Annotated in this window: 55 protein-coding genes (2 of these 55 running past the window's edge); 31 read left to right on the top strand and 24 right to left on the bottom strand. The window is 47.8% G+C overall.

What is annotated here, in order from left to right; all coding sequences use genetic code 11:
* The 4 genes in view from yidC to rpmH are tightly spaced (at most 2 nt apart) and all read right to left on the bottom strand, a layout consistent with a single transcriptional unit that may run on beyond the window.
* Window positions 1-395: the 5' portion of a membrane protein insertase YidC gene (yidC, locus tag BM292_RS09680; RefSeq protein ID WP_092858018.1), read on the bottom strand. 1,276 nt of this gene lie to the left of the window's left edge; 395 of the gene's 1,671 nt are visible here — the first part of the coding sequence; it begins with the start codon at window positions 393-395; its stop codon lies beyond the left edge, outside the window.
* A complete protein-coding gene (yidD, locus tag BM292_RS09675; protein WP_092858016.1) occupies window positions 392-682 on the bottom strand; it encodes a membrane protein insertion efficiency factor YidD in 291 nt (96 codons plus the stop codon). The genes yidC and yidD overlap by 4 nt, the downstream gene beginning before the upstream one ends.
* Complete coding sequence (gene rnpA, locus BM292_RS09670; protein WP_092858014.1) at window positions 619-1,011, bottom strand: ribonuclease P protein component; 393 nt, start codon at window positions 1,009-1,011, stop codon at window positions 619-621. Before rnpA ends, yidD begins: the two co-directional genes overlap by 64 nt.
* 2 nt (window positions 1,012-1,013) lie before the next feature.
* A complete protein-coding gene (rpmH, locus tag BM292_RS09665; RefSeq protein ID WP_055439485.1) occupies window positions 1,014-1,148 on the bottom strand; it encodes a 50S ribosomal protein L34 in 135 nt (44 codons plus the stop codon).
* A 289-nt stretch (window positions 1,149-1,437) separates the two neighbouring features.
* On the opposite strand from rpmH, the gene dnaA reads away from it, so the two are divergent.
* The 4 genes from dnaA to gyrB all read left to right on the top strand — a co-directional run bounded on the left by dnaA (window position 1,438) and on the right by gyrB (window position 7,566).
* Window positions 1,438-2,850, top strand: coding sequence for a chromosomal replication initiator protein DnaA (gene dnaA, locus BM292_RS09660; protein WP_092858012.1), 1,413 nt, complete (start codon window positions 1,438-1,440; stop codon window positions 2,848-2,850).
* A gap of 80 nt (window positions 2,851-2,930) precedes the next feature.
* Window positions 2,931-4,031, top strand: a complete 1,101-nt coding sequence (gene dnaN / locus BM292_RS09655) for a DNA polymerase III subunit beta (protein ID WP_092858010.1) — start codon at window positions 2,931-2,933, stop codon at window positions 4,029-4,031.
* 20 nt (window positions 4,032-4,051) lie between these two features.
* Window positions 4,052-5,134 carry a DNA replication/repair protein RecF gene (gene recF, locus BM292_RS09650; protein WP_092858008.1) on the top strand — a complete coding sequence of 361 codons (1,083 nt, stop codon included), beginning with the start codon at window positions 4,052-4,054 and terminating at the stop codon, window positions 5,132-5,134.
* An 11-nt stretch (window positions 5,135-5,145) separates the two neighbouring features.
* Window positions 5,146-7,566 carry a DNA topoisomerase (ATP-hydrolyzing) subunit B gene (gene gyrB, locus BM292_RS09645; protein ID WP_092858006.1) on the top strand — a complete coding sequence of 807 codons (2,421 nt, stop codon included), beginning with the start codon at window positions 5,146-5,148 and terminating at the stop codon, window positions 7,564-7,566.
* A gap of 107 nt (window positions 7,567-7,673) precedes the next feature.
* Here gyrB and glyS read toward each other — a convergent pair whose 3' ends face one another.
* The gene (gene glyS, locus BM292_RS09640; protein ID WP_092858004.1) at window positions 7,674-9,740 is read right to left on the bottom strand and encodes a glycine--tRNA ligase subunit beta; all 2,067 of its coding nucleotides are present in this window, start codon (window positions 9,738-9,740) and stop codon (window positions 7,674-7,676) included.
* 2 nt (window positions 9,741-9,742) lie between these two features.
* Window positions 9,743-10,666: a glycine--tRNA ligase subunit alpha gene (gene glyQ, locus BM292_RS09635; protein WP_092858002.1), complete on the bottom strand. Its 924-nt coding sequence runs from the start codon at window positions 10,664-10,666 to the stop codon at window positions 9,743-9,745.
* A gap of 82 nt (window positions 10,667-10,748) precedes the next feature.
* Between glyQ and BM292_RS09630 the strand changes: the two genes are divergently transcribed.
* The 3 genes from BM292_RS09630 to tusA are packed head-to-tail and all read left to right on the top strand — an operon-like array spanning window position 10,749 to window position 12,123.
* Window positions 10,749-11,342 carry a DNA-3-methyladenine glycosylase I gene (locus BM292_RS09630; RefSeq protein WP_092858000.1) on the top strand — a complete coding sequence of 198 codons (594 nt, stop codon included), beginning with the start codon at window positions 10,749-10,751 and terminating at the stop codon, window positions 11,340-11,342.
* A 13-nt stretch (window positions 11,343-11,355) separates the two neighbouring features.
* Window positions 11,356-11,835, top strand: a complete 480-nt coding sequence (locus BM292_RS09625; RefSeq protein ID WP_092857998.1) for a GNAT family N-acetyltransferase — start codon at window positions 11,356-11,358, stop codon at window positions 11,833-11,835.
* A 51-nt stretch (window positions 11,836-11,886) separates the two neighbouring features.
* Window positions 11,887-12,123, top strand: coding sequence for a sulfurtransferase TusA (tusA, locus tag BM292_RS09620; protein WP_092857996.1), 237 nt, complete (start codon window positions 11,887-11,889; stop codon window positions 12,121-12,123).
* A gap of 142 nt (window positions 12,124-12,265) precedes the next feature.
* On the opposite strand, the gene fadA is transcribed toward tusA, so the two are convergent.
* Both fadA and fadB read right to left on the bottom strand, forming a co-directional pair.
* Entirely contained in the window at window positions 12,266-13,429 is a 1,164-nt protein-coding gene (gene fadA, locus BM292_RS09615; RefSeq protein WP_092857994.1) for an acetyl-CoA C-acyltransferase FadA, read from the bottom strand.
* A gap of 29 nt (window positions 13,430-13,458) precedes the next feature.
* Window positions 13,459-15,600 carry a fatty acid oxidation complex subunit alpha FadB gene (fadB, locus tag BM292_RS09610; protein WP_092857992.1) on the bottom strand — a complete coding sequence of 714 codons (2,142 nt, stop codon included), beginning with the start codon at window positions 15,598-15,600 and terminating at the stop codon, window positions 13,459-13,461.
* A gap of 126 nt (window positions 15,601-15,726) precedes the next feature.
* Between fadB and BM292_RS09605 the strand changes: the two genes are divergently transcribed.
* The 3 genes from BM292_RS09605 to BM292_RS09595 are packed head-to-tail and all read left to right on the top strand — an operon-like array spanning window position 15,727 to window position 19,786.
* Entirely contained in the window at window positions 15,727-17,706 is a 1,980-nt protein-coding gene (locus tag BM292_RS09605) for a transglycosylase SLT domain-containing protein (protein ID WP_092857990.1), read from the top strand.
* 7 nt (window positions 17,707-17,713) lie between these two features.
* Window positions 17,714-18,325 (top strand): YigZ family protein, encoded by a 612-nt coding sequence (locus tag BM292_RS09600; protein WP_092857988.1) that lies wholly within the window; start codon window positions 17,714-17,716, stop codon window positions 18,323-18,325.
* A gap of 9 nt (window positions 18,326-18,334) precedes the next feature.
* A complete protein-coding gene (locus BM292_RS09595; protein WP_092857986.1) occupies window positions 18,335-19,786 on the top strand; it encodes a TrkH family potassium uptake protein in 1,452 nt (483 codons plus the stop codon).
* Here BM292_RS09595 and trkA read toward each other — a convergent pair.
* The 4 genes from trkA to def are packed head-to-tail and all read right to left on the bottom strand — an operon-like array spanning window position 19,783 to window position 23,918.
* Window positions 19,783-21,159 carry a Trk system potassium transporter TrkA gene (gene trkA, locus BM292_RS09590; RefSeq protein ID WP_092857984.1) on the bottom strand — a complete coding sequence of 459 codons (1,377 nt, stop codon included), beginning with the start codon at window positions 21,157-21,159 and terminating at the stop codon, window positions 19,783-19,785. The two genes, BM292_RS09595 and trkA, sit on opposite strands and share 4 nt — an antisense overlap.
* Window positions 21,156-22,463 (bottom strand): 16S rRNA (cytosine(967)-C(5))-methyltransferase RsmB, encoded by a 1,308-nt coding sequence (gene rsmB / locus BM292_RS09585; RefSeq protein ID WP_092857982.1) that lies wholly within the window; start codon window positions 22,461-22,463, stop codon window positions 21,156-21,158. The genes trkA and rsmB overlap by 4 nt, the downstream gene beginning before the upstream one ends.
* Entirely contained in the window at window positions 22,460-23,422 is a 963-nt protein-coding gene (gene fmt / locus BM292_RS09580) for a methionyl-tRNA formyltransferase (RefSeq protein ID WP_092857980.1), read from the bottom strand. Before fmt ends, rsmB begins: the two co-directional genes overlap by 4 nt.
* Window positions 23,412-23,918 carry a peptide deformylase gene (def, locus tag BM292_RS09575; protein WP_092857978.1) on the bottom strand — a complete coding sequence of 169 codons (507 nt, stop codon included), beginning with the start codon at window positions 23,916-23,918 and terminating at the stop codon, window positions 23,412-23,414. Before def ends, fmt begins: the two co-directional genes overlap by 11 nt.
* A gap of 81 nt (window positions 23,919-23,999) precedes the next feature.
* Here def and BM292_RS09570 point away from each other — a divergent pair, with 81 nt between their 5' ends.
* From BM292_RS09570 to hemF, 6 genes are read left to right on the top strand one after another with little or no spacing between them, the layout of a single operon-like run.
* Complete coding sequence (locus BM292_RS09570; protein ID WP_092857976.1) at window positions 24,000-25,088, top strand: LysM peptidoglycan-binding domain-containing protein; 1,089 nt, start codon at window positions 24,000-24,002, stop codon at window positions 25,086-25,088.
* Between the two features lie 39 nt (window positions 25,089-25,127).
* On the top strand, window positions 25,128-26,174 hold the full coding sequence (gene dprA, locus BM292_RS09565; RefSeq protein WP_092857974.1) for a DNA-processing protein DprA: 1,047 nt from the start codon (window positions 25,128-25,130) through the stop codon (window positions 26,172-26,174).
* A 2-nt stretch (window positions 26,175-26,176) separates the two neighbouring features.
* The gene (locus BM292_RS09560; RefSeq protein WP_092857972.1) at window positions 26,177-26,650 is read left to right on the top strand and encodes a DUF494 family protein; all 474 of its coding nucleotides are present in this window, start codon (window positions 26,177-26,179) and stop codon (window positions 26,648-26,650) included.
* Window positions 26,651-27,046 (top strand): DNA topoisomerase family protein, encoded by a 396-nt coding sequence (locus BM292_RS09555; RefSeq protein WP_092857970.1) that lies wholly within the window; start codon window positions 26,651-26,653, stop codon window positions 27,044-27,046.
* A 53-nt stretch (window positions 27,047-27,099) separates the two neighbouring features.
* Window positions 27,100-27,666, top strand: a complete 567-nt coding sequence (tsaC, locus tag BM292_RS09550) for an L-threonylcarbamoyladenylate synthase type 1 TsaC (protein WP_092857969.1) — start codon at window positions 27,100-27,102, stop codon at window positions 27,664-27,666.
* Between the two features lie 2 nt (window positions 27,667-27,668).
* Complete coding sequence (hemF, locus tag BM292_RS09545) at window positions 27,669-28,586, top strand: oxygen-dependent coproporphyrinogen oxidase (protein WP_092857967.1); 918 nt, start codon at window positions 27,669-27,671, stop codon at window positions 28,584-28,586.
* Here the strand turns inward: hemF and BM292_RS09540 are convergent.
* Window positions 28,583-28,990 carry a group II truncated hemoglobin gene (locus BM292_RS09540; RefSeq protein WP_092857965.1) on the bottom strand — a complete coding sequence of 136 codons (408 nt, stop codon included), beginning with the start codon at window positions 28,988-28,990 and terminating at the stop codon, window positions 28,583-28,585. The genes hemF and BM292_RS09540 overlap by 4 nt on opposite strands.
* Between BM292_RS09540 and aroE the strand changes: the two genes are divergently transcribed.
* Entirely contained in the window at window positions 28,989-29,813 is an 825-nt protein-coding gene (gene aroE, locus BM292_RS09535) for a shikimate dehydrogenase (RefSeq protein ID WP_092857963.1), read from the top strand. The two genes, BM292_RS09540 and aroE, sit on opposite strands and share 2 nt — an antisense overlap.
* A 3-nt stretch (window positions 29,814-29,816) precedes the next feature.
* On the opposite strand, the gene BM292_RS09530 is transcribed toward aroE, so the two are convergent.
* Window positions 29,817-30,137 carry a hypothetical protein gene (locus tag BM292_RS09530; protein ID WP_092857961.1) on the bottom strand — a complete coding sequence of 107 codons (321 nt, stop codon included), beginning with the start codon at window positions 30,135-30,137 and terminating at the stop codon, window positions 29,817-29,819.
* Window positions 30,138-30,637: 500 nt separating this feature from the next.
* Between BM292_RS09530 and polA the strand changes: the two genes are divergently transcribed.
* The gene (polA, locus tag BM292_RS09525) at window positions 30,638-33,415 is read left to right on the top strand and encodes a DNA polymerase I (RefSeq protein ID WP_092858251.1); all 2,778 of its coding nucleotides are present in this window, start codon (window positions 30,638-30,640) and stop codon (window positions 33,413-33,415) included.
* Window positions 33,416-33,599: 184 nt separating this feature from the next.
* On the opposite strand, the gene BM292_RS09520 is transcribed toward polA, so the two are convergent.
* The gene (locus tag BM292_RS09520) at window positions 33,600-34,511 is read right to left on the bottom strand and encodes a DMT family transporter (RefSeq protein ID WP_092857959.1); all 912 of its coding nucleotides are present in this window, start codon (window positions 34,509-34,511) and stop codon (window positions 33,600-33,602) included.
* Window positions 34,498-35,136: a ribosome biogenesis GTP-binding protein YihA/YsxC gene (yihA, locus tag BM292_RS09515; RefSeq protein WP_092857957.1), complete on the bottom strand. Its 639-nt coding sequence runs from the start codon at window positions 35,134-35,136 to the stop codon at window positions 34,498-34,500. The genes BM292_RS09520 and yihA overlap by 14 nt, the downstream gene beginning before the upstream one ends.
* Before the next feature lie 116 nt (window positions 35,137-35,252).
* On the opposite strand from yihA, the gene BM292_RS09510 reads away from it, so the two are divergent.
* The 3 genes from BM292_RS09510 (at window position 35,253) to BM292_RS09500 (ending at window position 37,392) form a co-directional block, all read left to right on the top strand.
* Window positions 35,253-35,879 (top strand): c-type cytochrome, encoded by a 627-nt coding sequence (locus BM292_RS09510; RefSeq protein ID WP_092857955.1) that lies wholly within the window; start codon window positions 35,253-35,255, stop codon window positions 35,877-35,879.
* A 534-nt stretch (window positions 35,880-36,413) separates the two neighbouring features.
* Window positions 36,414-36,941, top strand: a complete 528-nt coding sequence (gene yihI / locus BM292_RS09505) for a Der GTPase-activating protein YihI (RefSeq protein WP_092857953.1) — start codon at window positions 36,414-36,416, stop codon at window positions 36,939-36,941.
* Window positions 36,928-37,392 carry a DUF2489 domain-containing protein gene (locus BM292_RS09500; protein ID WP_092857951.1) on the top strand — a complete coding sequence of 155 codons (465 nt, stop codon included), beginning with the start codon at window positions 36,928-36,930 and terminating at the stop codon, window positions 37,390-37,392. Before yihI ends, BM292_RS09500 begins: the two co-directional genes overlap by 14 nt.
* Before the next feature lies 1 nt (window position 37,393).
* On the opposite strand, the gene BM292_RS09495 is transcribed toward BM292_RS09500, so the two are convergent.
* On the bottom strand, window positions 37,394-38,668 hold the full coding sequence (locus BM292_RS09495; protein ID WP_092857949.1) for a metal-dependent hydrolase family protein: 1,275 nt from the start codon (window positions 38,666-38,668) through the stop codon (window positions 37,394-37,396).
* Window positions 38,669-38,837: 169 nt separating this feature from the next.
* On the opposite strand from BM292_RS09495, the gene cysE reads away from it, so the two are divergent.
* Together cysE and BM292_RS09485 are read left to right on the top strand one after the other, a co-directional pair.
* A complete protein-coding gene (gene cysE / locus BM292_RS09490) occupies window positions 38,838-39,653 on the top strand; it encodes a serine O-acetyltransferase (protein WP_092857947.1) in 816 nt (271 codons plus the stop codon).
* A 76-nt stretch (window positions 39,654-39,729) separates the two neighbouring features.
* Entirely contained in the window at window positions 39,730-40,926 is a 1,197-nt protein-coding gene (locus BM292_RS09485; RefSeq protein ID WP_092857945.1) for a tetratricopeptide repeat protein, read from the top strand.
* A gap of 36 nt (window positions 40,927-40,962) precedes the next feature.
* Here BM292_RS09485 and BM292_RS09480 read toward each other — a convergent pair whose 3' ends face one another.
* Window positions 40,963-41,169, bottom strand: coding sequence for a cold-shock protein (locus BM292_RS09480; protein WP_055439451.1), 207 nt, complete (start codon window positions 41,167-41,169; stop codon window positions 40,963-40,965).
* Between the two features lie 202 nt (window positions 41,170-41,371).
* Window positions 41,372-41,920, bottom strand: a complete 549-nt coding sequence (locus BM292_RS09475; protein ID WP_092857943.1) for a hydrolase — start codon at window positions 41,918-41,920, stop codon at window positions 41,372-41,374.
* A gap of 122 nt (window positions 41,921-42,042) precedes the next feature.
* On the opposite strand from BM292_RS09475, the gene BM292_RS09470 reads away from it, so the two are divergent.
* The 4 genes from BM292_RS09470 to BM292_RS09455 are packed head-to-tail and all read left to right on the top strand — an operon-like array spanning window position 42,043 to window position 45,721.
* Complete coding sequence (locus BM292_RS09470; RefSeq protein ID WP_092857941.1) at window positions 42,043-43,056, top strand: GGDEF domain-containing protein; 1,014 nt, start codon at window positions 42,043-42,045, stop codon at window positions 43,054-43,056.
* Between the two features lie 16 nt (window positions 43,057-43,072).
* Window positions 43,073-44,083, top strand: a complete 1,011-nt coding sequence (locus BM292_RS09465) for a GGDEF domain-containing protein (RefSeq protein WP_092857939.1) — start codon at window positions 43,073-43,075, stop codon at window positions 44,081-44,083.
* 58 nt (window positions 44,084-44,141) lie between these two features.
* Window positions 44,142-44,636: a 5-(carboxyamino)imidazole ribonucleotide mutase gene (purE, locus tag BM292_RS09460; RefSeq protein WP_092857937.1), complete on the top strand. Its 495-nt coding sequence runs from the start codon at window positions 44,142-44,144 to the stop codon at window positions 44,634-44,636.
* Window positions 44,633-45,721 carry a 5-(carboxyamino)imidazole ribonucleotide synthase gene (locus BM292_RS09455; RefSeq protein WP_092857935.1) on the top strand — a complete coding sequence of 363 codons (1,089 nt, stop codon included), beginning with the start codon at window positions 44,633-44,635 and terminating at the stop codon, window positions 45,719-45,721. The genes purE and BM292_RS09455 overlap by 4 nt, the downstream gene beginning before the upstream one ends.
* Here the strand turns inward: BM292_RS09455 and BM292_RS09450 are convergent.
* Both BM292_RS09450 and BM292_RS09445 read right to left on the bottom strand, forming a co-directional pair.
* Complete coding sequence (locus BM292_RS09450; protein ID WP_092857933.1) at window positions 45,718-46,371, bottom strand: alpha/beta hydrolase; 654 nt, start codon at window positions 46,369-46,371, stop codon at window positions 45,718-45,720. The two genes, BM292_RS09455 and BM292_RS09450, sit on opposite strands and share 4 nt — an antisense overlap.
* 10 nt (window positions 46,372-46,381) lie before the next feature.
* A complete protein-coding gene (locus BM292_RS09445) occupies window positions 46,382-46,993 on the bottom strand; it encodes a DUF502 domain-containing protein (RefSeq protein ID WP_092857931.1) in 612 nt (203 codons plus the stop codon).
* 54 nt (window positions 46,994-47,047) lie between these two features.
* Between BM292_RS09445 and BM292_RS09440 the strand changes: the two genes are divergently transcribed.
* Both BM292_RS09440 and BM292_RS09435 read left to right on the top strand, forming a co-directional pair.
* A complete protein-coding gene (locus tag BM292_RS09440; protein ID WP_092857929.1) occupies window positions 47,048-47,608 on the top strand; it encodes a glutathione S-transferase family protein in 561 nt (186 codons plus the stop codon).
* A gap of 29 nt (window positions 47,609-47,637) precedes the next feature.
* A complete protein-coding gene (locus BM292_RS09435) occupies window positions 47,638-49,776 on the top strand; it encodes a prolyl oligopeptidase family serine peptidase (RefSeq protein ID WP_092857927.1) in 2,139 nt (712 codons plus the stop codon).
* Between the two features lie 50 nt (window positions 49,777-49,826).
* On the opposite strand, the gene BM292_RS09430 is transcribed toward BM292_RS09435, so the two are convergent.
* On the bottom strand, window positions 49,827-51,863 hold the full coding sequence (locus BM292_RS09430) for a tetratricopeptide repeat-containing diguanylate cyclase (RefSeq protein WP_092857925.1): 2,037 nt from the start codon (window positions 51,861-51,863) through the stop codon (window positions 49,827-49,829).
* Between the two features lie 246 nt (window positions 51,864-52,109).
* Between BM292_RS09430 and BM292_RS09425 the strand changes: the two genes are divergently transcribed.
* Window positions 52,110-54,260, top strand: coding sequence for a S9 family peptidase (locus BM292_RS09425; RefSeq protein ID WP_092857923.1), 2,151 nt, complete (start codon window positions 52,110-52,112; stop codon window positions 54,258-54,260).
* 140 nt (window positions 54,261-54,400) lie between these two features.
* Here the strand turns inward: BM292_RS09425 and BM292_RS09420 are convergent, their stop codons facing one another.
* Both BM292_RS09420 and BM292_RS09415 read right to left on the bottom strand, forming a co-directional pair.
* Window positions 54,401-55,120 carry a YebC/PmpR family DNA-binding transcriptional regulator gene (locus BM292_RS09420; RefSeq protein ID WP_092857921.1) on the bottom strand — a complete coding sequence of 240 codons (720 nt, stop codon included), beginning with the start codon at window positions 55,118-55,120 and terminating at the stop codon, window positions 54,401-54,403.
* A 54-nt stretch (window positions 55,121-55,174) separates the two neighbouring features.
* Entirely contained in the window at window positions 55,175-57,175 is a 2,001-nt protein-coding gene (locus BM292_RS09415; RefSeq protein ID WP_092857918.1) for a TonB-dependent copper receptor, read from the bottom strand.
* 137 nt (window positions 57,176-57,312) lie between these two features.
* Here BM292_RS09415 and BM292_RS09410 point away from each other — a divergent pair, with 137 nt between their 5' ends.
* On the top strand, window positions 57,313-57,671 hold the 5' end (the start) of the coding sequence (locus BM292_RS09410) for a sensor histidine kinase (protein WP_092857916.1). It continues 661 nt past the right edge of the window; 359 of the gene's 1,020 nt are visible here — the first part of the coding sequence; the start codon lies at window positions 57,313-57,315; its stop codon lies beyond the right edge, outside the window.

Genomic DNA, 57,671 nt, shown 5'->3' with positions numbered 1-57,671 from the left:
GACTGAGCAATATAAAGCTGGTTTGGATTTGCATGAAGCAATTCAAAGCGCTCTTCTGAGTTTTGTGTGCGTGCAAACTCAAGAAGTTGTGCGTTAACAACGTCACCGCCGTGAGTGTCGATAACCACATCAAGCACATCAGTTTTCACTGTCACACGTGGGTTATTCGATGCGGTACTGGTTGCAGGCAAACCACTGTCACTTGACTCTGGTACAGCGCTTTCAGCTGCTGATGGTTCCATACGCGCTTCAGGCACACCTGAATCGGTTGTTTGAGTTTGTTGGGTTTGCGCCGATTTTTGTGTACCCGGTGCAGTATCAATAAGCCAATTTTGGTAGAGGAAAAAGCTTACTACCAAGAGAGCAATAAACAAGATAGAACGTGGCGAATTCATAAGTCCTTCGTCTCTGTTTTACTTTGATTCGTTGTTTCCGCTTCACAAGGTTCAGTACCTGGAACCGGGTCGAAGCCACCTGGATGTCCTGGGTGACATTTGAGAATACGCTTACTGGCAAGCCAGAAGCCTCGAATGATACCATGCTTTTGGATTGCTTCGATGGCGTATTGTGAACAGGTTGGCGTAAATCGACAACGCGGCCCTATCAGCGGACTAATAATTAGCTGGTAGAGTCGGATGAAACCGATAGGTATTGCGCGCAACGCTTGCTTAAGGTTCGCCATAAGTAATCCAAACGCTGCTGTAACTCTTCCTGAGAAAGATCAACAACACCGTTTTTTCCAATCACGATAATATCGAATGCCGGTATTTTATGCTGTTTTAGACGAAAACTCTCGCGAATCTTGCGTTTTATTCGATTTCGATCAACAGCGCGTTTGGCTCGCTTTTTTGAGAGCGTGACACCAATTCGAGGAAAACCGAGATTATTAGGGGTAGCAAGCATGGTGAGTTCAGCCGTGACAGCTTTCACCGGGGGGTTATCGAAGACTTTTTGAAAGTGCGCGGGAGTTAACAGTCTTAACTCCCGCCCGTAAGCGTAATTCTGCTTCAATATTATGCAGACAGAACTTTACGGCCTTTGGCACGACGGCGAGCCAACACTTGACGACCGTTTTTCGTTGCCATACGAGCACGGAAACCGTGAGTGCGCTTGCGCTTCAATACGCTTGGTTGAAATGTTCTTTTCATGACGTTACTTCCGTATTCGAGTTACCTAAAAATTTAGAGCGCGAATTCTAACGGTTAAAAGGATCAAAGTCAACGCAAAAAGCTATCCACAAATGCGAGATGAGAATGATTTCAATTGTGGATAAGCAGGAGTTGAGAACACAGTAAATTTGCCGCAAAGGCTAGCGATCTAAAGGTGCTTTTAGTACAATCAAATCAATCCAGCTGATGCTAAAAATAAAGGATCGCTACTGATCTTAACGAAGCAATCAAGCGCAATAATTATAACTGACAAAAACAGGAGACAGGTGTGAATAAATCGCTTTGGCAATTATGCGCAGATAGACTGCAAAGCGAATTAACCGCGCAGAATTTCAATACCTGGATCCGTCCTCTGCAATCTGAGCTCGAAGACAACGTTCTGACGTTGTATGCGCCAAATTCTTATGTTGTCGATTGGATCAAAGACAAATACCTGAATCAAATAAATGATTATTTGACCGAGTTAACGACTGAGCGCGGTGAGAGGAGTCCACGTGTATCGTTTCGCGTTGGCGGCGTTGAAAAGAAAGCGCAGGGTAATGGTGTGGCGACGAGTTCAGCCGATAACCGCCCAGCCGCAGCCGTGCCAGCGGCAGCTCCAGCGCAACGCCAACCACGTGCTACCCCTTGGAATGCAACAGATGCTCCGGCACCCGCATTTGAGTGCAATATAGATGAAGAGTATACCTTCGATAATTTCGTAGAGGGTAAATCGAATCAACTTGCGCTCGCCGCAGCACATCAAGTCGCGGAAAACCCGGGGAGCGCTTATAACCCGCTCTTTGTATATGGTGGTACTGGGCTTGGTAAAACGCATTTGTTGCATGCTGTCGGTAATGCCATTCGCGCTCACAAAAAAGATGCAAAGGTTTTCTATATTCGTGCTGAACGTTTTGTTCAGGATATGGTGAATGCGTTGAAAAACAGCACCATCGATGAAATGAAGCGGTATTATCGCTCAGTTGATGCGTTGCTGATTGATGACATCCACTTTTTCTCAAATAAGAAGGGCACGCAAGAAGAATTCTTCCATACTTTCAATGCTTTACTTGAAGGCAACCAGCAAATCATTCTAACCAGCGACCTGTATCCGAAAGAAATCGAAGGCTTAGAAGATCGCCTACGGTCGCGATTTGGTTGGGGTTTAACCATTGCGATTGAGCCGCCAGAGTTAGAGACCCGTGTTGCGATTTTGATTCGTAAGGCGCAAGAACGCGGCATTACGTTACCGCACGAGGTCGCGTTTTTTATCGCTAAGCGTTTACGCTCAAATGTGCGTGAGCTTGAAGGCGCGCTAAACCGTTTAGTGGCGAACGTTAACCTGACCGGCCGCCAGATTACTATCGATTTTGTTCGTGAAGCGTTGCGTGATTTAATTGCTGCACAGGAAAAACTCGTTACGGTTGATAATATTCAAAAGACCGTAGCTGAGTATTACAACATTAAAATGTCAGATATGCTGTCTAAGCGTCGTTCACGTTCAGTCGCACGGCCGCGCCAGATGGCGATGGCTTTAGCGAAGGAACTGACGAACCATAGTTTGCCGGAAATTGGCGATGCTTTTGGTGGACGTGACCATACAACGGTGCTGCATGCCTGCCGTACGATTGCTAAGTTAAAAGACGAACAGAACGATTTAAAAGAAGATTATCGTAATTTAATTCGCACGCTTTCAGCGTAACTGTCGACGTACAGACGTTACAAAAGGTACAGTAGGGACGTATAAAAGCGGCAAGGAACAAACAACAGGGGAATGTGGGTATGAAATTTTCCATCAGTCGTGATGCTTTTTTAAAGCCACTTCAGGTTGTCAGCGGTGCAGTCGAGCGCCGACATACCATTCCGATTCTTTCCAATGTGTTGATACAGGCTTCCACTGAACAAGTGAAGCTAACCGGCACCGATTTGGAAGTTGAATTGGTATCATCATGTGCGATCGAGAATGGCGAAGCCGGTGAAGTTACGGTTCCTGCGAAAAAGCTTGTCGATATCATTCGTAGTTTACCGGATGGTGCGACGGTTGAGTTTAGCGCATCGGCCGATAAGGCAATGATTCGTTCGGGGCGCAGTAAGTTCACGCTAGCGACCTTACCTGCGCAAGACTTCCCGAATATCGATGATTGGGACAGTGATATTCAGTTGGTGACAAGCCAAGCGGTGCTTAAGGACTTGATGGAACGCACTCATTTCTCAATGGCGAACCAGGATGTTCGTTATTATTTGAATGGTATGTTGTTCGAGACCGACGCGAATATATTGCGTACCGTAGCAACGGATGGCCATCGGTTAGCTATGAGCAGTTGCGAAATTGGGCAGCCGAATCTTGCAGCTCGCCAAGTTATCGTTCCGCGTAAGGGTGTGATGGAGCTGTTACGACTGCTCGATGATGTTGAGAACGAAGTGAAAGTGCTCATTGGTAATAACCACATTCGCATTGAAACCAACGGTATTGGTTTCACGAGTAAGCTTGTCGATGGACGGTTCCCTGATTATCGCCGCGTTTTGCCGAGTGGGGGCGATAAAATCGTCGTTGCTGAACGTGATGTGTTGAAGCAGGCGTGTTCACGCGCTTCGATTTTATCGAATGAGAAATACCGTGGTGTTCGCATCAATTTGAGCCAAGGCGAAATGTGCCTTACCGCCAATAACCCGGAACAAGAAACGGCTGAAGAAGTGATTGAAGTTGAATACCAAGGCGAACCACTAGAAATTGGTTTCAACGTGAGTTACTTGATTGACGTTTTGAATACCATTCAAGGCGGCAAAGTAAAATTGACTCTATCAGGTTCAGATGCGAGTGGTTTAGTTGAAGATAACGATGATGATTCATCGCTTTATGTGGTTATGCCAATGCGCCTGTAGTAGGCGCGTTGTGGTCGTTTATGTACCTGGAATCACTGTCGCTTACTAATTTTAGGAACTTTGCTGCGGCGACAGTGGCGCCAAGTAAGACGGTTAATATTATTTCTGGCGCAAACGGCAGCGGTAAAACAAGTTTAATTGAGTCGATTTATTGTCTTGGATTTGGGCGCTCTTTTCGGCCTGGAACGTATCGTCAACTGATCCGACACGAACAAGAACAGTTTGTCGTATTCGCCAAGTTAACGGAGCAGAACGGCGAGAAGCACCAGGTTGGTTATCAACGAAATCATGCTGGTGATGTTCAACTTCGAATCGACCAAGCCAAAGAGAAACGCTTTTCCTCATTGGCGCGAATGGTTCCAGTTCAGTTGATGACGCCAGAGAGTATAGAGCTTGTTTTAGGCGGCCCTAAAGTTAGGCGGCAATATATCGATTGGGGAGTGTTCCACGTGGAACATTCCTTTTATAACGACTGGGTTGGTTTTGCTAAGTTATTAAAACAGCGAAACAGTCTATTGAAAATGAAACGGTTTGAGCAAGAGCACCGCTATTGGGATGAACAGTTTGCGAGTTTCGGGGAGCGCATTCAGGCGCATCGAGAGACTTACGTTAACGCATTTGTGCCAGTACTAAAAAAGCGGCTAGCAGAGTTCTTACCGAATTATGAGTTTGAGTTTCATCTTCGCTCCGGTTGGGAAAAGGGCAGTCGTCTAGGCGACGCGCTCGTTAAACACCGCGAGCAAGATATCCGATATGGACATTCAACAGTCGGACCGCACAAGGCGGAACTAAGAATTTTAGCCAACGGTGAAGACGTAAAAAATTTACTTTCACGAGGGCAATTGAAGCTGCTTGTCGCCGCGCTTAAATTGGTGCAAGGTGAGTATCTTCAACAGAAAACTGGCGTACAATGTATCTACTTGGTAGACGACATTACGGCCGAATTGGATTCGGTTAGTCAGGAGAAGTTTTGTGGTGCGCTTGTCGCATCCAAGTCACAGGTTTTTGTATCGGCGATTGATGGTAGCGATGTAAGTGCGCTCCTCAAAACCGAAGATACGAGAATGTTCCACGTGGAACATGGAACCGTCAAGGAACAATAGAGAAGCTAATTATGGCAGAAAACAATTACGATTCGTCCAGTATTAAAGTCCTGAAGGGGCTTGATGCAGTTCGCAAACGCCCAGGCATGTACATCGGTGATACCGATGACGGCACTGGTTTACATCACATGGTTTTCGAGGTTGTCGATAACTCGATCGATGAAGCGTTGGCAGGACACTGCAAAGATATTCTCGTGACGATTCATTCCGACGGCTCAGTATCAGTTCGAGATGACGGTCGTGGTATTCCTGTTGATATCCATCCGGAAGAAGGTGTTTCGGCTGCTCAGGTCATCATGACCGTTCTGCATGCCGGTGGTAAATTCGACGACAACTCATATAAAGTATCGGGCGGTTTGCACGGGGTAGGTGTGTCCGTTGTTAACGCGTTGTCAGATAAGTTATTGCTGACTATTCAACGTCAAGGCCACTTATACCAGCAAACTTACAAGCTTGGTGATCCAGTTGCACCGCTTGAGCAAATCGGTGATACCGATAAGACCGGAACAGAGATTCGTTTCTGGCCAAGTCCAACAATTTTTAGCGACATCGAATTCCATTACGATATTCTCGCCAAGCGTTTGCGCGAATTGTCGTTCTTGAATTCAGGTGTATCAATCATTCTCAAAGACGAACGCAATGAGCGTCAAGACCACTTTAAATATGAAGGTGGTATCTCAGCCTTTGTTTCTTATTTGAATAAAAACAAAACACCAATTCATCAGAACGTTTTTCACTTTACCAGTGAACGAGAAGACGGTATTTCTGTTGAAGTTTCGATGCAGTGGAATGACTCATTCCAAGAAGGCATCTACTGTTTTACCAATAATATTCCACAGCGAGATGGTGGTACTCACTTAGCCGGTTTCCGTGCGGCGCTAACGCGTACACTGAATACCTATATGGAAAAAGAAGGCCTCAATAAGAAATACAAAACCAACGCGACCGGTGATGATGCGCGCGAAGGTTTGACTGCTGTTGTTTCTGTCAAAGTGCCTGATCCAAAGTTTTCATCGCAAACAAAAGATAAATTAGTTTCATCTGAGGTGAAATCTGCTGTTGAACAAGCGATGAATGAGAAGCTATCTGACTTCTTGTTGGAGCAACCTAGCGACGCCAAAATTATTGTCGGTAAAATTATTGACGCAGCACGAGCTCGCGAAGCGGCTCGGAAAGCACGTGAAATGACACGTCGCAAAGGTGCATTAGATTTAGCTGGCTTACCAGGTAAGCTTGCTGACTGCCAGGAAAAAGACCCCGCACTTTCCGAACTATACATTGTGGAGGGTGACTCTGCGGGTGGTTCTGCGAAGCAGGGCCGTAACCGCAAAAACCAAGCGATTCTGCCTTTGAAAGGTAAAATCCTAAACGTCGAGAAAGCACGCTTCGACAAGATGTTGTCTTCACAAGAAGTAGCAACGCTTATTACGGCTTTAGGTTGTGGCATTGGGCGTGACGAGTATGACCCAGATAAAACACGTTATCACCGTATTATCATCATGACCGATGCTGACGTCGACGGCTCGCACATTCGTACGTTGCTGTTGACGTTCTTCTACCGTCAAATGCCAGAACTGATTGAACGCGGTTATATGTATATTGCGCAGCCACCACTTTATAAAGTGAAAAAGGGCAAGCAAGAAACCTATATTAAAGATGACCCAGGTCTTATCCAGTACCTGACGAGTCTTGCACTTGATGGTGCGTCATTGCACGTAACGAGCGATGCTCCGGGTATCAGCGGTGCGCATCTCGAAACGTTGGTGAACGACTACCAGTTGGCACAAAACTCTATTAAACAGCGGCTGTCACGTCGTATGCCAGAAACTTTCTTGCAACGTCTACTTTACGCTCCGCGTCTAACAGAAGAAATGCTTAAAAATCAACAGGCTATGACTGATTGGGCTGGGGCGTTACAAAACGACCTCACAACCCGAGAAGTTAACTCTGCAACGTATACGTTGTCAGTAAGCCATGATGAAGAACGTAATCTCTATTTACCAGTGGTTATCGTACGTCGTCATGGTATTGATACGTCATACCCATTGAGCTATGAGTTCTTAATGTCTCGCGACTACGATCAACTTGTCTCAATTGGTGAGAAGATTAACGGCTTAGTTGAAGCTGGTGGCTTCGTTCGTCGTGGCGAGAAAGAAAAGCCGGTTAGCGACTTTGTTGAAGCCGTTGAATGGCTAATCAGCGAATCCAAGCGTGGCATCTATATTCAACGTTACAAAGGTTTGGGTGAGATGAATCCAGAGCAATTGTGGGAAACTACAATGGATCCTGAAACTCGTCGTATGCTTCGCGTAACGATCGAAGATGCAATTGCGGCAGACCAACTATTCACTACTTTAATGGGTGATGATGTTGAACCACGCCGAGCGTTTATTGAAACGAATGCGCTGAAGGTTGCGAACCTTGACGTGTAGTTGAATAACAGTGACAAAAAAGGGGAGCCAATTGGCTCCCCTTTCTTATTTTGGAAACAAAGAAACAAGGCCAGTTATCAAGTAACCTGAATCTTATGTTGCTTAGTTTAATTTAAAACCGAAATGTCCGCAATTTGTAAGAACAACTCACGCAGATTTTGTAATAACGCAAGTCGGTTCTGACGCACCGCGTGGTCATCAGCATTAACCATAACGTTATCAAAAAACGCGTCTACCGGCTCTTGTAACGATGCCAATGAAGATAGTGCTTCAGTATAGTTACCGGCCTGCAAAGCCGAATCTGAGGCCTTTTGAGCGCTACTAATCGCACTGGCAAGGGCGCATTCTGCATCCTCAGTCAACAACGATGCGTTAACGACGTTTGGAAGCTCGCCTTCAGCTTTCGCTAAGATGTTACTTACGCGCTTATTGGCGGCGGCAAGCGCATCTGCAGCGGCTAGATTACGGAACTCAGTGACAGCCTTAACACGCAAATCGAAATCAACCGGTTTGGTTGGACGGCGCGCAAGTACCGCTTGAATCACATCAACTGCGATACCTTGTTCTTGATACCAAGTACGGAAGCGACCAAGCAGAAAATCCACCACATCTTCTTGAACATTGTCAGCGGTCAACAAACTGCCGAAGCTTTGACGGGACTTCGCTACCAACGCTTCCAAATCCAAAGGATAATTGCCTTCAACAATAATACGCAACAAACCAATGGCTGCGCGGCGCAGAGCAAATGGGTCACGGTCGCCTTTGGGTGTTTGTCCGATACCAAAAATACCCACTAACGTATCAAGTTTGTCAGCAATAGCGACCGCTGCACCTTCAGGTGACTGTGGCAAATCGTCACCGGCGAAGCGTGGCAAATAATGCTCATAAATTGCTTGTGGAACGCCTTCCGCTTCGCCGTCATGACGAGCGTAATGCATCCCCATAACCCCCTGTGTTTCCGGGAATTCCAAGACCATCTGCGCCGCAAGATCCGCTTTACATAAGTAACCAGCGCGTTCTGCAACGGTACCGTTTGCACCTAAATCGTTTGCAATGGCGCCAGCGACAGCAGCAATACGGTCTGACTTATCTTTAATTGAGCCTAGTTGCTTCTGGAATAAAATATTAGCTAAACCATCAACACGGTCAGCTAATTTAACTTTCTTGTCCGCTTCAAAGAAGAACTGAGCATCGGCCAGGCGAGGGCGTACAACTTTTTCGTTACCCGAAATGATTTGCGCCGGATCTTTTGACTCAATGTTGGTAATGAAAATAAACGCAGGTAACAGTTGGCCTTGTTCGTCTTCCAGCGGGAAATAACGTTGGTCGTCTTTCATGGTAACGATCAGCGGTTCTTTTGGCACTGACAAGAAGGCTTTATCAAACGATGCTGATAATGCGACTGGCCACTCAACCAAAGCGGTTACTTCATCAATCAGGTCGGTATCTTCAACAACATGACCACCAAGCTCGTTGGCTAATTTGTTGATGCCGGTCACAATAATCTCGCGGCGCTTGGCAAAGTCACCAATCACCCAAACCGATTCCAGAGCGGCTTCATAATCGTCTGCGCGCTTTAGTGTTGTGCCTTGCGGCGCATGGAAGCGATGCCCCTGAATATGGGTGTTTGAGCTAACATCCAAAATAGTTCCTGGCACTAACTCGGCGCCATATAGCATGGTGATGGTCTTCACTGGGCGAATAAACTGTGCACTACCGCTACCCCAACGCATTGGTTTTGGAATGGGAAGCTTCTTCAGCGCGGTTGCCACCAACTCAGGCAGTACCTCTGCCAATGGCTGTCCTTGTACCTCGGCTTTGTAGAGCAGCCATTCACCTTTATCCGTCACCAAACGCTCTGCTTCCGCAACTGTAATACCGTTGCCGCGTGCCCAGCCTTCGGCTGCTTTTGTCGGGTTGCCGGCATCATCAAATGCTACGTTAACCGCTGGACCACGCTTTTCCACGACTTTATCGGCCTGTTGCGATGCCAATTCAAACACTTGAACGGCTAAGCGACGAGGTGAGGCGTAGGATTTCACTTTCGCAAATGTAAAATCATTTTCTTTTAATAGATTGCTGAGGTTTTCCGTAAATGAGTCGCTCAAGCCTTTCAATGCTTTTGGAGGAAGCTCTTCGGTGCCAATTTCAACTAACAACGTCTCGTAGCGCACAATTAAGCTCCTTCTTTTACAACTGATTTATCTTGAACAAGGGGAAAACCTAGCGCTTCGCGAGCGGCATAGTACGCTTCAGCGCAGCCTTTTGCCATGGTGCGAACACGTAAGATATAGCGTTGGCGCTCGGTTACAGAAATCGCATGCCGCGCATCCAATAGGTTAAATGCATGTGAGGCACGCATCACTTGTTCATAGGCAGGCAACGGAAGATTTACCGATAGTAAGTGCTCACATTCCTTCTCGCATGAGTCGAATCGTGCAAACAGCACATCTACATCGGCATGCTCGAAGTTATAGGTCGACTGCTCCACTTCATTTTGATGGAACACATCACCATAGAGAATTTTTCCGCGAGGGCCGTCGGTCCAAACGAGGTCATAAATGCTGTCTACGCCTTGAATATACATTGCTAAACGCTCAAGGCCATAGGTGATCTCGCCAGCTACTGGCTTGCATTCTAAACCACCAACTTGCTGGAAGTACGTGAATTGGGTTACTTCCATACCGTTTAACCAAACTTCCCAGCCAAGCCCCCAAGCACCCAGCGTTGGTGACTCCCAGTTGTCTTCGACAAAACGAATGTCGTGAACCAGTGGGTCGAACCCAAGCATTTCAAGAGAACCCAAGTAAAGTTCTTGAATATTAGAAGGCGATGGCTTCAATAACACTTGAAACTGATAATAATGTTGTAAACGGTTTGGGTTTTCGCCATAGCGGCCGTCAGTTGGACGGCGACATGGTTGCACATAGGCGAAGCTAGCCGGTTCTGGACCCACTGAGCGTAAGAACGTCATCGGATGGAACGTGCCGGCGCCAACTTCCATATCCAGCGGTTGTACCACAGCGCAACCTTGCTGGGCCCAGTAATCTTGAAGGGCTAAAATGAGCCCCTGAAATGTTTTTACATCGTAGCTAGCCATGCGATATCTCGTGCTGATTTTTAAACCAAATTGGCGTAAATTATACCCTGTGTTGACGCGAGGTTACAGGATACCGTGCGAAATGACGAAAACTATTCATCGCTGCAGCTGGTGTGGCACCCACCCTGACTATGTTCATTATCATGACACGGTATGGGGACAACCAGTCAAAGATAGCCAAGAGCTCTTTGCGAAGCTGTGTCTGGACGGGCAACAAGCTGGCCTGAGTTGGATTACTATTCTACGCAAGCAAGCCAACTACGAAAAAGCATTTTGCGACTTTAATCCGCACGACATTGTGCAGTTATCGTCTGAATACCAAGCCAGTCTGATGCATAACGCCGGCATTATACGTAATCGATTAAAAATAGAATCGATTTTTAAAAACGCCAGAGCATATCTCGCGCTTCAAGAAAAAGGCGTTCAATTTAATGAATTTCTATGGCAGTTCAGCGATGGACAGCCGAGAATTTTCGCTCGGCAGGGCGGTGACATTCCCACATCAGACGAAGTTTCTGATACTATGGCGAAAGCCCTTAAAAAAGCCGGCTTTAGCTTTGTTGGTACCACCATTTGTTATGCGTTTATGCAAGCAGTAGGCATGGTGAATGACCATGTTGTGTCATGCCATTGCTATGAACCAACCTGCGACGCTATGCGCCGTTTCACACTATAGATAAGAGTTGATCATGTTAGAGATTGTCCTTGCTGACTACAGTAATCCGAAGCACCGTCAAGCGGTTATCGATATGTTAGATGACTATGCGCGCGACCCAATGGGTGGCGGCGAAGCACTACCAGAAGCAACCCGCGAAAATTTGATTGATGAAATGGCTAAGCGCGATCACGTCTTCTCAATTCTTGCTTATGTCGATGACCAGCCAGTTGGCTTAGCCAACTGTGTTGAAGGCTTCTCAACGTTCGCCGCAAAACCGGTCATGAATATTCATGATATTGCGGTTATTAAACCATTCCGCGGCCAAGGTATCTCGAAACGTTTGTTACAAGAAGTGGAAACCTTGGCGCAATTCCGTGGTTGTTGCAAACTCACCTTAGAAGTACTGCAAGGTAACGAGCCTGCAAAAATTGCCTACGAAAAGTTCGGCTTTAAACCTTATCAGCTCGATGATGCGATGGGTAAAGCTGAGTTTTGGCAGAAATACCTGTAACGACGTTAGTCGTTAATCGTTATTGGTTATTCGTGGAGCAGGAAAGAGCGCATGGCTGATGAGATAAATTCGCAGCTGGATACTTTGGGACTTCGGTGTCCAGAGCCGGTGATGATGTTGCGTGTGGCTATGCGCAAACTGAATCCGGGTGACACGCTTGAAGTGATTGCAGACGACCCAGCAACCACGCGCGATATCCCGAGCTTCTGCCGTTTTATGGATCATGAGTTGCTGTTAGCGGAAACGGAATCTCAGCCCTACCGCTACCTCATCCGCAAGGGCTCTTAAAACCAACAGCGTTATTCGTTATTCGTCCGTTCACTTCGTTCACTGTTCGTACGTAAGCTCCGCTTACTCTTCGAAAAACGAACAGTGCGGAGCACGGACGAACAGCTCGCCTTTCGGCGAGCGCACGAACAACGCTTTTTACTTACACGCGTTCGAAGACGGTGGCGATACCTTGGCCTAAACCAATACACATCGTCGCCACGCCCAGCGTCGCATCTTTGCTTTCCATCAAATTGATCAGCGTGGTCGAGATACGCGCACCGGAACAGCCGAGTGGGTGACCCAAGGCAATTGCGCCGCCGTTCAAGTTAACTTTCTCGTCCATCACGTCAAGCAGACCAAGACCTTTGAGTACAGGCAACGATTGAGCTGCGAACGCTTCGTTGAGCTCCCATAAATCGATGTCTTTCACATCAAGGCCGGCGCGCTTAAGCGCTTTTTGTGTTGCTGGCACTGGGCCGTAACCCATAATTGAAGGGTCACAACCGGCTACTGCCATCGCGCGAATACGCACTCTTGGCGTTAAGCCAAGTTCTTTCGCTTTATCGGCTGACATGACAAGGCAAGCTGCCGCGCCATCAGACAAGGCTGACGAGGTACCTGCAGTCACGGTGCCGTTCGCTGGGTCAAATACCGGACGTAAGGCTGCAAGGCCTTCAACGGTCGTTTCTGGGCGAATCACTTCGTCATTTTTCACTAAGTGTAAAATGCCGTCAGCATCGTGACCTTCTAACGCCAAGATTTCTTTAGCGAAACGGCCTTCAACAGTTGCAGCGTGAGCACGTTGATGCGAACGAGCACCAAATGCATCCTGCGCGGCACGGTCGATACCGAACTTGCGAGCCAATAATTCTGCGGTCATGCCCATGCTACCGGCGGCACGTGCGACTGATTTGTTCATACCTGGATGAAAATCAATCCCGTGCGTCATCGGTACATGGCCCATGTGTTCAACACCGCCAGCGATCATAATGTCACCGTCGCCATGCATAATGGCGCGCGCGGCATCGTGGATCGCTTGCATGGATGAACCGCACAGACGGTTCACGGTAACCGCTGATACCTGGTGTGGAATACCGGCAATCAATGCTGCGTTACGCGCAATGTTGAAACCTTGCTCTAGAGTCTGTTGTACACAACCCCAATAAATATCTTCTAATTCGTTAACGTCGACTTGCGGATTGCGCTCCAGCAAACCTTTCATTAAATGCGCCGATAAATCTTCGGCGCGAACATTGCGAAAAACACCGTTTTTCGAACGACCCATTGGGGTACGAATACAATCGACAATCACTACGTCTTTCATAAAATCCTCCGTTAGCGCTGCGCTACTGATTAACCGGCCAGGTATGATTTGCCTGACTTCGCCATGTCACGCAGGCCATCGGTTACTTGATACATTTCACCTAAGTGCGCGTACTTGTCGGCCAATGCAATAAACTTGTCGAGACCAACAGTTTCAAGGTAGCGGAATGGTCCACCACGGAATGGCGGGAAGCCAAGACCGTAAAGCAGCGCCATATCGCACTCAGCGGCACTGGCAACGATGCCTTCTTCTAAACAACGTACGCATTCGTTCACCATAGGCACCATGCAGCGCGCAATGATTTCATCGGCATCTAATTGCTTGTCGCCAATTGAAAGCATCTCGTAAACTTCAGGTGCTTTTTCTTTAGCAGGGCGACCTTTCTTGTCAACGCCGTAGTTGTAAAAGCCTTTGCCGTTTTTCTGACCAAAACGCTCAGCAGCAGCTAATTTTGCAATCGCACTACTGGTGTCACGCGGCATACGACTTGGGAAGCCCTCTGCCATCACGACAGTGCAGTGATCAGCCGTGTCGATGCCGACAACATCGGACAAGTATGCAGGACCCATTGGCCAGCCGAACTGACGTTCCATTACTTTGTCAATGCCAGCAAAATCAACGCCTTCATCAACCATACCTGCGAAGCCTGCAAGGTAAGGGAACAACACGCGGTTCACTAAGAAGCCTGGGCAGTCGTTCACCACAATTGCGGTTTTACCCATGCGCGTTGCGTAGGCAACCACCGCAGCAACCGTTTCATCAGAGGTTTTTTCGCCGCGAATCACTTCAACCAATGGCATTTTGTGCACTGGGTTGAAGAAGTGCATGCCGCAGAAGCGTGACGGGTCTTTCAAGTTTTTCGCTAGGCGGTCAATTGAAATGGTCGACGTGTTCGAGACGATAATCGTGTCATCATCCACCACACTCTCCATTTGCGCGAGTACTTTGCCTTTCACATCTGGATTTTCAACCACGGCCTCGACGACAATGTCGACGCCTTTCACGCCGTCATCTAATAACGTGGGAGTAATTGATGACAATACTTTGGCCATTTTCTTATGGTCCATACGGCCGCGTTCGACCAATTTACCAAGAATTTTGCTGGCTTCAGACATGCCCAAATCAAGTGCTTCTTGACGAATATCTTTCATCACTACCGGCACGCCTTTATAGGCTGATTGGTACGCTATGCCGCCGCCCATAATGCCGGCGCCAAGCACTGCTGCGCGCTTAATTTCTTTAGTTGCTAACTTGCCAGCTTTCTTAGCTTTGCCTTTCACTAATTGGTCAGCCATGAAGATGCCGACTTGTGCACGGCAAGCGTCGGTTTGGGTTAAGCCAACAAATGCAGCGTTTTCTGCATTCAATGCTTCTTCACGACCATGCTTGGCACCGTCTTCAACCGCTTTAATCGCTGCGTGTGGCGCTGGGTAGTGTTTACCAGCTTGTGCCGCTGCCATTGCTTTGGCGGTGACAAAGGTCATGGTAAGTTCAGTATCGTTCGCTTTTAACGGCTCGAGTTTCGGCTGACGTTTTGCGCGCCAATCTAAGTCGCCGCTTACTGCCGCTTTTACCATGCTCAGGGCTGCATCACGCAGTTTTTCTGGCATCACAACGGCGTCAACGAGGCCAATTTTGAGCGCATCTTCAGGCTTGTTATTTTTACCTGTGGTAATTAATTCCAGCGCGTTGTCAGGGCCAATAATGCGCGGTAAACGCATGGTGCCACCGAAGCCCGGAATCAAACCCAGTTTTACTTCTGGCAAGCCGATAACGGCGCTGGTGTCGACCACACGGTAATCACACGCAAGCGTCGCTTCACAACCACCGCCCAAAGCAAACCCAGCAACAGCGGCAACTGTTGGTACTGGCAAGTCTTCGAGCTGATCAAAAACGCGAGATGCTTTGGCAACCCAAACTTTGGTTTGCTCTACATCGGCAAATAATGTGAGGAATTCTGTAATGTCAGCACCTACAATGAATGTAGGCTTCGCACTGGTGACAATCACACCGCGCAGATCTTTGTTGTTGGCCAATTCAGTTAAAGCTTGGCTGAATTCTTCCAAGGTTTTCTGGTCAAACTTGTTCACAGAGCCTGCGGCTGCGAATTGAAGCTCGGCAATGCCGTCTTCTACAAATTCAACCCGAATGCTATCACCCTGATAAATCATATTCGGTCTCCTTGAGCGTTTACTGATAATCAGATTGCTTTCGGTTAAAGTGGTTCTTATAGTCGCCCTAGAGTTTGGCCTTATTGGGGCAAATTTTCAATGATTTTTTAAACGTGCGTTTGAATTATGTCGAAGTGGTATCAACAATTTTGTACGGTTTTACTGTGTGCGAGTAGTTTAGTTAGCGGTATTCACGCGAGTGAAGCGCAAACTGCTCAGGCTACTGCAAGCCCTATTGATGTGCGCGCACAACAACGCGAACTATTTTTAGAGGCGGAAGCGGCGTTAAAAAATCGTCAGTTAGACGACTATTCGCGCCTCATTGAAGCCTTAGGCGCATACCCTCTAGTACCTTATCTTGAAGCGGATTATATTCGTTTACTCGCCACTCCTAAAGATGATGCCCGGGTGAGTGAATTTCTCGATCAACACTACCTTTCGCCGTTAGGCTGGCAAGTTCGCTCGGTCTGGTTAGATAAACTGATGGACGACCATCATTACGAGCAGTTTCTGAGTTACTATGAGTATCCAGGAAGCATTCGTCACCAGTGTTTCGCTGTTTACGCACAACTCGCAACAGGTACGGGCGATACTGCGCCAATCTTACGGTTGGTGAATGATATTTGGCTAACAGGAGAGTCATTGCCGAAAGACTGCGACCCAGTTTTAGAAGCTTGGACAAATGCCGGCATGCGCACTGCCGATATGATTTGGCAGCGTATAGTGCTTGCTGCAGAGGGTGGTCAACATACTCTGATTCCCTATTTACAGAAATTACTGCCAGAAAACATGCAGTATCTAGCCGAGCATTATCATCGGGTGCGCCGCAACCCTGCTAATTTAACTCAAAGAAAATACTTATCCGGCGACTTCCCCAAGCACGAAACACAAATTGTAACCTATGGCTTAGGGCGGCTGATTTGGCGTGACCCAGATGTGGCGCTAGAGCTTATGGATAGCTTGCCTGCCCATATTAACTTCTCCGCTGAGCAATATTTGCTGTTACGGCAAACGTTCGCAGTCGCTTTAAGCTTAAAAGACCATGACCAAGCGAGTCGTTGGCTCGCTCGATTGGATGCGACCGAACATACTGATGCGACGTTGCACTGGCAACTTGCAGAGTGGTTGCGGGAGGGCGCTTGGACACAGATCATGAGCCTTGTTCCACGTTTACCAGACACTCAGCGCGAATCAGATCAGTGGCAATATTGGTTTGCTCGGTCGCTTGAGGCTCAAGGTTTTGGGCCGGTATCTAAGCAAATTTTTGAACGTCTAGCGCAACAACGTAGCTATTATGGTTTCTTGGCAGCAGCAAAACTAAAACAGTCGTTGTCGCTCAGTCGCGAGGCGCTCGAACTGCCTCCAGAACAAATCAGCCGTGTACGGCAGCTGCCGGGTGTGCAGCGCGCATACGAGTTGCGGGCGTTGGACAGAGGGCTCGATGCGCGACGTGAATGGAATAGCTTACTTGAACATTTACCACCCGATGATCAGCGGGCTTTGGCTGTTATTGCCAGTGATTGGGGCTGGCATGATCAAGCGATTTATACGCTTGGCACATTGGGTGAGTACGATGCGATTGCACAGCGCTTTCCGACTGCCTATCTGGAAGAACATCAGCAGTTTTCCGATGCCGCGAATATTGATGTGAATTGGGCATTAGCAGTGTCGCGGCGTGAAAGTGCGTTCCGTGACGATGCACGATCACACGCCGGTGCCTACGGCCTCATGCAATTACTCCCGAGCACCGCTAACTTAGTTGAACGTCGTGATGTTAGCGTGCACGAGCTATTTAATCCGTCGTACAATATCCGTCTTGGTACACGATACCTTGCAGACTTGCAGCGCCGCCTAGGCGATAATTGGATCTTGGCAACAGCGGCGTATAATGCAGGCATTTATCGCGTTTATGATTGGCTTCCGGCACAACCTATGGAAGTTGACCGTTGGATTGAGCTGATTCCTTACGCAGAAACGCGAAATTATGTGAAGAATGTATTGGCCTATCAGCAAATTTACCGCACGTTACGTGAGAACGAGCTGCAACCCGAATTATTTGGTGAGTTAGTGCCGATGCAAATTAGTGGCGCACAGCTCAAACGTTAGGAAAGCTATGAGTGGATATCGGGTACCGAGCGCACCGGCAACCCATGAAGTGATTATCAAAAATAGTCGCTTTATTGCTTCGGCACGCCATGTGGAATCAGCCGCAGAACATCAGCAGCATATCCGCGACTGCCAGCAACAATGGCCTGGCGCAAGTCACTATTGCACCGCAGCGCTTTATGCAGCGCCAACTGATAGCCAAAAGTACGCGATGAGTGACGATGGTGAGCCTTCAGGTACAGCGGGAAGACCAATGTTTCACGTGCTACAAAGTAGCGGCATCGGCGAAATCTCGGTGGTCGTTACACGTTATTTCGGTGGTGTAAAGCTGGGCACCGGCGGTTTGCAGCGCGCCTATAGTCAAGCGGTAAGCGACGTGGTTAAAGTTTTGACTTGTCATGAAAAAGTACTACGCAAAGCGGCTCAGATAAACTACGATTATGCAGACCAAAGTGTGGTTTCGCATATGCTGCAACAATATGATGCAGAGATTACAGCGCAGCAATTTACAGCGCATGTTGAAGCGACGTTAGCGGTTGTGGCTAACACTGCACTTGAACTGCAATCCGACATAAAAAATGCTACGCAAGGGCGCGTAGTCATCACAATTATAAAATGAGGACGGCTAGTGCGCTTTCGCGGCATACTTCGTATTCTAGGATTACTGATTTGTCTATTTAGTGCGACATTGATCCCACCTGGTATCGTCGCGCTAATTTACGAAGACGGTGGTGGCGTTGCCTTTTTGCTGGCGTTTATTGTCAGTATTATCGTCGGCTTTTTGGTCTGGTATCCCAATCGCAATGAACGTTCTGACCTTAAGGTTCGTGATGGCTTTTTGCTCACCGTATTATTTTGGACGGTACTTGGCTCGGTAGGGATTCTGCCATTATGGTTTACCGCAGAAGTGCCGCTGTCGATTACCGATGCTGCGTTTGAGTCGTTTTCAGGGCTCACGACAACCGGCGCAACTATTCTCACTGGTATTGAACACCTCCCACACAGTATTCTTTTTTACCGCCAGCAGCTCCAGTGGTTGGGTGGTATGGGTATTATCGTACTTGCGGTGGCAATACTGCCAATGCTCGGCATTGGCGGCATGCAGCTGTATCGGGCAGAAATTCCAGGGCCACTAAAAGATGCGAAAATGACACCGCGTATTGCGGATACCGCGAAGCATCTTTGGTATATCTACGTTGCTTTAACCGCCGTTTGCGCGATTGCCTATAAACTTGCTGGAATGGGGTGGTTCGATGCCATTGGCCACGCTTTTTCGACCATTGCTGTCGGCGGCTTCAGCACTTACGATGCCAGTATGGGGTATTTTGATAGCTCGCTGATTAACACCATTTGTGTGGTGTTTTTACTCCTGTCATCAATTAATTTCGCGGTGCACTATGCGGCAATCACCGGCCGTTCGCTGTGGGGCTACTTTAAAGACCCGGAAGCGCGTGGGTTTATATTCATTCAAGTGGTTTTGATCATCGTCGTGTTCATGACGGTGCTGGTGCACAAAGTTTTTGATAATACCGAAATCGCCTTCAATCAAGCGATGTTTCAAGCCGTATCCATCAGTACTACGGCAGGCTTTGCAACGGCAGATTTTGCCAGTTGGCCGCTATTTCTTCCCATTCTTTTAATCTTCGCGAGTTTCATAGGTGGTTGCGCAAGTTCAACAGCTGGTGGTTTAAAAGTAGTGCGCGTTTTGCTGCTTTTCCGCCAAGGGGTACGTGAACTGAACCGGTTGGTGCATCCGCAGGGCATGTACTCGGTAAAACTAGGGCAGCGTATTGTGCCGCCGCGGGTGGTAGAGGCGGTTTGGGGATTTTTCGCCGCTTACGCACTGGTGTTTGTCGTGATTATGCTAGGGCTATTGGCAACGGGCCTTGACGATATTACGGCTTTTTCGGCAACAGCCGCCTGCCTTAATAACTTAGGCCCTGGTCTTGGCGAAGTCGCTGCTAACTACGCGGGTATTTCGGATACCGCCAAATGGCTGCTCGTGGTCGCGATGTTGTTTGGACGCCTCGAAGTGTTCACTATCTTGGTGTTATTAACGCCGACCTTCTGGCGTAGTTAGAAGAATAGGGCGCTTGGTTGGAACAGGCGCTCCACTTCGCGAATATACTTCTTATCAACCAAGAACAGAATAACGTGGTCATCGGCCTGTAATACCGTATCATCGTGAGCAATCAGTACTTCATTCCCACGCACAATTGCACCAATGGTTGTGCCTGGCGGCAGCTTGATTTCATCAATGGTTTTACCGATAACTTTTGAGGTCTTTTCGTCACCGTGCGCTATGGCCTCAATCGCCTCTGCAGCGCCCTTGCGAAGTGAGTAAGCGTTTACTATGTCGCCTTTTCGAATCAACGATAGCAGCGCTGAAACTGTTGCGCGTTGCGGCGAAATAGCAATGTCGATAACGTTGTCTTGCACAAGATCAACATAGGCCTGGCGCTGAATCAGCACCATGGTTTTCTTGGCCCCTAGTTTTTTTGCTAACATCGCGGACATGATGTTTGCTTCGTCATCGTTGGTTACCGCAATAAACACATCCATATCTTCAATATGTTCTTCCGTGAGCAAGCGCTCATCAGACGCATCGCCTTGCAAAATCGTGGTGTTTTGTAAGCTTTCGTTGAGTGCTTCGGCGCGCTCTTTATTGTGTTCAATCAGTTTGACGCGATGGTTTTCTTCTAACAGTGCGGCAAGGCCAGCACCAACATTACCGCCACCAGCAATCATCACGCGGCGATATTGATGCTCAAGCTTTTGCATTTCTTCCATCACCATCCGCACGTAACGGGTGTCGGCAATAAAGAAAATTTCATCGCCGGCCTCGATAATGGTTGTCCCCATCGGTTTAATGGCTTGGCCCTGACGAAATATTGCCGCAACCCGCGTTTCCACATTTGGCATGTGGCTTTTTAGCGTTGATATCGCATGACCAACGAGTTTACCGCCATAATAGGCACGAACGGCAACGAGACTGGCGCGACCGCTAGCAAACTCCATCACTTGTAAGGCGCCTGGATAATCGACGAGACGTTTAATATAGTGAGTCACCTGTTGCTCAGGCGAAATCAGATGGTCGACGGGGATGTCGTCTTTGTGAAATAGCTTATCTTTGTAATCGCTGTATTCCTGTGACCGAATCCGAGCAATTCGTTTCGGTGTGCGATAAAGCGTGTAAGCAATTTGGCACGCTAACATGTTGGTTTCGTCACTTGGCGTAACCGCAATCAGCATGTCGGCGTCTTCGCATCCCGCTTGTCGCAGCACGCGTGGGTGCGAAGCATGGCCTTCTATGGTACGAATATCGTGAAGTTCAGACAGGGCTTCAAGGCGACCCTTGTCGGTATCAACAACGGTAATATCGTTATCTTCGCCGACCAAGTTTTCTGCTAACGTGCCGCCAACTTGTCCACCGCCTAAAATCACTATTTTCATTTGCGCTTTTCCAGTTTTGCGTAATAAAACCCGTCGCCATTATTGTCACCGGGTAACCATTGCCACTCTACTGCGCCATCGGGTTTCGTTGCAACTGCTATTGCATCCGAATGTGCTTGTTTAAATGCTTCAATTTGCGATGTATTTTCTTCAGCTAGTATAGAACATGTCGCATAAAGTAGGGTGCCGCCCGGCTTCAGCGTTGGCCATAAAGCGTTAAGAATTTGCTGTTGAATATGCACTAGCTCAGCAATATCGCTATCGCGACGGAGCCATTTTATATCTGGATGACGACGGATAACACCGGTAGCTGAACACGGTGCATCGAGTAAAATCCGGTCAAACAGCTGACCATTCCACCACTCGGTATTCGTCGCATCGGCTTGGCGCACTTCAGCGTTAAGCTTTAATCGCTTTAAATTATCATGGACACGCTGCAATCGTGGCGCATCGGCATCAATCGCAAGTACTTGGGCCTCTGGTTGTTGCTCTAAAATATGAGCGGTTTTACCACCTGGCGCCGCACAGCAATCGAGAATGCGCTCGCCGGCTTGCGCGTTGAGCAACCAAGCGGCATGTTGCGCTGCAATATCTTGAACTGAAACCCAACCATCTTGAAAGTGCGGTAACTGTTGCACATCAACTGCCTGAACAAGCTGGATAGCGGTTTCGAGTGGTGCTTCGGTTATTGCTTCTATCCCGGCGTCGCTGAGTAATTGCAGGTATTCGGCACGATTCGTATAGCGTGAATTGATTCGCAACCACATAGGGGCTTGCCCGTTGTTAGCGGTAAAAATTGCTTCAGCCTGCGCAGGATAATGTTGTGTAATTAGGTCAGACAACCAACGCGGATGATTGTGCAGGAGCGCTGGTTTACGAGCGAGTTGTTGCTGTAACTCTGGCAGTTGACGTTGCAGATTGCGCAGCACGCCATTGACCAAGCCTTTTTGCTTGCCGCGCTTAAGTAATACCGCAGCATCAACGGTTGCCGAAACTGCAGCATGTTCAGCAGAGCCCATGTAGACCAGCTGATACGCACCAACGAGGAGCAAACTGTGCAGAATCTTGAGTTCGCCTTTCAACGGCTTGCTGATTAACTCGCCCACCATGAAGTTAAGCGCTGGTAAATATCGCAGTGTGCCGTAGGCTAGCGCCTGCGCCATGCCTTTATCGCGTGGCTCCAAGTGTTTATTTAAACTGGGTAGTGCTTGGCTGAGTGAGCGCCCCTGTTCCACAACTTGAAACACGGCCTGCGCAGCAACAGCGCGACTCTCGGCTCCGGGGCGCACGTTACGGTGCGTCATGATTTTACCTGAGGGAGCGTCGTACCCGGCGTAAACCAATCACTGCGCCCATTGAGGAAGTCGGCGGCCGGCATTGGTTTCTTACCTGCTGGCTGTAATTCAAGTAGCCGCAAAGCCCTATCGGTGGTTTGTACCACGACACCATGTTTATCCGCTTGCAAGATTGTACCTGGCGCTGCGTTTGCGCCAGCGACGACATCGGTACGCCAGACTTTGACGATTTCACCGTTATCGCAAGCGAGCCAACAAATCGGCCAAGGATTAAAGGCGCGTACCCAGCGCTCAAGCGCTACCGCCGGCTGCTGCCAATCTAATTGCGCTTCTTCTTTGCTAAGTTTCTTAGCATAAGTCGCTTGCGCGTCGTCTTGCACAACAGCAGTTTGTTGTAAGCGCTCTAAATCGTGCAGAGCGTCGCATAACGCTTTGGGGCCTAATTCAGCCAGCTTGCTATAAAGCGTCTCTGACGTATCGGTGGGTAAAATAGGCAATCGGGCTTCGAGTAACACCGGACCAGTATCTAAACCTGCTTCCATCTGCATGACAGCCACGCCAGTTTCGTGATCACCGGCCCATAGTGCTCGTTGTATCGGGGCGGCACCACGCCAGCGCGGCAGCAATGAACCGTGCACGTTGACGCACCCGAGTCTTGGCGTATCTAAAACGACTTGTGGCAACAATAACCCGTAAGCCACCACCACCATCACATCGGCGCGATAATTGGCTAACGTTGCTTGCGCATCGGCTTGCTTGAACGACTCGGGCTGCTCAACCGGAAGCGCGTGCTGCAGCGCGAGTTGTTTTACTGGGCTGGCTTGTAGTTTTTTGCCGCGACCGGCGGGGCGGTCGGGCTGGGTATAGACAGCAACAACATCAATGTTGGTCGCGTCGATTAATGCCGCCAAGTGCTGCGCCGCAAAATCTGGCGTGCCAGCAAAAACGACTTTCAGCTTATTCGGCATGCAGACGCGCTTCTTTTTCGAGTTTTTTACGAATACGGTCGCGTTTTAGCGGCGACAAGTAGTCGACGAACAGCTTACCATTGAGATGATCGAGTTCGTGTTGAATGCAGATGGCCAGTAAACCTTCAGCAGTGAGTGAAAACTCTTCACCGTTTTTATCGAGAGCTTTAACCGTGACTTTACCGGCGCGTTCTACTTTTGCGTAAACGCCTGGGAACGATAAACAGCCTTCTTCATTGGTGAAATGGCCTTCTTGTGCTGTAATCTCTGGGTTAATAAACACCAGTGGTTCGTTCTGATCTTCACTACAGTCAGCAACGAATAGGCGACGGTGAATATCAACTTGGGTGGCAGCAAGGCCCACGCCATTGGACTCGTACATGGTTTCAAACATGTTGTCGATGTCCGCTTTGAGGGCGTCGTCAACTTGCTGAATTGGTTGTGCGACGGTGCGTAATCGCTCGTCTGGATATTTTAAAATTGTTAATTTACTCATAACCTTTCATTCGCTAGTTTCATCTTGCGTGATTTTAACGTAATTTGGGGATGAACACACGGTTTTACAACGGAGCTTAAGATGACCAAATGGCAATTACCGGCGATTGCGCTAATCGGTTTTCTGCTAGGCACACCACAGCATGTTGCCGTGGCGCAGTCGACTACCGCAGAACAAACAAAAGGCGACGTGCTGTCGTTGCGTGAGGACGCGCCGCAGGAATATGTTGTCAAAAAGGGTGACACGCTGTGGGATATTTCCGAGTTGTATTTAAATGACCCGTGGTACTGGCCTGAACTCTGGCGCATTAACGAAGACGTCAAAAACCCGCATTTAATTTATCCAGGTGATCGGTTATTGCTGATTTGGGTTGATGGCAAGCCGCAACTGACTCGAAAAGAATACCGCGCGTTATTGCCGCAGGGCGAGATAAAAGACAAGGGCGAGCCGATTCCAACGTTTTCACGCGAGATGCTGGCGCCATTATTGACCGAACACCGACTGCTTAGCGGCAATAAGCTTAGCGGGCTGCCGCAGATTCTTGGCGATAACCGTGGTGCGCCACGCGTGAACGGCATGTTACCGGTGTTTATCAAAGGCGCCGTTGAGAAAACGACTTATAGCGTGTTCACGCCAGTTGAGCGCATCGATCAGGGCGAGTTATTACGCTATGTTGGCGACGTGGACGTCACCTACAATGGTGGTGATATAGCCGAAGGTGAACTAAGCCGTATTCAACGAGAAATTCGCCGCGGTGACTACTTGTTAGAAGCCAAACCTTTAAATTTGCCGGCTGTGATTACGCCAACCTCTGGCGCCAATACCGATGGCCAGGTCATCGCTTCGCTCAACTCACGAAAAGAGCAAGGTAAATACGATGTTGTTGTGCTCAACAAAGGTGCGCAGCATGGTGTTGCTGTAGGACAGATGTATCAAGCGATTCGTCCGGGCTCAACTATTTTTGTTGAGGGCGAAGAAATAAGCTTGGTGAATTACTATAAACCAGCAGACGATTTATCACGTTTTTGGCGCAACACGGTGCAATTACCAGCGTCAGCGACGGCTGAGATGATGGTACTTGAAGTACAAGATGAAACCAGCTTCGCGATAGTGTTGCGCTCACGCGAGTGGCTGTCGGTAGGTGATTACTATATTCCTAAGCAACTCTAAAACACGAGTCGTCTTAATCAACAATCGGAGGTTATCAGCATGGATGCTGAAACCGCAACGACGTTACTGGCGCTTGCCAGTGCGCCGAGCAAACATCGGAAGTTTTTACGTAGCCTAAGTTCGTTTGAACAAATTTCAGCTCATGCGAAGTGGCCCGATGCGAATCTTGTTCCTGCTCGTATCGAGCGATTACGGCTATGGGCTGAGCAGCCCAATTGTTATGCTATTCATTTGCGTGACCCACGCTATCCAGAAACGTTACGACATATTCATGACCCACCGTTAGTGCTATTCGCGCAGGGTGACTTGAGTTGTTTGAATGCCATGAGTGTTGCCATTATTGGCAGTCGCAACGTGTCGCCAGTGGGGCAGCATACTGCGGATTATTTTGCGCGCGGTTTGGCGCGTTCAGGTGTGGTTGTCAGCAGTGGGCTTGCGCTGGGTATTGATGGCGCTGCGCACCGTGGCGCTTTAGATGAAGGAAAAACTTTAGCGGTATTGGCAGCTGGCCCGGATGTTTACTACCCGTCGCGCAATCGGCAATTGCAGCAGCAAATCATGCAATCAGGATTAGTGGTGACTGAGTTTGCGCCAGGCACGCCGGCAAAACGTGATCATTTCCCGCGTCGAAATCGAATCTTAAGCGGACTTTCTAAATTAGTTCTCGTGATTGAGGCGAAACTTTATAGCGGTACGATGATCACGGCAGGGCTGGCGCGAGAGCAACAAAAAACGATTATGGCAGTACCCGGTTCAATCTGGGATGCGGCATTTACGGGGAGCTTTAAGCTATTGCAAGAAGGAGCCGGTATTGCAGTTTGTGTGAATGATATTCTCCATGAGTTGAATTTGCCAGAACTGCCCCCATCTCAATTGTCAGAAAAACATCATCAAATAAATTCGAAACGAAGCTTGGCAAACCGCCAATTGTTGGCTAATGTGGGATCAGAGGTCACCTCAATAGACACCATTGTGGCGCGCAGTGGACTGCCGGTTGCGATTGTTACAGAGCAGTTGGTGTTGTTAGAGCTTGAGGGCAGTGTGGTCTCAGTATCAGGCGGTTATATAAAAATGGGGAGGCGCTAACGATGTTTGATATCCTCATGTACTTGTTCGAGAACTATATACATTCGGACATGGAGGTTGTAGTTAACCACGACGAGCTAACTGACGAACTCACCCGCGCTGGTTTCCATCGCCAAGAGATTCATAAAGCACTCGCTTGGTTAGAACGCTTGGCTGACTTACAAGACAGCCAAACCTCACCGTATGTCAATAAGTCTGAGAGCAAAAGTACACGGGTCTTTACGGCCGATGAAGTTGCGCGACTGGATTGTGCCAGCCGTGGTTTTTTAATGTACCTAGAGAGCCTTGGGGTATTGGACTTCACAACTCGCGAAATGGTTATTGACCGAGTGATGGAGCTCGACACCCAACAGTTTACGCTCGACGATTTGAAATGGGTTGTGCTGATGGTGCTGTTTAATGTACCAGGCCACGAAGACGCCTATGATCAAATGGAAGGCTTACTGTTTGAGGAACCCGAGGGTTTATTGCATTAAATGACCGATAACTTCTTGGAACCACAGTCGCTGGGCGTGCCTTGCCCCCGGTGTCAGCGCGATCTGCAACTCAAAAAGGGCCGTTATGGCTTATTTGTTGGTTGTAGCGGTTATCCCGACTGCGATTATATGACCGCGGCTGATTTTGACCCTGGTACCGATGCGCCTTGTCCAGTTTGCCAAACCGGTAAACTGGTGCAGAAAACGAGCCGTTTTGGTAACTCGTTTTACGCTTGTGACCATTATCCTACATGTAAATACTCGGTGAACTTACCGCCAGTGGCCCAACCTTGCCCAACCTGTCAATTTCCACTGCTATTGAAAAAGAAAACAGCAGCTGGCGAACGGCTGATTTGCGCAAATGATTCCTGTGATTACAAATCTTCGTTAAAATAGCCCAACTTTCACAAATAATCCGGCATTTTGAAGTATTGGAAGAGACCACCGACATGACTGAACAAACAGATCCATGGTTATTGGCGAAGCAAGCGTTCGCTAGCGGCGAATTGCTGGCGTACCCCACCGAAGCAGTATTTGGTTTGGGTTGTGACCCGCGTAACGGCGCTGCGGTTAATAAATTACTGCAAGCGAAACAGCGTCCGCAAGAGAAAGGACTGATCTTACTCGCCGCCGATTATAGTCAATTGGTGGGTTTTGTTGCCGATCATAAAATTCCACAGGATAAACGGTTCAGCGTATTTTCTAATTGGCCGGGCCCAGTCACCCTGTTATTACCAGCGGCAGATAACGTGCCGGAATGGTTGCGCGGCGCGCACGATCAAATCGCTGTGCGCGTTACTGCCCATGAACCCGCTCGCCAGCTCTGTAAAGCACTCGGCAGTGCTATTGTTTCAACTAGTGCGAATATTTCGGGACAACCTGCGCTGACCACAGCATCAGAGGTGCGCGAAACCTTTGGCGACAATATCGCTTGGGTCATGGATGCGCCAACCGGCGGTGCACTGAAACCTTCGCGGATTATCGACCCATTGACGAACAAGGTTATTCGGGATTAAGCATGCATGATTCGATGTTAGAACAGGTCAATCACTACCTGAAAAGTTTGCAAGACAAAATCTGTGATGAACTTGAGCAAGCTGACGGTAAGAGTACCTTTAAAGAGGAAGCTTGGCAGCGCCCAGGTGGCGGTGGTGGTCGCTCGCGCGTGTTGCGCGATGGTGCTGTGCTAGAGCAGGGTGGCGTCGGCTATTCACATGTTTTCGGCGAGCAAATGCCGGCATCGGCAACCGCACACCGACCAGAGCTTGCCGGACGAAATTTCAATGCGTGCGGGGTGAGCTTGGTGATGCATCCGCGCAATCCCTACGTACCCACTAGTCACGCCAATGTTCGTTTTTTTATTGCTGAAAAAGAGGGTGCTGAGCCGGTTTGGTGGTTTGGGGGTGGGTTTGATCTCACCCCGTTTTACCCATTTGATGATGATATCAAACACTGGCATCAGGTTGCTTACGACGCGCTGAAGCCGTTTGGTGATGAGCTCTATCCTAAGTTTAAGAAGTGGTGTGATGATTATTTTTGGCTGAAACACCGCGACGAAACTCGCGGCGTTGGTGGCCTATTTTTTGATGATTTAAACCAGCGTGGATTTGACGAAAGCTTCGCAATTATGCGCGCTGTGGGTGATGCCTATCTTGAGGCTTACCTGCCAATTATTGCTCGTCGCAAAGACACCCCATATGGTGAACGCGAGCGGGAGTTTCAGCTGTATCGTCGCGGTCGCTACGTTGAATTCAACCTCGTTTGGGACAGAGGAACGCTGTTTGGTTTGCAAACGGGTGGACGCACTGAGTCAATACTCATGTCAATGCCGCCGCTAGCGCGTTGGGAATATGGTTATCAACCTGAATCAGGCAGCCCCGAAGCAAAACTTTATACGGACTATTTACGCCCGCGTGACTGGTTAACTGAGCTTTAGTCGGTATTAATCATATGATGCGCCAATTGCGTAAAGCGTTGGCGCAGTTGCATTTTGAGTAACTCGTCGTCAACTTGTTCATCAAGCACTTGGTACATACACAGCAACCACTGATCGCGCAATTTTACGTCAATGGTAAAGGGCATGTGACGAGCACGTAAGCGCGGATGACCATACTTTTCTTCGAATAGTTGCGGACCACCGAACCAGCCACTTAAAAACTCATAAAATTTCTGGCGAATTGCGGTCATTGGCTGTGGGTGAATGGCTAACAAATCTTTTGCGCGTGGGTCACTCTCCATGACATCATAAAATCTCTCTGCCATGGCGCGAACTGCTGTTTCACCGCCAAGCTGGTCATAAATTGATTTTGGGCCTGTGCCCTTACGAAGGAAGTTAAACATGGCGATATATACTGTCTTTGGGAATCCGATTGCGCATAGTTTATCACCCCAAATACACCAAGCCTTTGCTCAGCAGAGCGGGGTAGAACTGAATTACACGCGTAGTTTAACATCACAGGCTCGCTTTCGCCGAGCAGTTGCAGAGTTTTTTCGACATGGTGGTGCTGGCGCCAATGTCACCGTGCCATTTAAGCAACAAGCTTTTGAACTGGTCACTTATGTCACCGCGCGCGCACAACAAGCAGGTGCTGTGAACACTTTGGTGCCGTTAGGCTACGGCCAATTGCTTGGCGATAACACCGATGGAATTGGTCTGGTTCGTGATTTACAACGCAATTTAGGGCAGACTCTTGCTCACCGCGATGTGGTTATTTTGGGAGCTGGCGGCGCGGCACGTGGCATCATTGCACCCTTGCTGGAGCAGGAGCCCAGTAGCTTAATCATTGCCAACCGCACTGAGGAAAAGGCCCAAATTTTGGTTGAACAGTTTGCCAACTCAAAACTTCAAGCGTGTCGCTTTTATGAATTAGCGATTCCAACCGGAGCGATCGTGATTAATGCAACCAGCGCCAGTCTCGCTGGTGAGAAACTTCCCGTAGCACCCACCGAGTTAGCGCATGCTACCTGTGCTTACGACATGGTTTACGGCGCACAACCAACCGTATTTATGCAGCAAGCACAGCAAGCCGGCGTTTCAGTCATGAATGATGGATTAGGTATGCTGGTTGAACAAGCAGGCGCGGCATTTCAAATGTGGCATGAAGGCGCTGAACTAGATACGCAGAAAGTTATTCAGGAAATACGTGAAAGGCTCGTTGGTTGACGTTTAGTCGCGCAAAACAATATCAGGACTGAGGTCGACGTCGCCCTCATGATTGACCGTGGCGAACTCACTGCCACGCCGAACTACCGCCGTTGGGCCGTCTTCGGTGTTACGAATAAAGGCTAAGTCAAAGCCGAATTTTTGTAACTGATAAACCCCAAATTTTTGGTCCATCGACAATCGATCCCACCACTCCGACTGGTTCAGAGCAATGCGACGCCGCTCAAACTCCTCGAGTTGGCGCAGCTCATCTTTTGTCAACTTCATCGATTCTATTTCCATGGGGCCACGTTTGGTTAAGTATTCATCAGTAACTAGCATCATATAGATAGTACTCATTCAACACTAGTTCAGATTGCTTTTGCAAGAACTATGACAAGCAGTATATAGAAAAAGTAAGACGATGTTGATTCCTTTTACGCATATGGCTTTTTGATAACGCGCAAAAATTGTTCTAAGAAAATCGCATTTGGCACTAGCAATCGCCGATTAATGTGATAGTCTTCTATTTCGATTCAACTAGAATTGACAGAGCACGCCGTTACCTTCCAAGTATGTGCTAAAAATCAGTTTCCACAACTGAACCAAAATAAGAATAAAACGCTGTCAGGGATTCAGATGTACTGCGAAGCCCTTGTTTTTCAAGACGTTTATCAAATCTAAGTCACCAGAGATCTATGATCTTTCACTGGTGAGCCTTGTCGTTTTCAACAGACTTATCCACAGCCTTTTCACAGTTTGCTCAACGGCGCCAAGTGGCGAAGATCGCGAACCTGTGGCATGCTACACAGCAATTCTTAGTCGCAAATTTTGAGATTGCATCCATGGCAACAGCAACACCATCAGTACCCGAAAACCCGTTCATTCTCGTAGACGGTTCATCGTATTTATTTCGAGCATTTTATGCGCCCCCGCACTTGACCAATTCGGCAGGTGAGCCGACGGGTGCAATATACGGTGTCGTCAACATGCTCAGAAGCCTTTTGAAAAAATATAAGCCGTCGCATATGGCGGTGGTGTTTGATGCCAAGGGTACGACATTTCGCAATGAAATTTACGCTGAATACAAAGCTCATCGTCCGCCGATGCCTGACGATTTGCGTCAACAGATTGAACCGTTGCATCAAATCGTCAAAGCGCTCGGGCTTCCGCTACTGTGCATAGATGATGTTGAGGCCGATGATGTGATTGGCACTTTAGCCGAGCAAGCGGGAAAAGAGGGGCGATTTACCCTAATTAGCACCGGCGATAAAGATATGGCGCAGTTAGTAAATGATCACGTCATGCTAATTAACACCATGACTGACACGTTATTGGATTATGACGGTGTAGTGGCCAAGTATGGTGTGAAGCCAGAGCAGATGATTGATCTCCTGTCATTGATGGGAGACAGCTCAGATAATATTCCAGGATTGCCTAAAGTAGGCGAGAAGACAGCGTTAGCAATGTTACAAGGCATGGCGTCTATCGATGCGATGTTGGCGGACCCAGACGCAATCGCTAAGTTGGATTTTCGTGGTGCGAAAACCATGCCTGATAAGCTTCGCGAAAATACGGATATTCTGTTGTTATCGCGCGAGTTGGCAACAATTAAACTCGATGTCCCGTTGGAATTGCGTCCTGACCAGCTGACGATTCAGCCAGCGAATCGAGATGAGCTTATTCAGCTTTATAAACAGTGCGAATTCCGCCGTTGGCTAGCAGAAGTGATGGATGAAGGTGCGGTCACGGACCAAGTGTTGGGACACGAACAACCGACGGCGTCTAATAATGATACACCAGTGAGTCATGACGACTACGAAACGGTGACGACCGAAGCGCGTTTTAAGCACTGGTTGAAGGAACTAGAGCAAGCGGAATACTTCGCTTTTGATACTGAAACAACCAGCTTAAATTACATGGAAGCTGAACTCGTGGGTCTCTCGTTTGCCATCAAGCCTGGTCAAGCTTGTTACATTCCAGTCGCTCACGATTATCCTGGCGCGCCTGAGCAACTCGATCGTGCTTGGGTACTCGAACAGCTAAAACCGCTACTTGAATCGAAGCAGCCGAAGTTAATTGGTCAAAACTTAAAATACGATAGCCATATACTGCGCCGTTACAACATTCGTGTGGGCGCCATTCATAACGACACCATGCTGGCGTCGTATGTATTTAATAGTGTTGGCTCGCGTCACGATATGGACAGTTTGAGTTTGCAGTATTTAGGTCACAAAGCGATTTCGTTTGAAGACATTGCTGGCAAAGGCGCGAAGCAATTAACCTTTAATCAAATCGGCTTAGATCAAGCCGCCCCTTATGCGGCAGAAGATGCTGATGTCACTTTACAGCTGCATCACAAGCTTTGGCACGAAGTAAGCCAAGCGAAGTCGTTATTGAATGTTCTGCAAACCATTGAGCTGCCCTTATTACCGGTGCTGGTAGATATGGAGCAGCGTGGGGTACAAATTGACGCCCCGTTACTGGCAAAACAGAGTCATGAAATCGCAATGGAGCTGCAGCAGCTCGAGAAAAAAGCTTACGACATTGCTGGTGAGGAATTTAATCTGAGTTCAACCAAGCAATTACAGACGATTTTGTTCGACAAACTGCAATTACCAGTGCTGAAAAAAACGCCAAAGGGTGCACCTTCAACGGCCGAAGAGGTGTTACAAGAATTAGCACTCGATTATCCGCTACCGGATGTCATTATGCGTCATCGCGGATTGAGTAAACTGAAGTCAACGTACACGGACAAGTTACCGAAAATGGTCAATCCGCGCACGCATCGCATCCATACCTCATATCACCAAGCAGTCACAGCGACCGGGCGGTTGTCATCGAGCGATCCGAACCTCCAGAACATTCCGATTCGTACTGAAGCGGGGCGCCGTGTTCGCCAGGCTTTTACTGCGCCGGCCGGTTATAAGATTATGGCGATTGACTATAGCCAAATTGAGTTGCGCATTATGGCACATCTGTCGCAAGACCCAGCGCTGGTTGAAGCGTTCTCAAAAGGTAGAGACATTCACAAAGCGACAGCCTCAGAGGTGTTTGGTGTGGCATTAGAGCAGGTCACGAGTGAACAACGCCGCCGTGCCAAAGCGGTTAACTTTGGTCTGATTTACGGTATGTCTGCGTTTGGGCTTGCGCGTCAGCTCGATATTCCTCGCCAAGAAGCACAAGATTATATGGATAAATATTTTGACCGATTCCCAGGCGTATTGAAGTACATGGAAGACACCCGAGCGCAAGCGAAGCGTGACGGTTACGTTGAAACAATTTATGGGCGCCGTTTGCAACTTCCAGAGATTAAGTCGCAGAACGGGATGCGTCGTAAGGCGGCTGAGCGAGCGGCAATCAACGCACCTATGCAAGGAACAGCAGCTGATATTATTAAGCGCGCCATGATTGCTGTGGCGGACTACATTAATACACAGGTACCTAAAGAAGATGTGCATATGATCATGCAAGTGCACGATGAATTGGTTTTTGAAGTACGAGATGACAAAGTGTCCGAATATCAGCAAAAGCTTGCCGAGATCATGGAGCAAGCCGCGGAACTTAAGGTGCCGTTAATTGCCGAAGCAGGTGTTGGGAACAACTGGGACGAGGCGCACTAAAAATAATTTCAGAAAAATGAAAAATTTTTTGAACTATTTTTTGAACAGCCAGTCTGAATCAGTGAAAGGCGCATTAAACGAATCGAGTTCGTTTGTCATTACCTTTCTGAGATGTTCTCTCCCTGGATTGTAAGAACTTTTGCCCGGCTTCATGCCGGGCTTTTTCTTTCTATAGCCCAAACGTTTATGCGGTCGGTGCAACGCGAGGTTTTCGAGCGCGGCGATTCGCAATAAATACACCCGCTAAAATAGCCGCCATGCCAACAGCGTGCTCAACCAAGAACGGCTCACCATCAATGACCCCGAGTATTAATGCAACAATCGGAATGAGATAAGTAACAGAGCTTGTGAATGTGGTATCTGTCATTTTTACGACGGTATTAAAAATTACCAATGCCATTGCCGTGCCGACAACACCGAGGATTAAAATGGCCGAGAGCGAGAAGTATGCGTCGGGCTGGGTTCCGAGTTGCTCAATAAACGGTGTAGCGAATAGCAAATAAACTAATGCCGGAGGAGCCACGAGAAACAGACTAACCCCAGTAATCGTGAGCGCGCCTAAATCAGGTATATGATGCTTAATCAGGTTAAGATTTATGCCGTAGCAAATCGTTGCCACAACAATTAGCAAAGCGTAAGTATTGAATTGAAATTCACCACTCGCATTAGCGGTAATCAAAATAACCGTACCTGCCAAGCCTATCAAAACCCCAATCCATTGCTGTACCACGACGATTTGATGAAAAACGAGTACGCCTATCAACAACGTGGCCAACGGAGTAAAGGTATTAAGCACACCAGTCACACCGCTCGGTAGCTCTGTTTGAGCAAAAGCAAATAAAAAAGCCGGGATAAAACTACCCACTAAACCCACGGAAATGAGCTTCGGCCAGTGGTGACGTTGAACGGTTTTAAAACGTTGCATTAAAAACGGCAACAGCACAAAGCCCGCTGAGGCAATGCGAATAGCCGCGAGTTGATCAGGCCGAAATGCAATCAGACCTTTTTTGATCAAAATAAACGAGCTGCCCCAAATCATAGCGAGCAGCAATAGTAATAACCAAGCTTTTAATGGTGGCGTTTCATTCTGCTGCATCGGTGTTAACCGTTGCGTCTGCTGGCGTGTTGAGCCAGTTAGAGAGAATGACTTCAACTTGCGGAAGGCCGATTTTGTTGTGCGAGGAAAACATCTCTACTTGCACACCGTCACCAAACACCAGCGCTGCTTCGCGTGCTTGCAGTAACGTGCTTTTACGTTGGCTTGGCTTTAACTTGTCGGCTTTTGTCAGCAATACCAACACCGGAATACCGCAATCGGTTGCCCAATGCAGTAAATCCTGATCGGTATCACGGTACGGATGGCGGATATCCATCAATAATACGAGACCGCGCAGTGACTGACGTTTTTGTAAATATTCACTCAGAGCGAGGTTCCACTTTTCTTTCACCTCAAGTGGAACTTTGGCGTAGCCATAGCCTGGCAAATCGATTAAACGTTTATTCGGTTGCACCTCAAAAACGTTAATAAGCTGCGTTCGCCCCGGTGTTTTACTGGTGCGCGCGAGAGCTTTTTGGCGGGTGATGGTGTTTAATGCACTGGATTTCCCGGCATTCGAACGCCCCGCAAAAGCGATTTCGACCCCTGAATCTTCAGGCAATTGTCGAATATTTGCGGCACTCGTGATAAATTTTGTGGGCTGAAAGTTTAACGTGGTATTCATAAACGTATTAGGCGACCTCATTTGAAACCACATAGTAGCATGATTAGACGTTTAATCCTTACAACTTTTGTGTAAAATAGCGTCTGTTACAACTACCCAGAGCAGAGATATCGATCATGAAAAAAATCGCAATGTTCGTAGGCCTGTACCTTGGCTTAACTGGTATTGCCATGGCAGCAACTGGCGATGCGGAAGCAGGACAACAGAAATCCGCAGTATGTGCTGCGTGTCACGGGCCGGATGGTAATGCGGCATCTGATATGTATCCGAAAATTGCTGGTCAGCACGAAAGCTACCTGTTGAAGCAACTGAAAGATTATAAACTCGCTGCAGATACTGGCGGTGAGCAAGGTCGTGCTAACGCGATCATGCAGGGCCAAGTGATGATGCTCAGTGAACAAGATATGGCTGACTTAGCGGCATATTTTGCGTCACAAGAAATGGAAGGTGGTGCAGCACCAGAAGACGTGATTGCTGCAGGTAAGAAATTGTTTGCAGCAGGCGATGAGTCTCGCGGTATCGCCGCTTGTGCAGCATGTCACGGTCCGCGCGGCGACGGCATGGCGTTAGCTAACTTCCCAAATATTTCAGGTCAACACGCTGCATATACCAAGCAACAGCTTGAATTATTCCGTAGTGGCGAGCGCGCTAACGACATGAACAATATGATGCGTGATGTAGCGAGCAAGCTAACCGATAAAGATATCGAAATTTTATCTCAATATATTCAAGGCTTGTATTAATCAAGCGATTAGAAAGGCAGCGAAAGCTGCCTTTTTTGTTTTTTTGTTGCAAAAAAATGTAAGAAAATCCTTTGAAAATAGCGGGTTTGTCTAAAAAGTTATAAAGATTTTTGTTTTTAGAACATAATAATCATTGATAATTCGGCACGAATCAGTACTCTGAATGCCATTGGATTTTCGGGAAGCCACATATTATAAGGCTTCGCCAGTAATCAGATTTAAAATCCAGGGAATAACAACACGGCCAGGAGGCCGACTTTTAACCAAGCAGAATAAAAATAATAGAGCTCGGTTAATGCGCTTAGATAATAACAATAATAATAAAAGACTCACGGACGTTATAATTAAAAACATGGAAGATAATGACAACCGTTCTCGAAATCGCACGTGCGCTGTGTGAAAGAATGAGAATAAATCAGGCGATGGCAACATCGCCTTTTTTATTGCCTGCTAGATCAGTTAAACTATGCGAGACGTTTGCAAGCATAATAAGCTTAAGCCAACGTATTCAATTTAACTGTTCTGGAAACACACATGACACGCGTCAAGAAAACCCGCAAAACCGGCCCGCTTGCTCCAGCCAAAAAAGTTCAAAAGGATTGGGAGCAACCGAAGGCAAAATCAGCACCGCAGAAACCGACGCACAAAACCAAAGGGCGTAAGCCAGGTAGTCGTTTTAATCTGCCGTCAAATCAGACGAAAGGTCAGGGCGCAGGTGGTAAACAGCAACCACAAGACCCGCGTCATGGTAGTAAGAAGCCAATTACTCTCGTCGACCCAAATCAAGCAACACCTGTTGTGCAGCAGCCTAGCTTTGATCGTAAAGCCGCGCTGGCTGAACTAGCCGCTATTGAGAACGACGAGCGTCTCCAAGCGCTACTAGAACGCGCAGAAGACGGCGAAACGCTTAATGCCAGTGATACAAAGTACATGGAAGAGCGTACTGAGAGATTCGCACAGCTTGCCGAACAACTCGGTATTGAGCTGGATGACGGCGAAGATGACGATTTCGACGACTTAGACTTCGATGACGACTTTGAGGATGACGATGACAGAAGCTAACTTTCCAGTGTGGGTGTGGTTTGCCATTGCTTTAGGCAGTGTCATTATTGTTGGCCTAGCTTTTTATGCTGGGCGTTTGCTGGCGCAACTAAAGGCGCAAAACCAGCGTCGCGACCAAGCTTTGGCAAAGCGAAATGAAAACCTACACGAAAGTATTGTCACAATTGCTAAGGCGATGGAGCAGAGACAATGCCCGTTGTCCGAGGGCGCGTTGCGCTTGGTGGTATTGCTTGATTTACGCGTCGAGTCTACGCAAGCCGGTTATGCTAAAAAGTATCCGTCGTTACACGATATGTATGAACGGATAAAGCACATGCCGACTCATGAGGCGCGCAAGCAGTATCCAAAAGCTGAAATTCGCAAAATGGACAATGAGCGAGAGGGCTACGAAAAAGAGCTGGAGAACGTCATTTTACAAGACGTCCGCCAGCTCTTAAAAGATTTCGCTTAGGTTATTGTTTGTAAACAGTACCGTCTTTCACTACCAAATTGATATTGCTAAGCAGGGAGATATCGTTCAACGGATTTCCCTGTACGGCAACCACATCGGCACGTTTACCCACTTCAATCGTACCTATATCCGTCACGCCAAGAAGTTTGGAAGCTTCTGCGGTTGCACTGCGAATAGCAACTAATGGCGGCATACCGGCTTCGACCATGTAAATAAACTCGCGATAGTTTTCGCCATGATCGTAGACACCGGCATCAGTACCAAAGGCGATTTTAACACCAGCTTTGTAGGCTTCAGCGAACGTACTTTGAATCTTTGGACCAATTGCCGCAGCTTTTGGACGCACTAACTCTGGGAAGAAGCCATCAATTTTGGCACGATCAGCAACCGAGCGTCCGGCCGTAATTGTTGGCACGTAATACACGCCCTTTTTCTTCATGGCACGCATGACTTCTTCGTCCATATAAGTGCCGTGCTCAATGGAATCAACACCGGCTTCAATAGCGCGAAGCATGCCTTCTTTACCATGCGCGTGTACTGTGACCTTCATTTCATAATCTTTTGCAGTATCAACAACGGCCTTTAGCTCATCCATCATGAACTGCGGGTTATGACCACTTTTGGCAACGCTTAGAACACCACCAGTCACGGTTAGCTTGATCAAATCTGAGCCGTCTTGATAACGAGCGCGAACGGCTTGACGAGCTTCGTATGGGCCGTTAAGAACACCATCCGCTGGTGTTGGCGTTTCGTATAAACCAGCATGTGCGCCATTGGTTGGGTCAGCGTGACCACCGGTGGTTGCGAGCGATTTACCTGCAGTATAAATACGTGGGCCAATCACTTTACCGGCATTCACAGCGTTACGCAGCGCGATACTCGCATTGTATGAATCACCTAAATCACGAACTGTCGTGAACCCAGCCATCAAAGTTTTCCGAGCATAATTAACGGCATCTAAAGTCACATCCGGCGCACCTTTGGTAAATTTATTCATATAGCTACCAGGGCCGAGCTGTGAGGTTAAGTGCGTGTGCATATCAATGAAACCAGGCATCACCGTGCCGTCTCGACGGTCGATCACCACGTCGCCTTGTTGCGGTTGTTTAAAACCTTTTTCGATCGCTTTAATGGTGCCTGCATCAATTACGACAGTCATCTCAGCTTTAGGATTCGCTTGAGTACCATCAATTAAGGTACCCGCATAAATAAGCGTGTCGGCATGAGCTGTTGAAGCCAAGCCTAACGCCACAGATACTGCTAATAATTTCCGCATGTGATTTACCTCGTTTTATTTTTGCTATAGTCAACACAGTAGCGAGTAATTGCTGTATCGGCAACGAACCGGTGAGCATTTAACCGCTTAAACTGAGTGAACTGACGCAACGATGATTAAATCTTGGTATAATACCGCTCTTAATGACACCGATTAGGCAGTACATTTCATGTTCAAACGCGTTCGAGAAGATATCCAAAGTGTTTTTGCCCGCGATCCTGCGGCGCGAAATGCTTTTGAAGTGCTCACCACCTATCCAGGGCTGCATGCCATTTGGTGGCACCGCTTGAGTCATAAGCTGTGGACGTGGCGTTGGTATTGGCTGGCGCGTTTTGTATCGACGATTTCGCGTTGGCTCACCGGTGTCGAAATTCATCCAGGTGCGAAAATCGGACGCCGTTTCTTCATCGATCACGGGATGGGTGTGGTGATTGGTGAAACAGCTGAAATTGGTGATGATGTCACTATCTATCATGGTGTTACACTCGGCGGTACCAGTTGGAATCAGGGCAAACGCCATCCGACGCTTGGCAACGGCGTTGTCATTGGTGCCGGCGCTAAAGTACTTGGCCCGTTAGTGATTGGTGAAAACGCACGCATTGGCTCTAATGCCGTGGTGGTGAAAGATGTTCCCGCCGAAGTAACCGTGGTCGGCATACCGGCCCGTGTTGCGCGCAGTGCTGCCACATCAGAAACCTCAGAAGTAACGAAGCGTCGGCAAGAAATTGCGAAACAGTACGGTTTTGATGCATATGCCATTTCCGCAGACAACCCCGATCCTGTCGCAACTGCGATCGGTCGGATGTTAGATCACGTACACTTGCTTGACCAAAAAGTGAGCGATTTATGTTGCGCGGTTAACAAGCTTGGCGGTAATGTATGTGAAGAAATACCGGATGTAGATTTAGACGATATGGACTTCCTTCAAGCAGAACAGGAAGCAGCTGAACGTCGTCAGCAAGAGAAGCAGCAGGAAAAACAGTAAAAAAAGAGGGCAGCATTAGTCGAGCAGGTTATGGCGACTCACTCTTGACGATATCCAGTTGCTAGCGGAGGTAATCATGAAGCTAGCAAAAACACTACTCACCGTTTTATCACTGTCAGTGCTGGCCGGTTGTAGCAGCCAAGCAGCAATGAATTCATTGATAGAACGCCATCAAAACGCGCAAATGCCGAGTTTGAATAGTGCGTTATTTGCGCCACAACAATCTGTTGTTTCGGCCCAGCAATTATTTGCCCTAACGACTTCGCAACAGCACGACTTCTTGCTTGATTACAACGGGCGCCTAAGCGATTTACCAGAACATGAACGCATTAGTGCATATCTGCATGATTTAACCTTTGGGTTTAATTATAAAGAGCAAACCTATACCGCTAGCGAAGCCTTTGCACTAAGCGCCGGTAACTGTATGGCCTTGGCGATATTGACGAAGAGTTTGGCTGATTTAGTTGCAGTGGAAATAAAATTCCAGCGCGTCACTAATGCCCCAGTGTTTGATCGCAATAATAATGTGGTGTTGGTTTCTGATCATGTCCGTGCGCGCTTGTACAAGCCGTATGAAGCTAGCCAAGATAACGAAAACAATACTCTGTTGAAGCGCGCCTGGGTGGTGGTGGATTATTTTCCGTCTTCAGCATCACAAAATGCGGAGATGATTACCGACACCCAGTTTCTCGCGCTGTATTATCGTAATCGTGCCGCTGAATTGATGGTTGATGGTCGTATTGATGATGCCTACGCTTACGCTAGTGAAGCGTTAAAATACACGCCTAAAGATAGTGAAGTCATCAATATCTTGGGGCTGTTGCATGGCCGTAAACAGGATAGCCGGAGTGCCGAACAACTATTTAGCTATGCATTAAGTTTGGATGCTGACAATCTTAACGTGTTGCACAATTACCAAGCGCTTGCAAAGCGTCAGCAGCGAACTGATTTAGTGGCTGAGCTTGAACAGCGCATCCAATCGATACCAGAGGCAAATCCATACGTCTGGATTGCGTTAGGCGACGCAGCATTTGAGCAAAATCAGTTAGAAACTGCGATGATGATGTACCGGAAGGCGGCAAAACAGGCACCTTATGTGCATGAAGCTTACTGGGGACAAGCACGCGTCTATGTCGCCCAAGGTGAAACACAACAAGCGCGTCGTATTCTTGACAAAGGTTTACGTGAAGCACGCATGTCAGCAACCAAAGGTCGGTTTAAAACCGGTTGGTACAGCTATCAAGAACAGGCACAAAAAAAGCCGCTCGATTGAGCGGCTTTTGGGAATTCTTCGCTAGAAGAAACGTAATTACATAGGAACTACGTTAGAAGCCTGTGGGCCTTTAGGACCTTGTTCGATAGTGAACTGAACAGTTTGGCCTTCAGCTAAGGTTTTGAAACCGTCTGATTGGATAGCAGAGAAATGTACGAATACGTCTGCGCCTTGCTCTTGCTCGATGAAACCGAAACCTTTAGCTTCGTTAAAGAATTTTACTTTACCAGTTACTGTAGACATGCTGTGATTCCTCGTATTGCATGTGAAAATCTAGGGTATTGCTAATAAAAATTACGTGTATTACTTGGGGACTTACAAAACGAGGTACAGCAATTGACTTCGTAACAGGCCACAATTAGACAGCCGAATTTTTCTAGCGACGGCCAGTATACGCTGATCCTACCCCCTGTCAATTAAAGATTTATTAACGCTTATAAGGGGTTTAGCCGCGTATCCAGTTCTTAGTGATGTGCCGGAACTGGTCAGTTCCTGAACGATATAACCATTCGTAGGCCGCCATTTCTGATGAAATAATCACCACGCCTTCTTGGCGCATACGTTTTAATGCCGTTTGTTTGTCGCTATCTCGGCGCGAGCCAACAGCATCTTCCACCACGAATACCTGGTAGTCATCGGCAATTAAATCGAGCGCAGTTTGCAAAATGCACACGTGCGTTTCCATACCCATCAATATGACTTGTGAGCGATTAATTTCGTTAATCGCATTTACAAAATTAGGTTCTTGCACGGCGCTGAAATGCAATTTCTCAATAACTTGCGCATTCTCAATCACACCAGAGAGGTCATCAACACTAATGCCAAGTCCTTTCGGGTATTGTTCCGTTACCAGCACAGGAACATCTAATTCGTTCGCTATTTCGCCAAGCCACCGCATACGCGCAATCAGTTGGTCGCGTTGGTGAATAACCGGTGCCAGTTTTTCTTGTGCATCAACAATAACAAGTACGCTTTGGTCTGCTTTCATCAGCATGGTGAAAACTCCGTTGAATCAAATTAAATGAATTATGCCGCAAAGTGATTGCTATTCCTAATGCTTGGCGATACTTTGACCACACAGGCAACGTAACAGGGAAAGTCAGAAGGACGCTGGCCATGCCGAATCAATCCGCCGATGCTCTACTGCAGAGCTTTCGTAACAAAGTCACCCGCAACATCGTGTGGGCAGGTGCTATTACGCAATTATTATTAGCCGGCGCGCAGCTCTGGCTAGCACATTATCTACAAGCGGTAATCATGTTTGCTGCCGCCGCAGTTCTCGGTGTTATTGCTTATTCTTATCGTCGCCAGCGCATTCCCGATTTTTGGCGCGTAATTTTCATGGCGTTACTTACCGCTATCTGTGTTGTTTCGATTCGAAATAATGGCACATTAGGTGTGTACTGGGCCTACCCATTGTTAGTCGCTAGCTTTTTTATGTTTCGTGATGGTTATGCCATTGCCTTAGCATCTGCTGTAACCATAGTGATGAGTATGGCGGCTGTACTTTACATGCCGAGCGGCGACGCCTGGCGTATTGCGGCCTCGCTGCTCGTTATTCTGGTTCTCGGTGGTGTGTTTGTGGTGATGCTTGGGCGTATGCAGAAACTTCTACACCAATTGGTGGTTACCGACACGCTTACTGGGTTGCAGAATCGCCATCGCGTCAATAACGTCTTGAGTCAGTTAATTCATAACTTCCGCCGATATCATCGACCAGCAAGTTTAATCATGCTGGACTTAGATCATTTTAAACTTCTCAACGACAAACATGGCCATCTCTTTGGTGACCAAATGTTGAAGCAGTTAGCGGCGCGGTTGAAGAAAACGTTACGCATTAACGATCAGTTATTTCGCGTCGGTGGTGAGGAGTTTTTGGTGGTTATGCCCGAAACTGAACTTGAAGAAGCTGTAAAAGTTGCGGAAAAGTTGCGCTTAAATGTTGCCAACAACCCGTTTGATGGAAAAGATGCGCAAGCACACCTCACGGTCAGTATAGGGGTTGCGCAGTTACGCGCGGAACAAACTTGGGCAGAATGGATAAATACGGCAGATACTGCTTTACTTGAAGCGAAGCGCAAAGGTCGCAATCAAGTGTGTAAAGCAGAAAGTTACACCCCAACGGCTTAATTGAGAACGGATATTCATGAACTCGACGGCAGCAGCTCCCTCATTATCATTGAACTTATGGCAACAATTTCGCTTGGTAGCAATGCGTACCATCTATTTTGGTGTTGGCATTGTGATTGCTGTCCTCGCGGGGGTATTGGCAACGGAATCGCGCTGGTTGGAGTCTGGTGCTTTAGTAAGCGTGGCTTTAGCATTTATTCTCACGGGGGTGATTTACCGCAATGAATTAGCCCCGCAGTGGATTAACTTCCTCTTTATCTGCGCACTCGGTACGTTAGTTAGCGTATCAATGAAATCATCGGGCATGATGGGTGTGTATTGGATGTATCCAGTACTTGCCATGGTATTTTTCATGTTTGATCGCACCATCTTTGTGCTCGTGATTATGCTTATTTACGCGTTATTTGCGGCGGTGATGTACCAATTTTTACCGTTTGAATACGCATGGCGAATTGCGCTTTCTATGCTCGTTTTGATTGGCGTTGGCGCAGTCTTTTTAGTCATGATGAGCTACATGCAGCGCAATCTATCGAAATTGTATGCCACCGACCCGTTAACCGGATTTTATCGCCGTGATTATGTGGCTGAAATGATGCAAACTGAGTTAGAGCGTGCAAAGCGCAATCAACAACCCGTTAGCGCCATGCTGCTTGATCTCGATTCGTTCAAAAACGTGAATGACAAATTTGGCTATATGTTTGGCGATGCCGTATTGAAAGAAACGGCCGTTCGGTTGGCTCGGTTTTGCCGCAAAAATGATGTGATGATACGGCACGGTGGCGCAGAATTTTTAGTTATTTTCCCCAACACACCACTGAAGCAAGCAGCTGAAATGACCGGTGAAATGTTAGATAGCCTGCGGCACGAACCATTCTCAGTCAAAAGCATGATGACCACAGTGACGGCTAGTGCTGGTGTGGCGGAGTGGCGCAAAGGGCAAGACTGGGGGCAGTGGCTAGAACGTGCTGATGCAGCAATGGATAAAGCCAAGAGTCAGGGGCGAAATCGATTGAGAATTGCGCAATAAATTTGCACCTATCGCTTGGTATAGCTACAATTCGCTCCTTTGAAAAACGGAGCACCACATGGCACCTGTCTTGATCTTAATGGGTTCGCAGTCTGATTGGCCCGTCATGCAACATGCAGCACAAATGCTGAAAGACCTCGGCGTGGAATGGCGCGCTGAAGTTGTGTCTGCGCACCGCACCCCAGACTTATTAAAAACCACCATGGAACAAGCTGAGCAAGACGGCGTTCCTGTGGTGATTGCTGGCGCCGGTGGCGCAGCTCACTTGCCGGGTATGCTAGCGGCATTTACGGCTATTCCGGTACTTGGTGTACCGGTGCCAAGCAAGCAATTAAAAGGCTTAGACAGCTTATTGTCGATTGTACAAATGCCAAAAGGCGTTGCTGTTGGTACCTTGGCAGTAGGCCCAGCTGGCGCTGCGAATGCTGGCTTGTTAGCGGCGCAAATTATTGGTTCGTTTGACGCAAACGTGCGTCAGCGTGTGCATGCGTTTCGCGAACAGCAGCGTGAAAAAGTGATGAATGGCCCGAAATTGGAGCTACCTGAATCATGAAAATTTTGTTTATCGGTGATGGCCAATTAGGACAAATGCTCGGTGCCAGTGCAATTAGCCACGGTCACGAGTGTCTACTCTTTAGTACCCGTAGCAACACCGTTAAACCACTCTCGGCGCAAATTGATTTGCAGTTGTCACTTGCCGACGCCATTGAATGGGCCGACGTCGTAAGCTGGGAACACGAAGATATTCCCGCAGATATTCTGGCGGCAGCTCATGATAAGTTTTTGATGGACCCGGCACGCATTAAAAGTCTGACGGATCGCCGTGCCGAAAAGAAGCTATTCGACGATTGCCGCGTGCCAACTTCACCGTGGCAAACTTATAACACCGCAGATGAACTTGAGAAGATTTTGAGTCAGGCCGAACAACCCTTAGTGCTGAAAGCTGCGCGCGGTGGTTACGATGGTAAAGGCCAGTGGCGTTTTCGTATGGCTGATGACCCAACTGCGTTGGCGCAGCAGGCAGGACAAGCGCCAGGCATCGCTGAGCATATGATTTCGTTTCAGCGCGAAGTCTCATTGGTTGGCGCACGCAGTAAAGACGGTAGCATTTGTTGTTATCCATTGATTACGAACGTGCATGATCGTGGCATTTTAAGTTACAGCCTGGGTGCGATTGATATCGTTGACGAACGCTTGCAAAGTCTAGCTGAAGACTGTTTCCGTAAACTTACTGATGCGTTGCACTATGTCGGTGTTTTAGCAATTGAGTTCTTCGTGGTCGGTGAAGGCGACGATGCTCAGCTATTGGTTAATGAAATTGCGCCACGCGTTCACAACTCAGGTCACTGGACAATGACCGGCGCCAATAGTAGCCAGTTTGATTTACATATCCGAGCATTAACAGGCATGCCATTGCCACTACTGCGCTTAGAACCAACGTTGATGATCAACGTGATTGGGGCTGATCAAATACCCGCCGGCTTGTGGCACCATGCGGATACCGATTGTCATTGGTATAACAAAGAGGCACGCCCAGGCCGTAAGGTTGGTCACGTCAACATTCGCACCGCGAATCGTGACACGGCGCTAACGTGGGTTACACAATGGGCAGAAAAATTGCAGGTTCTCGCTGATTAAGCGAGAACCTTCTGTAGCCAGTTGTTGATGGCTTGTACCTGTTCACCACATACCTGATGTTGCATGGCAAAGCTCTGATACTCAGCATGATAACCATGTTCTTTCAGCCATTGAAAGGCATGTTGCCCTAAGGCTTCAGGAACGACAGGGTCTTGCGATCCATGCTGTACTAAAATCGGCAAATCGTTATTCGCCGCATGTGGCGTGATGCTCTGGTGTGTTGCTAAATAAGTCGACAATGCTAACAGCCCGCATAACCGTTTCGGATAAGTCAAAGCCGCTTCATAAGCAACCGCACCCCCTTGCGAAAACCCTGCTAATAAAATGTTCTCTGCCGGAATACCGCGTTCAATTTCGCGTTCAATTAACTGATGTACAGCTGCCGCAGAATCACGTAATTGCTGTTCATCAACTTCACGGCCCAACGACATGCTCAAAATATCGTACCAAGCTGGCATACGCATGCCGCCGTTAATGGTGACCGGTATTTGTGGTGCATGCGGGAACACAAATCGAACCGCTACTGGAAGGGTTAAATGCGGCACTAATGGGGCAAAATCGTTACCATCCGCACCAAGGCCATGCAGCCAAATAATCGCATGGGTTGCTGGTTGATTCGGTTCGATTTCTACGCAAGGAAGGTAAGACATGGGTACTCCACTAATTGTTGTCTTCAGAATTCTGTCGGTTTTTACCGAGCCCGCCACTAATGGTGAGTTGCATAGCATCTGCTGGCGACATATCTAATGCTTCGACACTATCACGCGGCACAATAATCATATAACCGCCAACGTTATAGCTCATGGGCAGAAATACAGCGATATGGTTTTCATCAAGCATCGCCGAGAGACGATCTTCTTTTTGACCTGGCTTTTTCGTCACAATGCCGATTAACTTTACATCCACCCCGGGTAAAGTGACCAAGACGACCGATTCATCAGAAAAGCTCTTGCCCGACATTAAATCAAATACATCGGTGATCGTTCCGTATAAGCTTCGTAGCACCGGCATCCGTTGCATGATGTTTCCGGGCAGCTCCCATAGCTTATTGATGAAGCGCCAGCGTGCGCTAAAGCCAATAATAATGGCGAGTACCAGGAAACTTAAGAAGGCTAAACCCGGGAAATAATATTTGGTTCCCAGAATGGATTCCCAAATTGGCCGTAGCCAAGATTCAATGGTCACTAAAAACCAATGGACCAAAGCAATCGTAACCACTAACGGCAGCAAAATTGTCAGGCCTTTGAGTAAATACTGTATTCCACGTTTCATTTTGGTAATCTCAAGCAGATTGAACGCATAGCTTAACGTCTTTTAGGGGGCATTATGAAGTTATTTGGTAGTTATACCTCACCGTATGTGCGTCATTGCCGTATTGTGCTGGCTCAGAACAACGACACTTTTGAATTTATACCAACGGATTATTCGCAAAGTGCACAGCAGTCGCCAACCCAGCGTGTTCCTTTTCTTCACGACGGTGACGTTCAGTTAACTGACTCGGCGGCGATTCTTCGTTATTTGCGCGAACGTCATCAACAATCATTTTGTGACGATGTCGCCGATTTCGATTTATTTTGTCTCGCAAATACAGCACTTGATGCCACGGTAAATTTATTTTTATTAGAGCGTGATAATATTACCACCAAAGATAGCCCTTACTTGCAGCGTCAGTACGATCGTATTCACACCATTTTGAAAGAATTAAATGAACGCGATTGGCCAGAAACGAATCAATACAGTGACGGGCAATTGCGCTTGGCGTGCTTTTTAAGTTGGGCCCAATTTCGTGAGCGAATTCAGCTTGCAGAATATCCGAATCTGCAACAGTTTTTATTAGGTATGAATAATCAGCCATGGTTTGCAAATACGCATCCCGCGCTGAGTTAATAACAATAAAGAGGGGAGTTAATACACACATGAAATATTTAGCAGCTGTGGCTGGCGTAGCATTATTAAGCGCCTGTTCGCCACAACAAGAAACACATACGGAGACCGCGGTGGATGCAAAACTGACGTATCCAATGACGGTTCGCGGCAATGTCACCGATGAATATTTCGGTACTGTTGTTGCTGACCCGTATCGTTGGTTAGAAGATGACCGCTCAGCAGAAACTGAAGCTTGGGTGAAAGCGCAGAATGAAGTGACATTCGAGTATCTTGAGCAGATCCCATATCGCGACAAAATCAAAGACCGTTTAGCCGAGCTGTGGAACTACGAAAAAGTCGGTGCGCCATTTAAAGAAGGCAACTATACCTATTTTTATAAAAACGATGGTTTGCAGAACCAATACGTGGTGTATCGCACCGATGCAGAAGGCAACACTGAAGTATTCTTAGATCCAAATACCTTCAGTGAAGACGGCACCACTTCGCTCGCAACCTTGAGCTTTTCAAAAGATGGTTCGCTAGCAGCTTACGCTATTTCTGAAGGCGGTAGCGACTGGCGTAAAATCATCGTCATTGACGTAGAAACCAAAGAGCAACTTGAGCCAACCTTGGTTGATGTGAAGTTCAGTGGTATTTCTTGGTACGGTAACGAAGGTTTCTATTACTCAAGCTATGACAAACCTGAAGGCAGTGAGCTTTCGGCTAAAACCGACCAGCACAAACTTTACTATCACAAACTTGGTACGGCGCAAGCTGAAGACCAAGTGGTATTTGGCGGCACTGACGCTGAAAAACATCGTTATGTGGGTGGCCAAGTCACTGAAGATGATCGTTATTTGATTATCACGGCGGCCGTTTCAACTTCGGGCAACAAGTTGTTTATGAAAGACTTGTCGAAGCCTGACAGTGAACTAGTCACCGTACTGGATCATACAGATTCAGATACCTACGTGTTAGATAACGTGGGTAGCAAGCTGTATTTAGTGACCGATTTGGATGCTCCGAACAAGCGCGTTGTAACCGTCGATGCGGCGAATCCGCAACCAGAAAACTGGCAAGATTTTATTGCTGAATCTGAGCACGTATTGAGCCCATCAACCGGTGCTGGCTATATCTTTGCCGAGTACATGGTGGATGCGATTGCAAAGGTCGAGCAGTACAACTACGACGGCGAACGCGTGCGTGAAATCGAACTGCCAGGCGTTGGTAGCGTGGGTGGTTTCAGTGCCAAGCGCGAAGCCGACGTGGTGTATTACACCTTCACCAACTACAACACGCCAGGCACCATCTACGCTTATGAACCAGATGCTGGTGAATCAAGCGTTTATGCCGAATCAAAAGCGCAGTTCGACAGCAACGCGTACGAGTCGAAGCAGGTATTCTACACTTCGAAAGACGGTACCAAAGTGCCGATGATTATCACCTACAAAAAAGGTATGGAGCTTGATGGCACCAACCCAACTATTTTGTACGGTTATGGCGGCTTCAACATCAGCCTGACACCAAGCTTCAGTATGACTAATGCAATGTGGCTTGAGCTTGGTGGTGTGTATGCGGTTGCTAACCTGCGCGGTGGTGGTGAGTACGGTAAAGCATGGCACAATGCGGGTACGCAAATGCAGAAGCAAAATGTATTTGATGACTTCATTGCAGCAGCAGAATATCTGATTGCGGAAAACTACACTTCAAGCGGCAAACTTGCTGTGCGTGGTGGTTCAAATGGTGGCTTGTTGGTGGGTGCTGTGATGACTCAGCGTCCTGACTTGATGCAAGTTGCACTGCCTGCGGTCGGCGTACTCGACATGTTGCGTTATCACACGTTCACGGCTGGCGCTGGTTGGGCATATGACTACGGCACCGCTGAAGACAGCAAAGAAATGTTCGAATACCTTTACGGCTATTCACCAGTACATAATGTTGAGTCAGGTGTTCATTATCCTGCGACAATGATTACTACCGGCGACCATGATGACCGTGTGGTTCCAGCGCATTCATTTAAGTTTGCTGCTGAGCTTCAAGCGAAAGACGCTGGCGCTAACCCGCAGTTGATTCGTATTGAGACCAACGCAGGTCATGGTGCTGGTACCCCAGTATCGAAAACTATTGAACAGTATGCTGATATCTACGGTTTTACACTGTGGAATATGGGTGTTAAAGAATTGAATTAATTTTAGTTCAGGTGAGAGCCCCGAATGTTTTGCGACACTCGGGGCTTTTTTTATGCGTCTTTTGCTTGCTCAGGGCCGTGAATAATTTCCACGCTAATCGCATCTTGTTCAATAGCACCAGGGAGGTCAGTTTCAAGAAGGTTTTGAACTTCAGCAAACGGCTTGTTGAGCGCCATGACGCCCCACGCTTGATTACGACCATGAACCTTTCCGGCGTATAACACCATATCCGCCAATTGCAGGGTGTCTTCCCAGCCCATTTGATTTTCTTGTAGATCAGCGAATGGATAGCTGATAAAGCCGGCTGTGGCGGTAATCCAAATCTCACGATCGCCCGATTTGATTGGGGTCGAACCAATCACATCCAGCATGCGCTTCGCCATACCTGGCAGTTTGCTTTGCTCAGTATTGGTCAGGTAAATCAAGAACTCTTCACCCCCCCAACGCACGACCAAATCTGAATCGCGAGAAACCTGTAGCAGTCGCTTTGACACTTCAATCAAAACGTCATCGCCGGCTGCGTGACCTAAATTATCATTGATGCGTTTGAAGTGGTCTACATCGAGTAGCAACATGGCATCATGGGCTACTTTGTGCGGTGCTCGCAGTTTATCTTGCAAGGCGCGGCGATTTAAAAGTCCGGTTAGTGGGTCGCGCACTGACTGTTCAGCGAGCATGCTGTTGGCTACCTTAAGTTCGCGATTACTGCGTCGTGCAGCACGGTATAACAACACCACTAAAATCATGGCAAACAGGGCAACTACAACAAATAGAGTTAAAATTGTGCGCTTCTGACTCTCGTTTTCGATGAGTTGCTGGTTAAGTTCATTCTTTTGCGACAGCAACTCGATTTGCATCGCCTTGTCTTTGCTATCGTAGAGGTTTTGCAGTTCGGCGATGCTCTTTTGTTGGTCGCCCTTATAAGCTTCTTCGCGTAATCGGCGTTGCTCAAGCAACACCTCAATAGCCTCGTTGAGCAGGTTCACGTGTACCAGAGCTTCAGCATATTCACCCAATAAGCCTTCAAACTCAGAAGGAGGCCAAGCTTCACGAGCTGTTTCAACAACATCACGCATTTCAGAGAGGCCTTTCTCAACCTCACCCAAAAACACATCGACATAACCTAAATTGAAATAAATAACTTCAGGGTTGTATTGCCGTGGGTTCAATTTCGCAATGGCATAAGCCTCTTGAAGTACGGCTTTTGCGTCTTCATAGCGGCCGATACGAATATCAACATCGCCCATATTATTTAAGACTGTTAGGTAATTATTGAGCTGATCAGGATTACCTTGTAAGCGTTGTCTTAATTGCTCGTAAATGCCAAGGGCGGTATCAAAATTATCCTTATTGCTTTCGACATAGGCGCGTTGCATCATGATCTCGGTACCCAACTGGTCCATGAGATCGTTCTCTGTCGCTAGTTTTTCCGCATCATCAAGCTGTTCTATCGCTAAGTCATAGTTCTTTTGTTGGGTATATAGATTTGCGATTTGTAGCTTCGTTGAAATCAATCGGATAAGCGTGCGCGAGTCATCCGTTTCAGCGACAGCATCGGCAGCATAAATGAGATGTTCAAGGGCACGGTCAAATTGACTACGTTGCCGATATAAGTATGCCGCGAGGTTATTGACGAAGTACTTCACACGAGGAATTTGAGCTTTCTCTAGAGGTATCAGCGCGTCATTGAGGTTCGCCATAGCCTCAGAAATTTTGCCTTGCATTGCAACGATTAACAAGGCGGTTGCTTCTACTTCAGCATGCGCATCGGCTAAACCGCTGCGCTCGGCGATACGGCGCACTTCATCAATTTGTGCATAAGCTTTTTCGTAATCGCCAAGATAGGCGTAATCGAGAGCAATGTAGCTCAGCGTGCGGACGCGAGTGAGAATAGGTGTGTCGTCGGTTAAATCATCGCGGATTTCGGTTAACTGCGCCAGTGAGGTTTCTGTATTGGCAGCATTAAGCACCGCATCAAGACGGTTTTCAATGGTTTGGTCAACCGCTGGACTCGATGTCTCTTGTGCAGAAACATCGCTTGCAAGTAAACCAATTATAAGCGCTACCAAAACCAAAAACTTAGGCATCCGCCCTCCCAGAAATGTTAACTTTGCCTAAAACATCATCAGTTTGACACAGCTGGTCGGACGTGTGTTGCCAATTGCGGCGAATGACACGCTATGAACGTTCGTAAGGTGGCATGTTAATCTTGTGTGTTATACGCTCGATGATACCTCATTTTTTGAGCAAGTGTAACAACTTGTAACACTGATTTGTTGCGCATTTTAAAATGCATCGTATAGTTAAATTTCCACTCAATTCGGAATCATAAGATGGCTTTAAAAAATCGTTTTTATACAAGCACTTTAGTCCTGTCAGCACTGTGGTTATCGGCCTGTAGTCCGGCATCGCAAAACGCCGCGACAACCGAAACAGCTGCGCGAGCGCCCATTGCTGAGCAGCGCCCATATGTGGTGGAGTCGCCTCAGGGCAACAGACAAGACCCTTATTACTGGCTTCGCGACGATAGTCGCACTGATGCTAATGTATTAGCGTACCTTGAAGCCGAAAATGCTTACTATGATGATTATCGTGCCGACTATGCTGAACTGACGTCTACGCTCGAGCAAGAAATCATTAGCCGAATTAAACAAGACGATACTTCGGTGCCGTATCAAAAAGGCGACTACTTATATTCAGTAAAGTATGAAGCCGGTAAAGAGTATCCAATTTATATTCGCGCTGACAAAGACGGTACTGAGCAAGTCATGCTAGACGTGAACAAGCTTGCTGAGGGGCAAAGCTACATGAACGTCGGTAATGTTGCTGTAAGCCCCAACCAACAGTTAATGGCATATATGGTGGATAATACCGGCCGTCGCCAATACGAATTGCGTATTCGTGACTTAAGCACCGGTGAAGACAACGCGCAAACGTTAACAGGATTATCGCCAGCAATTGCTTGGGCGAAGGACAACAAAACGTTGTTTGTGATTGAGAACGATCCACAGACGTTGCTTTCAACACGAGTGATGAAATATCGCATTGGGGCAGCGGCAGATACGGCTGAGCTGGTCTATGAAGAGCAAGACAACACTTTCTATATGTGGGTGAATAACACGACCGACGGCGAGTATATTCAAATTAACCTCGACCAAACGGTTTCAACTGAAGTGCACGTGCTAGATGCTGATGAGCCAAATGGCGAATTCAAAGTGTTAGCACCACGTGAGCGAGACTTTCAATACAGTGCCGATCACCTCGATGGTCGCTGGATTATTCGCACCGATTTGAACGCACCGAATTTCCAAATGATGCAAGTTGCGCATGAAAACATTGGTGATAAAGCGAATTGGCAGCCACTTGTTGATCATCGCGACGACGTATTTATTCAAGACTTCACTGTGTTTAGTAACTATCTCGCAATCAACGAGCGCAGTGATGGTTTGCGCCGTATTCGAATTGTGCCGTGGGATGCGCCAGAGCAAGCCAAATTTATCGCCTCAGATGAAGAAGCTTACGTGACGGTCTTTGAGCGCAACGCCCAGCAAGACACCGATATTTTGCGCTACACCTATAGCTCTCTCACAACACCATCGACGGTATATGCCTACAATATGGCTACTGGCGAGCGTGAGATATTAAAGCAAAATGAAGTACCAAACTTTGACGCAAGTTTGTATGAAACAGCCCGCACCTGGGCGACTGCAAATGATGGCACAAAGATTCCAGTATCTTTACTGTATAAGAAGGGCTTCAAACAGGATGGCTCAGCGCCTCTTTATCAGTACGCCTACGGCTCATACGGAAGCAGCTCTGATCCCTATTTCCGCTCAACGATTTTCAGCCTTGTTGACCGCGGCTTTGTGTATGCCATTGCCCATATTCGTGGTGGTCAAGAAATGGGGCGTCAATGGTACGAAGACGGCAAGCTGTTGAATAAAATTAATACGTTTACTGACTTCATTGACGTCACTGAACATTTGGTTGCGGAACAGTATGCACATCCGGATAAAGTTTTCGGCATGGGCGGCAGTGCAGGTGGCTTGTTGATGGGTGCAGTGGCGAACATGGCGCCTGAGCAATATCGCGGCTTGATGGCACACGTACCGTTTGTTGATGTGGTTACTACGATGCTGGATGAAAGTATTCCGCTCACCACCAACGAATTTGATGAGTGGGGTAATCCAAAGTATCAGCCGTACTACGATTATATGCTTTCTTACTCGCCATATGATCAAGTGAAAAAGCAGGATTACCCAGCCATTTTAGTGACCACGGGCTTACATGACTCACAAGTTCAATACTTTGAACCAGCAAAATGGGTTGCTAAGTTGCGTACGCACAAAACCGATGCGAATCCGTTAATGTTTAAAACGAATATGAGTGCAGGGCACGGCGGCAGTAGTGGTCGGTTTGCGCGAATGAAGGAAATTGCAGAAGAATACGCCTTCATCTTAAATCTACTGCAAGAGCGCAATTAGCGATTAGATATTAGCCATTAGAAAAAGCGCAAACACGAAAAAGGCGAGCTTGGTTTTCCCAAGCTCGCCTTTCTTATATCCAATATCCAATATCCAATATCCAATATCTAATATCCAATATCTAATATCGTCGTTGTACTTTACCACTGGGCGTTGTGGTAGACGTTTTGTACGTCGTCACAATCGTTCAGCATATCGAGCAACTTCTCCATTTGCGCAACATCGTCTTCATTCGTTAAATCAGTCGTGATTTGCGGTAGATACTGAACTTCGTCCACTTCAAACTCGATGCCTTCGAAGGCTTCTTGAAGCGCTTGTTTGGCTTTATGTGATTCCGTATGTGGCGCGAACACGGTAATGAAGCCTTCGTCTGCTTCTAAATCAGTGACATCGACATCCGCCATCATCAAGGCTTCAAGCACGGCATCTTCGTCATCACCAGCAAAACGCAAAATAGCGCAATGGTCGAACATGTGTGACACGCTGCCCGGTGCGCCGAGTTTGCACTTGGTTTTAGTGAAGCAGTTACGTACTTCGCCAATGGTGCGATTCGGGTTATCGGTTAACGCGTCAACCATGACCATGCAGTTGCCTGGTCCGAAACCTTCGTACATCGCTGGTGAATAATCTTCACCCGCGCCACCTTTGGCTTTATCAATCGCTTTTTCGATAACGTGTGCAGGTACTTGGTCCTTTTTGGCGTTATCAATAAGACTACGCAACTGCAAGTTTGCATCAGGATCAACGCCACCTTGCTTGGCGACCACATAAATCTGGCGACCGTATTTGCTATAAACTTTGCTTTTGGCAGCGGCCGTTTTGGCTATCGACTCTTTTCGGTTTTGATACGCGCGACCCATAAATTGCTCTCAATCATATTTGGTTATTAATGAAGTTGGCAATTTTATACCCAGTTATAGGTGATAATCCAGCTTAAACCAGAAAGTACGACCCGGTTCATTGACCTGTGTGGTTTGTTCAAATCCGGCAACCATCGCACCAGCAGTGCTCAAATGCTCGGCATAAAGCTTATCGAGCAGGTTATCGACACCAAAACTCACCCGCCAACTATTTGAAATGCGCCAGTGCGTATTGAGTGCTAGCGTCCCGAAACCAGCTGTTTGTTTGAAATCATTGCCGACAATGTTGCCTTGACCAATAGCCACACGATGTTGATTGTCCACAACGCGCCACAGCCCGGCAAACGTCCAATCTTGAAACTTATATTCAGCGCCAAACTTCAATTCTAGCGGTGGTTGTTGAGCCAACGGGCGCGCATCCGATAGGTTGCTACCGTGGGTGTATGCAAGGCTAGCATCAAGTAACCAGTTATCTGATGGGCGATAGGTGACCATCGCTTCACCTCCCCAGCTTTCTGCGTTAATTGCGCGCACAGTGTCGGGATTCATCATCATACCGTTTTCAATCAGGATGAAGTCGTCAACGCGATTATAAAAGCTACTTAAAACCCACTCCACACGCTCTTGGCGATAGTGATAGCCAAGGTCAAGCTGATGCGTCAGTTCAGCATTGGTGTGAAATGAGCTGGCGCTGGTTTCGCTCATATTTTGATTACCAATCAACTCCCAAAAATCCGGGAAGCGCTCGGCGCGACCGATGCCGGCATACCACTGGTGGGCATTAATGGTGTATTCGTAACGTAAAAAAGCACTTGTTAAATAATCATCGCGTCGCTCGTCCATGGTTGGATTTGGACGCGGGGCGTGCATCATCCCCAAAAACTGGCGTTGATCCTCAGCCTTCCAATTATCTAAACGAATGCCACCGAAGAATTTACTGCGGTCACTTGGCGCAAAACTTGCTTCGGCAAACAGGCCGGTCTGCTCAATGGTCGCATCAGCAAGGCGAGGACGCTCTTGATAAGGCATCGCAGCTTGGTTCATTGATATACGTTCGCGGTGACTATGGTACTGATGGTCGATACCAACCTGAATTTTCGACCAGAAATCGCTATCTAATGTCGCGACCATGCGACCACCGCGCGTGTAACGATCAGGGTTTTTTGCACTCGGATTAGGCATCGCCATAGTCGGCATAAAAGTGCGCAAACTGTAGTTGTCCATGACATGGTCAACATAACCAAAGTAGATCTGGCTATCCAATTCGGCGAGCCAGCTTACAGGATAACTCTCGCGCCAGCGCAAGCTGGCACTCGTACGGTCAAACACAGCGCCATCCATCGCGCGGTCTGCGTAGGCCGCTTCGGCGCCACTTTGCCCTAGGGTGAGCAAGACAACGGTATAATCATCAGGCGTCCAGCCTACTTGCGCATCCACGCCCCATCGTTGATAGGCGCTGTTGACTTCAACACCAGCGCCGTCTTCATAATTGTCGGCTTCGCTGTAACTGGCATTGACTCGCCAAAAGCCGTTGTCATTACCGGCGGTATAGTCAGCCGTGCTTTCCAATCGTCCCCAAGCACCGCCAACCAGGCTTACCTGGCCAGGACTTTGGCTGGGATCAAATTGATAGCTTGTGCGTTCAAATAATACGGTGCCTGCCGCAGGGCCATAAAGCACGGTTTGTGGGCCTTTAATGATGCGGATCTGATCATAGTTTTGTGGATTGATATAGGCTGTGGGTGGGTCCATACGTCCCGAGCAGCCGCCAAGTAACATTTGGTCGTCACTATTAATCGTTAAACGAGAACCGGCAGCGCCTCGAAATACAGGGTCACCACTGGTTCCGCCTTTACGAATCAGTGAAAAACCTGGAATAGATTTCAAGTAATCGCCGCCATCATGGGCTGGTAAAGGTTGTTGTGGCGCTTTTGGGTCTTTGACGAGTTCAGTTGAGCTCAGCGGACGGGCTCCGGTGACAACAATGCGCTCAAGTTCGGTTTTATCGACATCTTGTTGGCTTAATAAAAGCATTAACGAGAGAGTAGTCAGCATAACGGCATTCCTTGAAATTAATGAATGCGCGAATTATCAACTGATTGATTTAAAAAAGGATGTGGCAAAGTGTCGCAGGTGGATTTCTCAGCAAACTGATGCATACTTAAGAGGTACTTAAGAAGGAGCTAAAGCATTTGACCATTCGGGATATTTTGACGGCAGTTTTTCTATTAATGATTACCGTGCTTGCCAACAGCTTTATTTGGCTCAATGGCGCGGCAACGAACCCTTATGCCGTGCTCATACTAGTACCGATGGCTGCGGCAATGTTACTTCTGCCGTTTCGGTTAGCTTGGCTGGTGATCCTGATTGGTGTAGCAGGACAGTGGTTGCAACTGCAAGCACCACTACCTACTCATCATCAGATGGATACCCACTATAGGGCAATGGTGTATGGTCAAATGTTCGCCGGATTGCTGCTTGGTGTCACGCTACATATTTTACGTATTCGGATTGTGCGGCAACAGCAAGCCTTGAGAGCCTTGCATCAACG

The sequence above is a fragment of the Pseudidiomarina tainanensis genome, from assembly GCF_900115255.1.
Taxonomy (GTDB): domain Bacteria; phylum Pseudomonadota; class Gammaproteobacteria; order Enterobacterales; family Alteromonadaceae; genus Pseudidiomarina; species Pseudidiomarina tainanensis.
Note: the sequence above shows the minus strand (reverse complement) of the source record. Positions and strands in the feature narration are given on the sequence as shown.

Coding starts and splice junctions, on each gene's coding strand:
- BM292_RS09540 (WP_092857965.1), bottom strand. CDS start 28,990: ATGTTTAACTTCCTTCGTAAGGGCACAGGCCCAAAATCAATTTATGAC.
- BM292_RS09600 (WP_092857988.1), top strand. CDS start 17,714: ATGAGTGGATATCGGGTACCGAGCGCACCGGCAACCCATGAAGTGATT.
- BM292_RS09555 (WP_092857970.1), top strand. CDS start 26,651: ATGACCGATAACTTCTTGGAACCACAGTCGCTGGGCGTGCCTTGCCCC.
- tusA (WP_092857996.1), top strand. CDS start 11,887: ATGGCTGATGAGATAAATTCGCAGCTGGATACTTTGGGACTTCGGTGT.
- fadB (WP_092857992.1), bottom strand. CDS start 15,600: ATGATTTATCAGGGTGATAGCATTCGGGTTGAATTTGTAGAAGACGGC.
- dnaN (WP_092858010.1), top strand. CDS start 2,931: ATGAAATTTTCCATCAGTCGTGATGCTTTTTTAAAGCCACTTCAGGTT.
- BM292_RS09450 (WP_092857933.1), bottom strand. CDS start 46,371: ATGTCTTACCTTCCTTGCGTAGAAATCGAACCGAATCAACCAGCAACC.
- BM292_RS09445 (WP_092857931.1), bottom strand. CDS start 46,993: ATGAAACGTGGAATACAGTATTTACTCAAAGGCCTGACAATTTTGCTG.
- fmt (WP_092857980.1), bottom strand. CDS start 23,422: ATGCCGAATAAGCTGAAAGTCGTTTTTGCTGGCACGCCAGATTTTGCG.
- tsaC (WP_092857969.1), top strand. CDS start 27,100: ATGACTGAACAAACAGATCCATGGTTATTGGCGAAGCAAGCGTTCGCT.
- glyQ (WP_092858002.1), bottom strand. CDS start 10,666: ATGGCTAGCTACGATGTAAAAACATTTCAGGGGCTCATTTTAGCCCTT.
- BM292_RS09480 (WP_055439451.1), bottom strand. CDS start 41,169: ATGTCTACAGTAACTGGTAAAGTAAAATTCTTTAACGAAGCTAAAGGT.
- yidD (WP_092858016.1), bottom strand. CDS start 682: ATGGCGAACCTTAAGCAAGCGTTGCGCGCAATACCTATCGGTTTCATC.
- BM292_RS09570 (WP_092857976.1), top strand. CDS start 24,000: ATGACCAAATGGCAATTACCGGCGATTGCGCTAATCGGTTTTCTGCTA.
- gyrB (WP_092858006.1), top strand. CDS start 5,146: ATGGCAGAAAACAATTACGATTCGTCCAGTATTAAAGTCCTGAAGGGG.
- rpmH (WP_055439485.1), bottom strand. CDS start 1,148: ATGAAAAGAACATTTCAACCAAGCGTATTGAAGCGCAAGCGCACTCAC.
- BM292_RS09560 (WP_092857972.1), top strand. CDS start 26,177: ATGTTTGATATCCTCATGTACTTGTTCGAGAACTATATACATTCGGAC.
- dprA (WP_092857974.1), top strand. CDS start 25,128: ATGGATGCTGAAACCGCAACGACGTTACTGGCGCTTGCCAGTGCGCCG.
- BM292_RS09520 (WP_092857959.1), bottom strand. CDS start 34,511: ATGCAGCAGAATGAAACGCCACCATTAAAAGCTTGGTTATTACTATTG.
- BM292_RS09485 (WP_092857945.1), top strand. CDS start 39,730: ATGAAGCTAGCAAAAACACTACTCACCGTTTTATCACTGTCAGTGCTG.
- BM292_RS09500 (WP_092857951.1), top strand. CDS start 36,928: ATGACAGAAGCTAACTTTCCAGTGTGGGTGTGGTTTGCCATTGCTTTA.
- BM292_RS09420 (WP_092857921.1), bottom strand. CDS start 55,120: ATGGGTCGCGCGTATCAAAACCGAAAAGAGTCGATAGCCAAAACGGCC.
- def (WP_092857978.1), bottom strand. CDS start 23,918: ATGAGTAAATTAACAATTTTAAAATATCCAGACGAGCGATTACGCACC.
- yihI (WP_092857953.1), top strand. CDS start 36,414: ATGACACGCGTCAAGAAAACCCGCAAAACCGGCCCGCTTGCTCCAGCC.
- BM292_RS09475 (WP_092857943.1), bottom strand. CDS start 41,920: ATGCTGATGAAAGCAGACCAAAGCGTACTTGTTATTGTTGATGCACAA.
- BM292_RS09465 (WP_092857939.1), top strand. CDS start 43,073: ATGAACTCGACGGCAGCAGCTCCCTCATTATCATTGAACTTATGGCAA.
- hemF (WP_092857967.1), top strand. CDS start 27,669: ATGCATGATTCGATGTTAGAACAGGTCAATCACTACCTGAAAAGTTTG.
- BM292_RS09425 (WP_092857923.1), top strand. CDS start 52,110: ATGGCTTTAAAAAATCGTTTTTATACAAGCACTTTAGTCCTGTCAGCA.
- yihA (WP_092857957.1), bottom strand. CDS start 35,136: ATGAATACCACGTTAAACTTTCAGCCCACAAAATTTATCACGAGTGCC.
- BM292_RS09440 (WP_092857929.1), top strand. CDS start 47,048: ATGAAGTTATTTGGTAGTTATACCTCACCGTATGTGCGTCATTGCCGT.
- fadA (WP_092857994.1), bottom strand. CDS start 13,429: ATGAAAGACGTAGTGATTGTCGATTGTATTCGTACCCCAATGGGTCGT.
- BM292_RS09605 (WP_092857990.1), top strand. CDS start 15,727: ATGTCGAAGTGGTATCAACAATTTTGTACGGTTTTACTGTGTGCGAGT.
- purE (WP_092857937.1), top strand. CDS start 44,142: ATGGCACCTGTCTTGATCTTAATGGGTTCGCAGTCTGATTGGCCCGTC.
- recF (WP_092858008.1), top strand. CDS start 4,052: ATGTACCTGGAATCACTGTCGCTTACTAATTTTAGGAACTTTGCTGCG.
- BM292_RS09630 (WP_092858000.1), top strand. CDS start 10,749: ATGACGAAAACTATTCATCGCTGCAGCTGGTGTGGCACCCACCCTGAC.
- BM292_RS09625 (WP_092857998.1), top strand. CDS start 11,356: ATGTTAGAGATTGTCCTTGCTGACTACAGTAATCCGAAGCACCGTCAA.
- polA (WP_092858251.1), top strand. CDS start 30,638: ATGGCAACAGCAACACCATCAGTACCCGAAAACCCGTTCATTCTCGTA.
- BM292_RS09455 (WP_092857935.1), top strand. CDS start 44,633: ATGAAAATTTTGTTTATCGGTGATGGCCAATTAGGACAAATGCTCGGT.
- cysE (WP_092857947.1), top strand. CDS start 38,838: ATGTTCAAACGCGTTCGAGAAGATATCCAAAGTGTTTTTGCCCGCGAT.
- aroE (WP_092857963.1), top strand. CDS start 28,989: ATGGCGATATATACTGTCTTTGGGAATCCGATTGCGCATAGTTTATCA.
- BM292_RS09415 (WP_092857918.1), bottom strand. CDS start 57,175: ATGCTGACTACTCTCTCGTTAATGCTTTTATTAAGCCAACAAGATGTC.
- BM292_RS09495 (WP_092857949.1), bottom strand. CDS start 38,668: ATGCGGAAATTATTAGCAGTATCTGTGGCGTTAGGCTTGGCTTCAACA.
- BM292_RS09470 (WP_092857941.1), top strand. CDS start 42,043: ATGCCGAATCAATCCGCCGATGCTCTACTGCAGAGCTTTCGTAACAAA.
- BM292_RS09435 (WP_092857927.1), top strand. CDS start 47,638: ATGAAATATTTAGCAGCTGTGGCTGGCGTAGCATTATTAAGCGCCTGT.
- trkA (WP_092857984.1), bottom strand. CDS start 21,159: ATGAAAATAGTGATTTTAGGCGGTGGACAAGTTGGCGGCACGTTAGCA.
- rsmB (WP_092857982.1), bottom strand. CDS start 22,463: ATGACGCACCGTAACGTGCGCCCCGGAGCCGAGAGTCGCGCTGTTGCT.
- BM292_RS09530 (WP_092857961.1), bottom strand. CDS start 30,137: ATGATGCTAGTTACTGATGAATACTTAACCAAACGTGGCCCCATGGAA.
- BM292_RS09510 (WP_092857955.1), top strand. CDS start 35,253: ATGAAAAAAATCGCAATGTTCGTAGGCCTGTACCTTGGCTTAACTGGT.
- BM292_RS09430 (WP_092857925.1), bottom strand. CDS start 51,863: ATGCCTAAGTTTTTGGTTTTGGTAGCGCTTATAATTGGTTTACTTGCA.